This is a genomic window from Andreesenia angusta, assembly GCF_001855385.1.
Lineage (GTDB): Bacteria > Bacillota > Clostridia > Tissierellales > Gottschalkiaceae > Andreesenia > Andreesenia angusta.
In genome coordinates, this window is the sequence record NZ_MKIE01000014.1 from 1 (window position 1) to 42,985 (window position 42,985).

The 42,985-nt window shown below is 39.3% G+C and carries 55 protein-coding genes, 13 tRNA genes and 1 rRNA gene; 11 read left to right on the forward strand and 58 right to left on the reverse strand.

Annotated features, from left to right (window positions below):
- Positions 1–116 (reverse strand): 16S ribosomal RNA (locus EUAN_RS10885); the annotation flags it as partial.
- Between the two features lie 404 nt (positions 117–520).
- Between EUAN_RS10885 and EUAN_RS10890 the strand changes: the two genes are divergently transcribed.
- Positions 521–1,072, forward strand: a complete 552-nt coding sequence (locus EUAN_RS10890; RefSeq protein WP_071064441.1) for a BMC domain-containing protein — start codon at positions 521–523, stop codon at positions 1,070–1,072.
- Between the two features lie 108 nt (positions 1,073–1,180).
- Here EUAN_RS10890 and EUAN_RS10895 read toward each other — a convergent pair whose 3' ends face one another.
- Positions 1,181–2,590, reverse strand: a complete 1,410-nt coding sequence (locus tag EUAN_RS10895; RefSeq protein WP_071064443.1) for a bifunctional metallophosphatase/5'-nucleotidase — start codon at positions 2,588–2,590, stop codon at positions 1,181–1,183.
- 163 nt (positions 2,591–2,753) lie between these two features.
- Between EUAN_RS10895 and EUAN_RS10900 the strand changes: the two genes are divergently transcribed.
- Positions 2,754–3,113 (forward strand): arsenate reductase family protein, encoded by a 360-nt coding sequence (locus tag EUAN_RS10900; RefSeq protein ID WP_071064444.1) that lies wholly within the window; start codon positions 2,754–2,756, stop codon positions 3,111–3,113.
- 978 nt (positions 3,114–4,091) lie between these two features.
- Here the strand turns inward: EUAN_RS10900 and EUAN_RS10905 are convergent.
- The 3 genes from EUAN_RS10905 to EUAN_RS10915 form a co-directional block, all read right to left on the reverse strand.
- Positions 4,092–4,532 carry an Hsp20/alpha crystallin family protein gene (locus EUAN_RS10905; protein ID WP_071064446.1) on the reverse strand — a complete coding sequence of 147 codons (441 nt, stop codon included), beginning with the start codon at positions 4,530–4,532 and terminating at the stop codon, positions 4,092–4,094.
- Positions 4,533–4,955: 423 nt separating this feature from the next.
- Entirely contained in the window at positions 4,956–6,008 is a 1,053-nt protein-coding gene (locus tag EUAN_RS10910) for a hypothetical protein (protein WP_071064448.1), read from the reverse strand.
- A complete protein-coding gene (locus EUAN_RS10915; RefSeq protein WP_084655909.1) occupies positions 5,992–6,525 on the reverse strand; it encodes a Panacea domain-containing protein in 534 nt (177 codons plus the stop codon). The genes EUAN_RS10910 and EUAN_RS10915 overlap by 17 nt, the downstream gene beginning before the upstream one ends.
- Before the next feature lie 454 nt (positions 6,526–6,979).
- Between EUAN_RS10915 and EUAN_RS10920 the strand changes: the two genes are divergently transcribed.
- Positions 6,980–8,098 (forward strand): HNH endonuclease, encoded by a 1,119-nt coding sequence (locus EUAN_RS10920; RefSeq protein ID WP_071064450.1) that lies wholly within the window; start codon positions 6,980–6,982, stop codon positions 8,096–8,098.
- Between the two features lie 58 nt (positions 8,099–8,156).
- Here EUAN_RS10920 and EUAN_RS10925 read toward each other — a convergent pair whose 3' ends face one another.
- The 38 genes from EUAN_RS10925 to EUAN_RS11100 form a co-directional block, all read right to left on the reverse strand.
- On the reverse strand, positions 8,157–8,957 hold the full coding sequence (locus EUAN_RS10925; RefSeq protein WP_071064452.1) for an N-acetylmuramoyl-L-alanine amidase: 801 nt from the start codon (positions 8,955–8,957) through the stop codon (positions 8,157–8,159).
- 2 nt (positions 8,958–8,959) lie between these two features.
- Complete coding sequence (locus EUAN_RS10930; protein WP_211266358.1) at positions 8,960–9,394, reverse strand: phage holin family protein; 435 nt, start codon at positions 9,392–9,394, stop codon at positions 8,960–8,962.
- A gap of 263 nt (positions 9,395–9,657) precedes the next feature.
- Positions 9,658–10,026, reverse strand: a complete 369-nt coding sequence (locus tag EUAN_RS10935; RefSeq protein WP_071064454.1) for a hypothetical protein — start codon at positions 10,024–10,026, stop codon at positions 9,658–9,660.
- Between the two features lie 18 nt (positions 10,027–10,044).
- The gene (locus tag EUAN_RS10940) at positions 10,045–11,247 is read right to left on the reverse strand and encodes a hypothetical protein (protein ID WP_071064456.1); all 1,203 of its coding nucleotides are present in this window, start codon (positions 11,245–11,247) and stop codon (positions 10,045–10,047) included.
- A 4-nt stretch (positions 11,248–11,251) separates the two neighbouring features.
- Positions 11,252–12,067, reverse strand: a complete 816-nt coding sequence (locus tag EUAN_RS10945) for a putative phage tail protein (protein WP_084655910.1) — start codon at positions 12,065–12,067, stop codon at positions 11,252–11,254.
- 8 nt (positions 12,068–12,075) lie between these two features.
- Positions 12,076–12,423 carry a phage tail fiber protein gene (locus EUAN_RS10950; RefSeq protein WP_071064458.1) on the reverse strand — a complete coding sequence of 116 codons (348 nt, stop codon included), beginning with the start codon at positions 12,421–12,423 and terminating at the stop codon, positions 12,076–12,078.
- Between the two features lie 12 nt (positions 12,424–12,435).
- Positions 12,436–13,482: a baseplate J/gp47 family protein gene (locus EUAN_RS10955; RefSeq protein ID WP_071064460.1), complete on the reverse strand. Its 1,047-nt coding sequence runs from the start codon at positions 13,480–13,482 to the stop codon at positions 12,436–12,438.
- Positions 13,475–13,897: a DUF2634 domain-containing protein gene (locus tag EUAN_RS10960; protein WP_084655911.1), complete on the reverse strand. Its 423-nt coding sequence runs from the start codon at positions 13,895–13,897 to the stop codon at positions 13,475–13,477. Before EUAN_RS10960 ends, EUAN_RS10955 begins: the two co-directional genes overlap by 8 nt.
- Complete coding sequence (locus tag EUAN_RS10965) at positions 13,897–14,283, reverse strand: DUF2577 family protein (RefSeq protein WP_071064464.1); 387 nt, start codon at positions 14,281–14,283, stop codon at positions 13,897–13,899. The genes EUAN_RS10960 and EUAN_RS10965 overlap by 1 nt, the downstream gene beginning before the upstream one ends.
- A gap of 11 nt (positions 14,284–14,294) precedes the next feature.
- A complete protein-coding gene (locus EUAN_RS12710) occupies positions 14,295–14,459 on the reverse strand; it encodes a hypothetical protein (RefSeq protein WP_169817382.1) in 165 nt (54 codons plus the stop codon).
- Positions 14,459–16,321 carry an XkdQ/YqbQ family protein gene (locus EUAN_RS10970; protein WP_071064466.1) on the reverse strand — a complete coding sequence of 621 codons (1,863 nt, stop codon included), beginning with the start codon at positions 16,319–16,321 and terminating at the stop codon, positions 14,459–14,461. The genes EUAN_RS12710 and EUAN_RS10970 overlap by 1 nt, the downstream gene beginning before the upstream one ends.
- Positions 16,315–16,935 carry a LysM peptidoglycan-binding domain-containing protein gene (locus EUAN_RS10975; RefSeq protein WP_071064469.1) on the reverse strand — a complete coding sequence of 207 codons (621 nt, stop codon included), beginning with the start codon at positions 16,933–16,935 and terminating at the stop codon, positions 16,315–16,317. The genes EUAN_RS10970 and EUAN_RS10975 overlap by 7 nt, the downstream gene beginning before the upstream one ends.
- A gap of 11 nt (positions 16,936–16,946) precedes the next feature.
- On the reverse strand, positions 16,947–19,205 hold the full coding sequence (locus EUAN_RS10980) for a phage tail tape measure protein (RefSeq protein ID WP_169817383.1): 2,259 nt from the start codon (positions 19,203–19,205) through the stop codon (positions 16,947–16,949).
- A gap of 178 nt (positions 19,206–19,383) precedes the next feature.
- On the reverse strand, positions 19,384–19,809 hold the full coding sequence (locus tag EUAN_RS10985; RefSeq protein ID WP_071064473.1) for a phage tail assembly chaperone: 426 nt from the start codon (positions 19,807–19,809) through the stop codon (positions 19,384–19,386).
- A 21-nt stretch (positions 19,810–19,830) separates the two neighbouring features.
- Positions 19,831–20,265 (reverse strand): phage tail tube protein, encoded by a 435-nt coding sequence (locus EUAN_RS10990; RefSeq protein ID WP_071064475.1) that lies wholly within the window; start codon positions 20,263–20,265, stop codon positions 19,831–19,833.
- Positions 20,266–20,278: 13 nt separating this feature from the next.
- Positions 20,279–21,355: a phage tail sheath C-terminal domain-containing protein gene (locus EUAN_RS10995; RefSeq protein WP_071064477.1), complete on the reverse strand. Its 1,077-nt coding sequence runs from the start codon at positions 21,353–21,355 to the stop codon at positions 20,279–20,281.
- On the reverse strand, positions 21,355–21,783 hold the full coding sequence (locus EUAN_RS11000) for a phage tail terminator family protein (RefSeq protein WP_071064479.1): 429 nt from the start codon (positions 21,781–21,783) through the stop codon (positions 21,355–21,357). The genes EUAN_RS10995 and EUAN_RS11000 overlap by 1 nt, the downstream gene beginning before the upstream one ends.
- 1 nt (position 21,784) lies before the next feature.
- A complete protein-coding gene (locus EUAN_RS11005; protein WP_169817384.1) occupies positions 21,785–22,171 on the reverse strand; it encodes an HK97 gp10 family phage protein in 387 nt (128 codons plus the stop codon).
- A 20-nt stretch (positions 22,172–22,191) separates the two neighbouring features.
- Positions 22,192–22,521 carry a phage head closure protein gene (locus tag EUAN_RS11010; protein WP_071064483.1) on the reverse strand — a complete coding sequence of 110 codons (330 nt, stop codon included), beginning with the start codon at positions 22,519–22,521 and terminating at the stop codon, positions 22,192–22,194.
- Entirely contained in the window at positions 22,518–22,799 is a 282-nt protein-coding gene (locus EUAN_RS11015) for a head-tail connector protein (RefSeq protein WP_071064484.1), read from the reverse strand. Before EUAN_RS11015 ends, EUAN_RS11010 begins: the two co-directional genes overlap by 4 nt.
- A gap of 14 nt (positions 22,800–22,813) precedes the next feature.
- On the reverse strand, positions 22,814–23,929 hold the full coding sequence (locus tag EUAN_RS11020; protein ID WP_071064486.1) for a phage major capsid protein: 1,116 nt from the start codon (positions 23,927–23,929) through the stop codon (positions 22,814–22,816).
- A 36-nt stretch (positions 23,930–23,965) separates the two neighbouring features.
- Entirely contained in the window at positions 23,966–24,580 is a 615-nt protein-coding gene (locus EUAN_RS11025; RefSeq protein ID WP_071064488.1) for an HK97 family phage prohead protease, read from the reverse strand.
- The gene (locus EUAN_RS11030) at positions 24,504–25,796 is read right to left on the reverse strand and encodes a phage portal protein (protein ID WP_071064490.1); all 1,293 of its coding nucleotides are present in this window, start codon (positions 25,794–25,796) and stop codon (positions 24,504–24,506) included. Before EUAN_RS11030 ends, EUAN_RS11025 begins: the two co-directional genes overlap by 77 nt.
- A gap of 12 nt (positions 25,797–25,808) precedes the next feature.
- On the reverse strand, positions 25,809–27,494 hold the full coding sequence (locus EUAN_RS11035; protein WP_071064491.1) for a terminase large subunit: 1,686 nt from the start codon (positions 27,492–27,494) through the stop codon (positions 25,809–25,811).
- On the reverse strand, positions 27,487–27,969 hold the full coding sequence (locus tag EUAN_RS11040) for a phage terminase small subunit P27 family (protein ID WP_071064493.1): 483 nt from the start codon (positions 27,967–27,969) through the stop codon (positions 27,487–27,489). The genes EUAN_RS11035 and EUAN_RS11040 overlap by 8 nt, the downstream gene beginning before the upstream one ends.
- A 115-nt stretch (positions 27,970–28,084) precedes the next feature.
- Positions 28,085–28,474: an HNH endonuclease gene (locus EUAN_RS11045; RefSeq protein ID WP_071064495.1), complete on the reverse strand. Its 390-nt coding sequence runs from the start codon at positions 28,472–28,474 to the stop codon at positions 28,085–28,087.
- Positions 28,475–28,661: 187 nt separating this feature from the next.
- A complete protein-coding gene (locus EUAN_RS11050; RefSeq protein ID WP_071064497.1) occupies positions 28,662–29,210 on the reverse strand; it encodes a site-specific integrase in 549 nt (182 codons plus the stop codon).
- Positions 29,211–29,449: 239 nt separating this feature from the next.
- Positions 29,450–29,965 (reverse strand): hypothetical protein, encoded by a 516-nt coding sequence (locus tag EUAN_RS11055; RefSeq protein ID WP_071064499.1) that lies wholly within the window; start codon positions 29,963–29,965, stop codon positions 29,450–29,452.
- A gap of 33 nt (positions 29,966–29,998) precedes the next feature.
- Positions 29,999–30,124, reverse strand: coding sequence for a hypothetical protein (locus tag EUAN_RS12985; RefSeq protein ID WP_281182098.1), 126 nt, complete (start codon positions 30,122–30,124; stop codon positions 29,999–30,001).
- An 11-nt stretch (positions 30,125–30,135) separates the two neighbouring features.
- On the reverse strand, positions 30,136–30,501 hold the full coding sequence (locus EUAN_RS11060) for a dUTPase (RefSeq protein WP_211266359.1): 366 nt from the start codon (positions 30,499–30,501) through the stop codon (positions 30,136–30,138).
- Entirely contained in the window at positions 30,498–30,758 is a 261-nt protein-coding gene (locus EUAN_RS11065; protein ID WP_071064501.1) for a DUF370 domain-containing protein, read from the reverse strand. Before EUAN_RS11065 ends, EUAN_RS11060 begins: the two co-directional genes overlap by 4 nt.
- Positions 30,759–30,760: 2 nt before the next feature.
- The gene (locus EUAN_RS11070) at positions 30,761–31,123 is read right to left on the reverse strand and encodes a nucleotide modification associated domain-containing protein (RefSeq protein WP_211266360.1); all 363 of its coding nucleotides are present in this window, start codon (positions 31,121–31,123) and stop codon (positions 30,761–30,763) included.
- Positions 31,124–31,275: 152 nt separating this feature from the next.
- The gene (locus EUAN_RS11075; protein WP_071064503.1) at positions 31,276–31,698 is read right to left on the reverse strand and encodes a single-stranded DNA-binding protein; all 423 of its coding nucleotides are present in this window, start codon (positions 31,696–31,698) and stop codon (positions 31,276–31,278) included.
- Positions 31,699–31,712: 14 nt separating this feature from the next.
- Positions 31,713–33,005 (reverse strand): replicative DNA helicase, encoded by a 1,293-nt coding sequence (locus EUAN_RS11080; RefSeq protein ID WP_071064505.1) that lies wholly within the window; start codon positions 33,003–33,005, stop codon positions 31,713–31,715.
- Positions 33,006–33,806 carry a hypothetical protein gene (locus EUAN_RS11085; protein ID WP_071064507.1) on the reverse strand — a complete coding sequence of 267 codons (801 nt, stop codon included), beginning with the start codon at positions 33,804–33,806 and terminating at the stop codon, positions 33,006–33,008. It lies immediately after the preceding gene.
- Between the two features lie 128 nt (positions 33,807–33,934).
- Positions 33,935–34,459 carry a helix-turn-helix domain-containing protein gene (locus EUAN_RS11090; protein ID WP_071064509.1) on the reverse strand — a complete coding sequence of 175 codons (525 nt, stop codon included), beginning with the start codon at positions 34,457–34,459 and terminating at the stop codon, positions 33,935–33,937.
- Positions 34,460–34,677: 218 nt separating this feature from the next.
- Positions 34,678–34,947: a hypothetical protein gene (locus EUAN_RS11095; RefSeq protein ID WP_071064511.1), complete on the reverse strand. Its 270-nt coding sequence runs from the start codon at positions 34,945–34,947 to the stop codon at positions 34,678–34,680.
- A gap of 14 nt (positions 34,948–34,961) precedes the next feature.
- Positions 34,962–35,177: a helix-turn-helix domain-containing protein gene (locus tag EUAN_RS11100; RefSeq protein WP_071064513.1), complete on the reverse strand. Its 216-nt coding sequence runs from the start codon at positions 35,175–35,177 to the stop codon at positions 34,962–34,964.
- Between the two features lie 72 nt (positions 35,178–35,249).
- Between EUAN_RS11100 and EUAN_RS11105 the strand changes: the two genes are divergently transcribed.
- Positions 35,250–35,513 (forward strand): hypothetical protein, encoded by a 264-nt coding sequence (locus EUAN_RS11105; RefSeq protein ID WP_071064515.1) that lies wholly within the window; start codon positions 35,250–35,252, stop codon positions 35,511–35,513.
- On the opposite strand, the gene EUAN_RS11110 is transcribed toward EUAN_RS11105, so the two are convergent.
- Entirely contained in the window at positions 35,514–35,762 is a 249-nt protein-coding gene (locus tag EUAN_RS11110; protein WP_071064516.1) for a hypothetical protein, read from the reverse strand. It abuts the gene before it with no gap.
- A gap of 18 nt (positions 35,763–35,780) precedes the next feature.
- On the reverse strand, positions 35,781–36,005 hold the full coding sequence (locus EUAN_RS11115) for a helix-turn-helix transcriptional regulator (protein ID WP_071064518.1): 225 nt from the start codon (positions 36,003–36,005) through the stop codon (positions 35,781–35,783).
- 157 nt (positions 36,006–36,162) lie between these two features.
- Here EUAN_RS11115 and EUAN_RS11120 point away from each other — a divergent pair, with 157 nt between their 5' ends.
- From EUAN_RS11120 to EUAN_RS11145, 7 genes are all read left to right on the forward strand, one after another.
- Positions 36,163–36,483 carry a helix-turn-helix domain-containing protein gene (locus tag EUAN_RS11120; RefSeq protein WP_071064520.1) on the forward strand — a complete coding sequence of 107 codons (321 nt, stop codon included), beginning with the start codon at positions 36,163–36,165 and terminating at the stop codon, positions 36,481–36,483.
- 4 nt (positions 36,484–36,487) lie between these two features.
- Positions 36,488–36,640 carry a (2Fe-2S)-binding protein gene (locus tag EUAN_RS12365; protein ID WP_084655913.1) on the forward strand — a complete coding sequence of 51 codons (153 nt, stop codon included), beginning with the start codon at positions 36,488–36,490 and terminating at the stop codon, positions 36,638–36,640.
- Between the two features lie 165 nt (positions 36,641–36,805).
- A complete protein-coding gene (locus tag EUAN_RS11125; RefSeq protein WP_071064522.1) occupies positions 36,806–37,888 on the forward strand; it encodes a DUF4236 domain-containing protein in 1,083 nt (360 codons plus the stop codon).
- Positions 37,889–37,923: 35 nt separating this feature from the next.
- A complete protein-coding gene (locus EUAN_RS11130) occupies positions 37,924–38,373 on the forward strand; it encodes an ImmA/IrrE family metallo-endopeptidase (RefSeq protein WP_071064524.1) in 450 nt (149 codons plus the stop codon).
- Positions 38,374–38,432: 59 nt separating this feature from the next.
- Positions 38,433–39,557 (forward strand): thermonuclease family protein, encoded by a 1,125-nt coding sequence (locus tag EUAN_RS11135; RefSeq protein ID WP_071064526.1) that lies wholly within the window; start codon positions 38,433–38,435, stop codon positions 39,555–39,557.
- 42 nt (positions 39,558–39,599) lie between these two features.
- On the forward strand, positions 39,600–40,298 hold the full coding sequence (locus tag EUAN_RS12825; RefSeq protein WP_071064529.1) for a YHYH domain-containing protein: 699 nt from the start codon (positions 39,600–39,602) through the stop codon (positions 40,296–40,298).
- A 156-nt stretch (positions 40,299–40,454) separates the two neighbouring features.
- On the forward strand, positions 40,455–41,642 hold the full coding sequence (locus EUAN_RS11145) for a site-specific integrase (protein WP_071064531.1): 1,188 nt from the start codon (positions 40,455–40,457) through the stop codon (positions 41,640–41,642).
- A gap of 105 nt (positions 41,643–41,747) precedes the next feature.
- Here the strand turns inward: EUAN_RS11145 and EUAN_RS11150 are convergent.
- The 13 genes from EUAN_RS11150 to EUAN_RS11210 form a co-directional block, all read right to left on the reverse strand.
- A tRNA-Arg gene (locus tag EUAN_RS11150) sits at positions 41,748–41,824 on the reverse strand.
- A gap of 5 nt (positions 41,825–41,829) precedes the next feature.
- Positions 41,830–41,904: transfer RNA gene (locus EUAN_RS11155), tRNA-Cys, on the reverse strand.
- 18 nt (positions 41,905–41,922) lie between these two features.
- Positions 41,923–41,997: transfer RNA gene (locus EUAN_RS11160), tRNA-Gln, on the reverse strand.
- 13 nt (positions 41,998–42,010) lie between these two features.
- Positions 42,011–42,087: transfer RNA gene (locus EUAN_RS11165), tRNA-His, on the reverse strand.
- A gap of 24 nt (positions 42,088–42,111) precedes the next feature.
- Positions 42,112–42,185: transfer RNA gene (locus EUAN_RS11170), tRNA-Gly, on the reverse strand.
- 18 nt (positions 42,186–42,203) lie between these two features.
- Positions 42,204–42,278, reverse strand: a tRNA-Gly gene (locus tag EUAN_RS11175).
- A 7-nt stretch (positions 42,279–42,285) separates the two neighbouring features.
- Positions 42,286–42,371, reverse strand: a tRNA-Tyr gene (locus tag EUAN_RS11180).
- Positions 42,372–42,376: 5 nt separating this feature from the next.
- A tRNA-Thr gene (locus tag EUAN_RS11185) sits at positions 42,377–42,451 on the reverse strand.
- Between the two features lie 29 nt (positions 42,452–42,480).
- Positions 42,481–42,557, reverse strand: a tRNA-Asp gene (locus EUAN_RS11190).
- 87 nt (positions 42,558–42,644) lie between these two features.
- Positions 42,645–42,720: transfer RNA gene (locus EUAN_RS11195), tRNA-Val, on the reverse strand.
- A 5-nt stretch (positions 42,721–42,725) separates the two neighbouring features.
- Positions 42,726–42,800 (reverse strand) — tRNA-Glu (locus EUAN_RS11200).
- Positions 42,801–42,821: 21 nt separating this feature from the next.
- A tRNA-Met gene (locus tag EUAN_RS11205) sits at positions 42,822–42,898 on the reverse strand.
- A gap of 12 nt (positions 42,899–42,910) precedes the next feature.
- A tRNA-Met gene (locus EUAN_RS11210) sits at positions 42,911–42,985 on the reverse strand.

Consider the following 42,985-nt stretch of genomic DNA (forward strand, 5'->3'; position numbering starts at 1 on the left):
GCCGCTAGATCATTCGAATTCCGACCGAAGTTTTCCTTCGAGTTCTCTCGCTCGACTTGCATGTGTTAAGCACGCCGCCAGCGTTCATCCTGAGCCAGGATCAAACTCTCATTTAAAAAGTTTATCTCTAGGCCAGTTTGCACTGACTAATTTTTTCAGTTTTTTTGGATGTCTGATCATCCGTTAATTTGATCTCCCTTGCGGTCGATCTTAAGGAATTAACTTGCTTTTTACTGTTCAACTTTCAAAGTTCATCGCAGTCGGCGTTTGTTCCTCGCTGACTACTTTATCTACTATATCACAACCAGTTCACGGTGTCAATAGCTTTTTTAATCTTTTTTTAACGTTTCTTTAATGCTTTCTTAACTCAACTGTGTTTCTCTTTCGCATCTCTCAGAGACAACTTGCTTATCTTAACACTATATCGCATACATGTCAATAGTTTTAATTTAAACTTTAGATTGAAAGTGAGTTCCGCACATCATATAATAAAAGAGACACATTAATAGGGGGTTTTTTCATGGGCATAGCTATCGGGCTAGCTGAATTCAAGAGCATAGCCAAAGGAATGGAAATGACAGACAAGATGACTAAAAAGTCTGATATAAAAATAGTTGAAAACAGAATTGTATGTATAGGAAAGTTTTTTGTGATTATCTCTGGAGACGTGGCAGATGTTCAGTCCGCAATAGATGAAGTTGTCTCCTCTAATGACAACGGACTAGTTGCAGCTAAAGTGATTCCTAGTCTTATGGATGGAGTCGCTGAGAAAGTGAATGCCAAGATATCTAGAGACTCCATAAATGCACTTGGCATAATTGAAAGCAAGGACATCGCAAGTGGGTTCTATTGTGCTAACTATATAAAGAAGTTTGCCGATGTAGAGCTTCTGAAAATATCCATTACTTTTGGGATGGGTGGAAAGGCACTTCTAATATTCACTGGCGACCTTTCATCAGTTGAAAGTGGCTTAGATGTTGCTAAAGAGAGAATCGGAGATCCAAGTAAACTTGTGGAAGCTGTTGTAATAGCTTCACCTTCTAAGGAGTTTATGGACAACTTCTTAGCTTAAAATCTCAATAAATGAGGTCTGCAACTTAAAATTGCAGACCTTATTTTTATGCCCTAGGTTCTATAGAACTATATTACCGTTCGCATACCGTGTTTATCTATGTTCTCCTCAGTTTCTAGCTCCAGTATACGCCTGTTTTTTTATATAAGTAGAGAGAACCTCGTCTATGCTTGCGTAACTGCCTGTCATCTTTGCAGTTTTAAACATGTCGTAGGAGTCTCCACCCGAGGCTAGGAAGTCATTTGTGGCAAGCTTATATAGCTTCCTTTCCTCTAGTCTCTCCCCTGCTATGAATACATCGTAGACTCTTTTCCCTTGTGCCTTCAGCCGATCAAGCTTAAAACTTATCCCACCTACATGTGGAAATGCGCTGCTTGGCTCTGGGTAGAAGGAAAGTCCGTGCTCTAGAGCCTTGACTATGTCTTTTCCGCTTACCTCTTTTGTTATGACGTAGTTGTCAAATGGGAAAGCCGACACTATCTCTTTCCTGGTTATAAATCCGGCATTTATTGATCCCCTTATGCCGCCTCCATTTGTTATAGCTATATCTGCACCTGTTATATATTTCATTGCCTCTGCAAGCAATACTCCTAGGTTTGTCTCTCTAGTTCTCACACTAAACCTGTCGCCATTTAAGTCTCTTTTAGATATTCCCACTATCTCTGAAGTGCTCCTATTGTTCTCTTCATCTACCCTAATCAATATCCGGCTTATGCTTAAGTCCTCTTTAATACCATTTATGTCTTCTCTATATATGAACTCTGAGGAGATCTCCGCTTCTCCGCAAGCTTTTTTAATAAAGTTCACCATTCCAATACACCTCATAGAATCTCCAGCTTGAACTATCGGAATTTCACCTATCAGTCTAGACGCTTTAAGCTCTGTGTGGCTATGTCCGTCCACCACCAAGTCTATGCCCTCTACCGAATCTGCAAGAGTGTCGCTCCTGTGTTCCGGCATTGTCGACTTGTCTATCCCAAGGTGTACAAGCGCTATTATCACATCCACTCTTTCTTGATCCTTTAAAATGCTCACCATCTTTTGAGACTCCAGGACTGGATCTTCAAACCTTAATCCCTCTATATCCTCAGGCCTTGCCTTCTGAACTGTCTCAGGAGTTGTTATCCCAAATATACCAACTTTTACTCCATCGATTTCCTTTAAGGTGTATGGGGCTAAAAGTCGGTCTCCTTGCTCATCATATATGTTCGCAGATATTATTGGAAACTCTGCTAGTTCAGCAAGCTCTAGAAGCCTCTCTCTTCCATAGTTAAAGTCATGATTTCCTGGAACCATGGCGTCGTATTTCATTTCGTTCATTATATCTATCATGGCCTTGCCTTCTGAAATAGATACTATCGGCTGTCCATGTATAGTGTCCCCTGCATCTAGCAACAGTGTGCTATGCTCTTTTCTTATCTCTTCTAGCTTGGCCGAAAATTTGCTGATATCTACTTTTGTCTTTTCATCTTTTTCTATTTTCCCATGTATGTCATTTGTATGAATTATCTTTATCATAGCCTCATTCTCCATATGTGTTTTTTTGTTTACTTATATAATATAAGTTTTTTGTTAACACCGTATTATTTATTTTTGAAATTTGAGTAAATACTGTCCAACCCTATTATTTTAATGTATAGTAGTCACAAAGGAACTTACAAAATTTTAAGGGGTGTTCAATATGAGTTATATATTTTTACAGTATCCAAAATGCAGCACTTGCAAGAAAGCCCAAAACTGGCTGAACTGGAATAAAGTATCTTACGAATCAAGGCATATAGTGGATGAAACTCCCAGTATAGATGAGTTGACAACGTGGATTGAAAAAAGCGGACTTCCTGTCGAGAAATTCTTCAATTCAAACGGTATTGTATACAAGAACATGGGCTTAAAAGATAAGTTGCCCGAAATGTCTAAAGAGGAAAAAATCGATCTACTTTCAACTAACGGCATGCTTATTAAGCGACCTATATTTGTGTCTGACAATCTAGTTTTAATAGGCTTCAAGGAAGCCGATTGGAAAAAGATACTGGAGCTTTAAGTAAAAAAAGAGGTGAAGCTCAATCTTTCAATTAAGCTTCACCTCTTTTTTGTATCTTTATCAAATAGTATGATCTAGTCTTTATTCAACCCTCTTTTCAGATAAAACACAGGCTCTGCAATGCAGGCTACCGGTATTTGTGATTGAATAGCTGACTATTGTTTATCTATTCTGTCTTGAAGTATCTCTTTTACTTTCCTGTATTCGGTCCTGTAGTCGGTGTGTAGCTTTATTTCTCTGTCGTCTCTTCTCTTCAGTATATTCAAACTTGCATTTATACGGTGTATAGAACAAGCGTTCTATCTCTTTTCATCATATTGTTTTTAAATACGGTTGTCCTAAATTATCCAGTACTTTGTACATGTCTTTAGATTGTTCATACAGAGCCGCTACGCTCCGTAAAGTTCTCTTATGGACTCTTATGCTTTCACATAAGCACAGACTATATCACCACCCCTAAGGGTGCTCCCCATTTCCCCTGTCAATAGCTTACAGGGTACGAGATTACTCTCTAGTCGTTGAACGTTCCCCTCTTCGGGGCTTCGCTGCTGATTACCCATTGTCTCAGTGTTTAGGATTTAACTCTGCACCATCCAGTTGATTTTTTCTGCTTTCGCCATTTTCACGCTTGAGCTTTTTTCATCTCTACGTTGTAGTTCAACTGGCTTTAGGGACTTCCAGCAATTAAAGGCGTTTTGGGTAGACCACATCTACCACTCTACACTCTTTACGAATGTAGGGAGCTGTTTTCATAAAACATCTATACCTTTTCATGCTATCGTGTATGTTTTTCTATGTTTTATGCAACTCTTTGTTGCTCCATCTGTATTTTTTTATTTTTTCCTTATATCTATAACACAGCTTATCTGTTAATCTTGCATTACTCATCTATTAAATGAAAGTAAACTTATCAACTCCAAACAATCGGCAAGAAATAAGAAAAGAGAAGGCAAATAATGCACTTCTCTTTATCATAAACTATTCTATTTCTATTTTCACTTTGTTGCTTGACTCTGTTTCCTTTTGGACTTTTATTGTTAGCACTCCGTTTTCCAGTTTTGCGCTTACCCCCTCAGCTTTTGAGTCCGGCAGATATATGCTTCTTTCCATAGAAGATGTTCTTCTTTCCTTGTGAATGTAGTTTTTTCCCTCATCTTCTAATTGCTCTTCCTTTTTAAACGATATCTTCAGCCTGTTTTCCCTAAGCTCTACATTCACTTCTTCTTTCTTTGCACCTGGAAGCTCAGCTTCTACTACATACTCTTTTTCCAAATCCTGAACATCCATTTTGAAGTCTTTCCCGATTACTCTCTTTGGAATGCTAGAATCTGAAAAAAAGTCCTCCATTAAATCATAAAAGTCCTCGAATCTAGTACTTAACTCTTTACTCTTTTTGTTGAACGGCATTAAGTTTTTCATAGATGACAGCTCCTTTATAGTTGATTTACATTTCAATTATACCTAAATAAACTTATTTTAATCATAATATTACATAATCTCGATTTATTGAATCATAAGTTCGCACAAAATAAAAACAGCTAGCTACAATCTCTTGTAACTAGCTGTTTTTCAACGTTTATGTATGGTGCACCCAGGAGGACTTGAACCCCCAACCTTCTGGTTCGTAGCCAGCGAACGTCTTATTTCTTTAGTTTCTTTAAACCCTAAGTATGAGTATATAGTTGGCTTTAGTTGACCATCACTTTTGTATATTAGTGTCTATTTGTGTTTAGTTTTGACTAAAGTGTCCCCATTCTGTCCCCAATTTAGTCTTTTAGTCGAGTTTCTTCCTATAATATGTTCTTTCCAATTACCCTGTCTAGTTTACCAGGTATATGTAGCTTATAGAATATAGTTTTGAATAGTATTCAAAGCTCCACCTAAATCTCGAATAACTAAAACGTCAATTTTTTCTATTATCCAAAATAAGCTTGTCATAACAATAATAGTAACCATAATAGCATTTGGATAGAATGATATAGGATGTTTTCTTATGAATCTTTTGACTTGACCACAACGTTCATCACAAATACAGTTTTCATCTTTGCATACACTCAAGCTTCTAATGTCTTTTCCTATTATTTTTGCAATCAGCACTAACAGTAAAAATATTGTATTAAACATGACGAACCCTACCATAAATGTCATAAAAATAAGTCGATATTTACTCACCGAATCTATAGACTTAAAAACCTCAGACAAAAAACTCATGCCTCCAAAGAATGCCATTACGATTCCTGCAAAGATACTCAGAACAGTTATGGATTGAGTATTAAACTCATTCAGTCTATTCTCAGAGTCTTTTAGCTTCAACTCATTTTTATTTAAGTTTTCTTTAAATATTCCCATATTTACTTCTATATTTTTAAAATCAGTTTTTATATTTTCAAAGTCATCTAGTCTTTTTTCATTTTCATTTAAATCACGATTGAATCTTTCTATGTCATTTTTTATTTCTTCTATTTTTTTATCAAGTTCGAGCCCTTCTTCTAAATTTCTAGTAACTAAACTAAAAGATTCTCCAATTGCCCTCTTAAGGATATCATTCTCTTCTTTTACTTTATTTAATCTTACTCTTTCAAGCCTTAAGTGATCATATAGTTTCTCTATTTTTTTAAAAAGTTCAAGGCTTTTATTATCAAAATAGGTGTCTTCTGAAACTATTTTTCCGATTTTATTTATGACACTATCTACGCTATTTTCTTCAGAAAGATACTCACTATTATTGAAAATAAATTCAGCAATTTCATGGTAATAGTGCTTTTGCTTATAATTATAAAACTTTTCTAGCTTTAATAGTATATTCTTCTCATCGTACATTTTTGAATCATTTAATATGCTTTCTAAGACATCTTTAATACCACTATTCTTCAATGGTTTACGAGTATCTTCCATATATTCTATCCTCTTTATTCTCACCAGAAAAATAGTCCCTTATTGAACATTCTTTTATGACATCATTTTGGTTAGTAACCTTCCAAGGACTCTCTTCATGTGTTCTCTTTACCAACTCAAGAGCAGAATTTTCTAAATGTCCCTTTATAACTTCGTCAATAAGCTGTCTATCTTCTAGTCTTATTATTTCATACGGATTATATTTTTCTTTTGCAAGTACAATTGATCCTTCTTCTACTTTAAGAAAACTCAAAGTTTCAATTTTGTTATCTATATCAGAGTCTACATAATTTTTAAATTCTTGATAAACTCTTTCTACCACCGGACCATAGCGCCAAGCCACTATATTTTCATTGAATATTCGAGTTTCTCTTTTAATTATAGAGGCTGCTTGCACATAATACATTATCTTTTGTAATTTAAGATTGCTCACTGGACTGCCTAAGTCAATGCTTCTATTTATAATGTATCTTGCAACATCTAGAGCTGGATAAGTATTGGTCACTGAAAATTCCACGATTATACCTCCTAATTTTAGTATCAAAAAAGCTAAGCAATTCACATGAATTCGCCCAGCTAAATCAGTTCTTAATGCATTCGTTTATGATAAATATACCACATTCTTTTGTCTTTAAGCAAACTAAACCAGTTTATCACAATTTACTATATATTTCAATCTAACTCAAGCAAATATCATTAGATTTCTACTGATAAGTCTAATTATTCATTTGAATAATAATAGATTAACTCAAAAGATATCGGATATATATTCTATACAAATTTTCTGTAAAGGGAGTTGTTTAAGTGTTTTCATAAAGTATACTGATTGGAAGTTCAGAGATTTTTTTGAAAGTATCAAGATAAAGCATTTAAATTATGAAAAAATATTTAAAGGCCTGAAGGTAAAGCCATATAATTAGCCTTTAATATTAGAGAGATTACTTTATTTATAACTAGGAGGTGTAACTATATTGAATAGATTGCAAAATTTAATTGATAGTTTAGTTAAGCTAGATAATAAACCTAACTTAGATATGTTTAAATATGTACTAAGTCAAACACAAAATTTTGATGAAGTTAAATGTACTATCCCACTTTTTGAAAAGATAGGGTTCAATTTCAAAAGAGTAGCAGTTTTTGAATGCCTAATGAATATGACTGAAGTTTTAGAAGATTCATATTATATCTTATCTCTTATGCATAAGTTTAACGTGAAGCCCTCTTCAAAAGCTTACTCAAGAATTTATCTTCAGCTCATTAGAAGTGCAGATAGTTCAAGTAAGTTAGAAACGTTAATATGTGAGCTAGAATACAAAAATATAACTATCCCCCCTTCAGCTTATTTAGATTTAATATTAAAACAAGATTCCTATACTAAAGCTAAAAAAATATTTGAAGAAAAGAAAGATAGTTTTCAACCCCCAAAGACTGATTTATATTATACGATTCTTCTCAAAGCTAGTGAAGCTAATAACATTGAAGACATTGAAGAAATCAGGAATGAAATGGATTCCCTTAGTATAGACTTTGATATGGAATACTATACCGCTTTTTACAATGAAATCTTTATTGATAAGCTAGGTAGAAGAGACTTTGTAAAGTATTATAAAAATCTTTTAACAGTTTATGGCCACAACCTGATAAAACCAACAGGTTACAAAGAGGCTGATTTGTCAAATACATTCTACGAATATCCAAATAAAAATCCTACTCCTGCTATTAAAGAGGAAAAAACAGTCTATTTATTTAAACGCAATAACGTTTTAGCAGATGACTTAAAGCGACGTTATGATAATACTTGTCAAATATGTGGAGAAAGGCTCTCTTTAAGACATAATAAGTCTTATTCTGAAGTTCATCATATACAGCCACTATCTCTTGATGGTCCCGATATACCTGAAAATATGATAGTGCTATGTCCAAATCATCATAAATTATTTGACAGGGGCTCAATAACCATAAATATTTATGATAATAAAGTTAAGCATGTTGAACTGGAAAACAAGGTCAATGAAATGACCTTAGACTTAAAACATAATATTGACGAAAAGTATATAGTTTACCATGATTCTTATATCTTCGGCAAATAGTTATCATACAAAAAAGACCAGGGCTTCTCTCCCTGGTCTAATCAATACAGCTACAACTCTACTTCTGACTACTCTCGATAGCTTTTCTGGTTAAATTATTTATCCTTATAACCTCCGCTCTCGTACACATATTATTATGAGCTCTGCTCATTATAGCAGGCACTCCGTTAGCTTCCAGGTATCTGTTTAACTCCTCGAAGTCAGGGTTTACCCAATGCTCTCCCTTGACCTCTCCTGGAGACAGTATCGAAGTTACCTCTTTAAGTACCTTGGTCGTGATCGCTCTGTCTCTTTCATCTAGTATCTTATTAAGTTCTTCTTTAGTCATGTCTATTTCCTCCTTTTTCTTCGCTACTGATATACGCCTAACATCTTCCGCCTCGGTTCGAGGAAGTTTGCAAGCGCCGGGATCCCCTTGTCCATGTCCATATATAACCCCTAACCTTTTAACTCCACTTCTTTTGGCTGCATCATATATGCTAGAGCCTATTGAAATTAGCTTAGAGTCATATCTTTGATTCTCTTGAGGGTTAGATATGAATCCATGCTCTAGGAGAACATAAGGAATTTTAGCTATTCTCATAAGCCTTGAATTCTGGTGGCCTTTCTGTTCTGGCCCATTACGCTTCACGAACCCCCTATCTCTCCACCCTAGAGCCACCATAGCCCTGTGAACCTCCACTATGGATTGAGGTATGGCTTGGTAGTGATCCACAAGCGACTCATATCCATATGACGTTTCCCCTGCTGAATTCCGGTGGTTCTCTACTACGAGGTCCAGTTTATTTGCCCTTGCCCAAGAAACTATATCCCCTTGCTTGAAACAGTTGAGCTTTGGATTGTATACTACTACTTCCATATCTATTCCTCCTCATTTTTGCTCTTTAAAATTTCAATACCTTTTACAAGTACTGGGGGGAAGTCTAGTCCCATTTGCCCAGCGTTTTCGGCAATAGATAGTATCTCGTTTACTATAAAGGCTATTACCACGCCGTCCCTTATATAGTCAGTTCCAACAAGCATATCTATTCTTACAGCCATATACACCATTACGAGCATCATTACTTTTTTACAGATCCCCTTGAAACCTTCAGCTGATGAAGCTCCACCATTTTCTGTCTTCGGACTATTTTCAAAAAAGAAAGCCAGTACGTACCCAGTAACCACATCTGCTACCATAAAGCTTGTAAGCGTAATTATGGCTCCGTCCCAGCCTCCTAGTGCATGCGCTATAGTGCTTCCGACTACTCCAGCAGTAGAAAGCAGACCTGTCTTTATTAGATTTACTCTTTCCAACTTCACTCACCCTCTCGCAATATAAAAGGACCTGCACTATGTGCAAGCCCTAGACTATTAAATGCTTTCTATATTCGTTCTGCCTACTGTGCAATAACCCCAATAAGCGAATTCAACTCTTCGTATTGATCTAATGTTATCCTTTCGTAAAGCAAAAATACATCTAGTTTATTAGTTATGTCAAGTGACTCGAATTCTCCCGATTCTATTATTCGCTTTAAAAGATTATATATCATAATTAATCATCTCCTATGTTTGCTTTTTTATAATATAAGACTTTTAAATTCTTGCTCGACTATATAATTCTGTAACTCCAAAATTTCTTTTTGCATTTTCAGAGAATTTAGTCTTGTGTCGTCAAGCTGTTCTACTTTGCCGAATATATACGTTTCTGCGTTTTTTAAATCAATATTCGTAAAGCGATTCACCTCTTTAAGTCTTGCTATTTGATCTTTTTCGTGAATAACTGGCTCAAAAGAAACTATTTCTGTATGCCCCCACTTTTCAGCAAAATGGATCCACCATTCTTTGCCTTCAGCCCCTATATACTGTTCTACCCTTTCTCCACGTTGAGTGTAAATCACTTTGTGTTCACTTAGTTTGACATTCCCTCGCTCGTCATAAAATAGCAATTTATTCACCTCCCCAATCTATACTATTTCTAATACTGGTCTCCATCCATACGAAGTTCCACTTTGAATGTATCCGGCTAGTTCTGGCATATTATCGGCACCTCTATAAACATAAGAACCAGAAGGGCTTGTACACGCTTCTTGGCAAATAGTGTTAGATCCAACGCCACTGGAAAAGCCTAAATCTGAATCCGAAAGATTTGTTCCCCAGCTTGGCAGTGTGCTTTCTACATAGGCTGGCCAATTCCACGCTTTGTTTGTTGCTTTAATAGAAAGAGGTAATACTAGTTTATTAAATTCACTACCTTTTGTTTTTGACCCGTCAGAATTATTTTGAATATCAACAGGATTGGATGCAGCCCCTTTCAAAAGCCTCACTTTGAAAGTCGTTCCATTTTTGGTTATATTCATTGAACCATTTACACATCCTACAGCATTTATATTCGCCCAGCTAAGACCATACCTTATAGGTTTTTGTGGGATATATACTACCTTTCCATCTATAGCCATTTTATGCCAAGGAGTTGTGTCATTAAACAAAGTACCAACAGATAGACCCACAGCTGTAGCTAATTCAGATCCTGTAAATAACTCTGATGATGATACAATCCCATAATATCCAGCACTTTGATTTCCTGAAATCAGTGTCTTCGGACCAGGCCCGGCCGCAAGTGTAGCGAAAGACTTACCCGCGCTTTGTGGACTCGCTAACGCATCATATGTTTCTTTTAGCCGAGAGTATGCTATATATTGAGTACTACTAGATAAGCCCGTGATAATCGCAGGGCTGTCGTGCCAAGCTCCGTTCCCTATCTTAACTTCAGTACCATCTACTCCAGTAATTTTGGCTCTATCACAATCCACATCTGAAACGGTTGGTGCCGGGGGTGCGGATTGCGCTATCCTGTTTTTTATTTGCCATTTACCCGATGTGCTAGAAAAAACTAGAGTGCTTCCATTTTGAATATTTGCTTCATCTACATTTTTCGTACCAATGTATCCTGTTTTATTATTTATTTCATTTAGATCTGTTTGATTTGCTTTGATGTCCAAGTCAGATTTATTCGCCTTTTCAGCCATTTGCGAGCTAACAGAAGCTATATTATCTGCATGGCTTTTCAGTTCTGTGTCTATTTTATCTGCATTTTCATTCAGGTCATTTACGTTTATATAGTCTGTTCCCTCGGGCTTCTTTAAAGCATAATTCGTTGTAGTTTTCATTCTCTTAAATCACTCCTTCCCAAGTTCTTAAGTCTTCCCAAGTCTGAGTCGCAACTTCACCCCAAGTCTTTCCTGATACAAAGTTCCAAGCATTGTAGGTAAACTTATAAGATATCCCTAGGTGTGCCGGAATTATAATGCCTAAGGCTTCCTTTAGCCCATCTATATTATCCGGTACTCCTTTAGTTCCTACGAACTTGATTTCATAGAGTCCTGGAGTAGCCGTCTCATTGACTTCCACCTCTCCGTTTGAAAAGGCTACAGCCACACTCTTTATAGTCTCTTCTGTGGTTTGCTCGAAGGTGGCTCTCTTTCTAGCCCTTATCTGTTCTCGTCTTTGGTCATACTTCAGAGAGTCTACATTCTTTATTCCAAGGTCACGCTCGTAGATGTATAGAAGCTCTATGGCTGTATCAAGGAACATATTCCTCTCGACCACTTCCAAGGACTGCTCTATCCCTCTGAACTCTTTGTCATAGGCTTTGAGTATCTCTTTGAAGTAAGTAGAGTCTCTCTCGTATAGTGGCAGATAGTTCAGCATAGCCGAGTAATAATCTCTATTGGAGACTACTATATTGACCACCATTTCTGATATCGCTTTAGCTATAGCTGGAGAGTGTTCTACGGTCACACCTTGCATTTCAAGCTCCGTCAGCATTTCATTTAGTGCGCCGGAACTCTCTATATTGACACCAGTGGCTACCGCCTCTGTTTCAGATTCGGCCAGTGCCAGTCTATAGTCTTCCCACAGATTTGTTCGCAAGTCGTCCCAAACTTTGAGGGTGCTTTCTCCCCAAGTTTGTTCTGTTATGATAGCCATAACATCACCTACTTAAGTCGCACTATCAAGTAGTTTTTAGGTATCTTATACTGGCTGGATATATCTATAGTCTTGGCAAATTCCGCTGGACAATAAAAAAGCATATTCCCCGCTGTCGATGCGTCGAATATGCCTATATGTGTTATGCTCCCCCAATTCTCTGCCGCTATTGGGAAGAGTATGTCTGCGTCATTCGATGTCTGGCCAGAGTTGGGTAAAATGAAACTGGCTAATTGTCTTGCGTAGCTCAGTTGCTCCACCTCTAATTCCCCATTGAAAAGGGCTACGTATACTGGGGTTGTCCTTAGATTATCTGTTAGCACTTTGTTTTTCAAGTATGTCGTCATATGATTCATTCTTTCCACCTCCTATGTTGCTGTAATAGTGCCTATTACGGGCACTTCTGTTTCTGTGAGTGGTATATTCGCTGTACCTAGATTGACAGTGAGGTTTTGATAGTCGAGGACTCCTAGTGTATCTATAACTATCCCTCCTATCTTGGCCCAGCTTACAGCAGTTCCAGTAAAGGATAGGGTCTTGAAATACTCTTCCATGCCAAGCCTTATATCCTCCGTCACATCTGCAAGCAGATAGCCAGTGTCGAGGGTAAGAGTTACAGCTACGTCTATAGTTTTAGGTGCTGCACCTTCCACTGTAACTGTAGCGCCAAAAGGTCGTTGCTCCTCAATATAGTCCGTCACGCTTTGCACTAGCTCTGTGTCGGGAGGTTGTCTGTTGCTGTCTACTACGACCACCTTAACTGTCAAAGGGCCATTCCAGATAGGATATACTTTTACGTCACCTACTCCGACTACTTCCATAGCCCACTCTTCGTAGTGGTACTTGTTTCCGGCCTTTCCTGGGCGCTGTAGCTTTGCATAGTACCTCTCTCTAAACTCATCGTCACTTTCAGGCTCATAGCCTCCAGTAGTAGGTTCTGCGTTGTATACGTCCACAAGTCCCTGTATCGGTAGCGGAAACTCTATGATGGCATTAGCTGGTACATTCCCTATAGCTCCTACCTGTTGACTCTCTACAGCTACATTGACAGACCCAGAAGCAGGTATCGTGGTTTCTTCCATTATGATAAAGTCCACATCACCCGTACTGACTATAGCTCCAATACTAATCTTTGCGCCTTCCTGTCCAGATATAGTTGCCACTCCATTTGCTGGAGTTCCTATCTTCCTAGTCAAAGGAGTGGAGGCTGCGATAAACCTTTCAAGTTCTGTACCGCTTAAGTTCTCTATGTCGAGTTTGTCTGCCACAGAGCCAAGCTTCAAATAGAAGTTTGCTAGCTCTATTGCTGCTGGATTTATAGCATCGTGGACCATACTGTTTTCAGTCTTGTCTACATTCCTTGCTGTGTCGAGCATACTGTTTTTCAGTTTCTCTTGTGTCATATCGCTATACATAATTTCTCACCTCCCCATATGGAGTGATTGCCGTAAATGCTACACTTAGAGTGTCTTCTACTAGCTGTATATCAAAGTCTTTCATCTCTAGCACATAGTCGGATAGATTGGACTCTACAGCCTCTTTTACAAGCCTTTCTGCCTCCGACTCTGTAAAGCCTCGAGTGTATTTACCTATAAGGTCCTCCATCTCGTGGCCGTAGTCCCAACTGAAAATCATGTATCTGTATCGTTGGGTGTTGAGTAGCTTCCAGATCCAAATCTTCACAGCTTCATTTCCCTCGACCTTATACATCTTGCCATTCTTAGTTTTGAAGTCCAGCTTTTCAAAATCCCATGCCCACTCTCTAGCCATAGGGAGCTCTTTCACTTCGTCCACCAGTTCCACCGGGTCTGTAAATGGGAATATACTCACTACATCACCTCCGATAGTCTAGCCAAGATAATAAAGAGTTGCTTGTCTGTTGTAGGGAGTACCGCTACGATATCTCCCTTTCTCAAAGTACACTTTGTGAAAAGTTCAGTCTCAACTCCAATGCTTGCAAACCCATGTGAGTGGTCTCCTGAAACAAGGGTCGCTCCTGTTGGACTTCCATCTTGAAATGATATTTTCCGACTATGATTTTCTAAAAGATAGTCAGCTATAAGCAGATTATCATTGTCGATTTCAAGTTCCCGAATTTTGATTAGTAAGTTAGGGGGCTCTTGTATTACTGTAGCTATTTCAATGCTTGGAGGGTTGTTCTTGCCACCTCTACTTGACATAATGTCGAGCATTTTACTGTATGGATTGTCTTTCATAAAACCACTTCCTATATCAATACTTTCAAGGCGAATAAAAGCACTGGAAGAGAAAACAATATAAGTCTTAGTGCTATTCCAGCATCCTCTGTTTTGTCATCAGCGTGAAGCATCATACCACCGACTAAAGCACTCGTTAATATGAAGGTATAAAATGCTAATATCTTCATCATCATTATCCATCAATCCCCCTTATCCTGTAGCCACATGTAAATCTGTTTCCAAGTTTTGAATATACAACTCCTTGACTTGGTGTTGCGGCTTCTATAAGTCTATTGTTTCCAAGGAAAACTCCAACGTGGCCAGACTGCCACAAAATATCTCCCGGCTTAAGCTGAGACTTATTTATTCTTTGGAATCTACTATCCCCAGGTATAGTCCCTGTAGTCATCTGGGCATTTTGTGTTAGCCCTGCCTTTACCATCGCTCTTCCTACAAGGCTAGAACAATCAACCGCCCAATTCGTCATCCTGAATTCTTGACTATACTTCCACCCAGCAAAGCTTTCAGCCGCCTTAATAAAGGCCTGTCTCTTTCCAGTAGCACTAGACGATGAACTGCCCTCTGTGACCGTGTAGTACCTGAGAACATGGTCCACATAGTTGACATCTCCGTATTTAGACCAGCCCATCTTTTCCGCCCATATACGGGAGAACTCTTTCGCATTTGCCTTGGAATATCCTCCACGAGCTTTTGCCCAAGGAACCCAAGCAGGTCCAAAGTTGTAACCTTGAAGTGCAAGTTTGATATTCTGCATATCTGACGGGCTTTTTACACCAGCCTTGTTTATAGCGTCTCTGAACTCCTGTACTCCACACCAGATAGAATAGTCGCTATCTGTTATGCTGTTTGGTGCTCTTGAGAACCTAGTGTTATACCCACACTCTGAAGCTTGCATAACGTCAGCGTACCTTCCACCAGACTCTTGCATTGTCAGAGCCATTATAAGCGGTACATATTCAGACACACCAAACTGTTTGGCATACTTCTCGATGGTAGGTTTCCATTTAAGCACCGCTTGACTTACATTCGCACTAGCTGTTCCATTAAACGAACCACCACTAGCCCTTTCCTCTTCCGGATCACTTCCAGCATTCTGTTCGTCCATAAGGTTTTTATATGCAAGCCCTAGGCTCATAAAATGCTGACCCCCTTCTAGGCGGTGCTCGTCTGTATCAATCCAGAATAGGCCCTGTAGCCCTGTGTAAGCCTCTCTTATTACTACAGCGTTTCCAGCTATGCAGTTCAGGTCTCCTAAAGCTTCAACCTTGGCTGACTTTCCTATGCCTTGCAGCATGGCCTTTGCCCTTGCTGTAGCGTCAGCACCTTTCTCCGCCTTGTAAACATCTTGGAGTATGCCGACTACACCTTCACTTTCCGGAAGATTCACTGTGCCTATATGGGCTCCCTCTTCAGAGTAAATCTGCACCCTATTTATGGAGTCCTCCATGCTTTCGCTGTAGGTAGCATTTAAAAGATTGACTCCAGCATCTAGGGTGTATTTAGCTATGGTAGTTCCCTTTTCTATTATCCTTAGCTTTCCTTCTTCCATAATGGGCATGTATGGCTTGCCTGTCTTTTCGTACTCCATAGTGTAGGCTGTCATGATAATGTTGTAGAGCTCCACACCCTCGAAAATACGGGTTATTGGAGAGCCTTCAATAGCATGGCGCAACTCTATGCCGAATTCCTTGCATATTCGCTTTGTAAGAGCGCCTGGTGTTTCACCTTTGACGTTGTAGGTCGCCTTGCTTTTAAGTAAATAGATAAGCCCATCGTAAACAGTCACGCTCATTTGACTGCCGTCGATGGACTTCTCCTTGAAAAATACATACCCTCTGAATATTTCTTTTGCATCTATGAAAACTTGTATCATATCCCCCATGGCTATATTCACTCTAGGGAGATAGTGGTCACTAGGAGAGACTACTATGTTCATGCTGACTTTCCTAGCCACCTGCTTATAGTCTCCACTCCAGTTTAGATTCTCCACTATGTCTGTTATATCCGTATTCTTGTGATAGACTTTCATCACCATATAATCAGCTCCTGTCCAGGAGTCACGACATTGGGATCCTTTATATTGTTTCTAGCCGCTATGAGTTTATAGTTGTCAAAGTTGCCTGTAAGCTTCTTTGCTATATTTCCAAGGGTGTCACCGGCTTGGACTATATACTTTTCAGGTATCTCCTTGAAAACCGGCCTAGCTCCACTTTGACTATAACCCTTCTCATTGCTTTTTACCTTTACGTTCATAAACACATACTCTGAAAGGTCTAGAGAATAATATACATCGCCAGTGCCGTCTCTTTCGCCGTATTTGAAGTTCTCTATGGCGAATGGTATGTTTATATTCGTTCCGGTTATTATTAGCCTTATAGGCTCTTCTGTAGCTTCCCATTTCTCTATCTGCTTTACACAATCATAGGGTTTAGGGAATCCTCTATACTCGCAGAAAGAATACTCCTGTGCCGGAAAGAAGGTCTGTATACTCATAGCTCTCAGACGTGATTTTCCGATAAGGTTGATCTCTCCAAGCTCTTGTAGCATAACCTTTGTATTGTTCTTTCCAGTGTCCACTTCAAAGTCAGGAGGCAAGACCGGAAGTCTTAATCTCTCCTTGTTGTTTCTGAAACTAAGCCAAAACTCCATATCTCACCCTCCTATGCCATATTCATGTCTGCTTCTTCAAGCTCTTTTACTATCTTTTTCGCTACTTTAGTAGTTATAGTATCTATATCATCTTCTTTTCTGACTACTATCTCATCTGCTAACTTAGGTATAGTTATTACTATTTGTTTTCCGGATGTCGCTTCTTTTCTGCCATCTTCTCTTGCCATCTGTACCGACTTATCGTGAGGATATACCCTTGATCCACTATCAAGGTCTATTATTTCTCCGCCTCTCTCATGAACCTGTACCATACCACCTTTCCAATAGTCAGTACCTTTTGCAAGCTGCGGTATGAGTGGTATATTGACTCCCATTCCACCTATTCCCGGAACATCATCAGGTATTTGGATTTTGTTTGCAGCCTTTATAAATCCATTTATATGTCCAATCAGCCCATTGATAATATTCTTGGCTATACCTGCTATGGTTCCAAAAATACCCTTGAAGATTCCAACTACCCCCTGCCAAGCAAGCTCCCAGTTTCCAGTGAAAACTCCAACTATAAAGTCTATTATTCCTTGTGCTATAGTGATTATCCCATTTAAAACAGTGGTTATTATTCCTACTGCGGTAGAAACAGAGCTAGCAATAATTGGCCACACCACTGAAAAGATACCTGAAAAAACTGTTATAGCCCCCATAACTAAATTAAGGGCTATTGAAACAATGTCACCAAACAATCCCCAAGCTTTCTGGGCTATGCTCGTTATATCATTTCCATGTGTCTCCCAGAGAGCTTTTACAGCTCCTACTGCACTAGAAATTATGCTCTTTATAGCACTCCAGACCATGTCTATTTTATTTCTTACGGTTTCATTGGTTTGGTATAATTTCACGAATACAGCTATTACAGCTGCAACTATGGCAATTATAGCAGCTATTTTTATTACTATCAGAGTGGCAGGATTTGCTATAGCTTTCATTATGCTACCCGTAGTTTTCACTTGCTTTGCAAATGCTGAAAACTTAAGCATTCCACCCCCTACGATTGTAGTTATTTTCCCAAAAACAAAAAGAGCAGGGCCTATCGCCGCTGCTATCATAGCTAGCTTTATTATGGTTTTTTGAGTTCCTTCATCAAGACCTCTGAATTTTTCAGCAAACTGAGTTAGCTTATCCATCCCAGAATTTAAGTAAGGAAGGAATATACTTCCTATGTGCTCACCCAATAGTCTAAATTGATTTCTTAATAGCTGAATTCTTGCCTCTGTTGTTCCATATTTTTCTGCTGCTTCTTTGCTCAAAGCTACATTCTCTTCCCATGCTGTAGTCCCTCTTGAGATAGCATCTTTGAACAAGTCGCTTGCCTCTGTTGCACGAAGCAAGGTGTCTCTTAACCTTACTTCAGATATTCCCATTTGATCAAGTATTGCTATAGCAGACATCCCATTTTTTTCAGCATCTCCTAGTCCTTGTATGAATGTTGATAAGGCTTCAGCTGGATTGCTTTGAAATAGCTGTGAAAATTCTGTATCTGTAAGTCCTGCGACTTTAGAAAATTCACTAAGTCTTTCAGAGCCCGTTTCTACCGCAAGTTGTATGTCTACCATTACTTTAGAAAAAGCTGAGCCTCCGGCCTCTGCTTCAATTCCAACCGATGATAGCGCTGCTGAGAAGGACATTATTTGTGCCTCTGTTAGCCCAATTTGTGACCCCGCACCGGCCAGCCTCATTCCCATAGCAACTATATCTGACTCTGTAGCAGCAGTGTTGTTTCCTAAGTCAACTATTACACTTCCTAGCTTGTCTATATCCTTCATGCTCATTTGAGTTATATTTGCAAATTTTGCAAGTTCACTAGCTGCTTCATCCGTTGTCATATTTGTAGCTACACCAAGATTCGCTATAGTTTCAGAGAAGTCAAGTATATACTCCTTTGCTACACCTAGTTGTCCGGCTGCTTCTCCAATGGCATAAAGCTCATTTTTATCTATAGGTATTCGGAGTGAAAGTTTGTCGAACCCCTTCTGAAGTTGTTCGAATTCTCTTTCTGTTGCATTCACTGTTTTTCTAACTCCTGCAAAAGCAGTCTCAGAATCTATAGCTGATTTTATAGCAGCAGCTCCAAGTCCCACTATCGGAAGAGTTATCGCTTTAGTTAAGCCTGATCCAGCACTCTCCATGCTTTTACCCATAGACTTTACTTCTTTTCCAAGTTTCTTCATTTCTTTATGAGAGTTTATCGCTTGCTTTGTAACCCGCTCTAAAGTTCCTGAAAAGTTATCTCTAAGCTGTATTATCGCATCCAATACATGTGCCATTACATTCCACCACCCTCAGACTCTTTTACTTTATCTTCAATTTCTTGTCGCATAAAAGCATTAACTATGCACTTTTCACCAGATGGAAGCCAGTAGTATTTACTAGGCTCCCATCCCTTATATCTAAATAACAAGTACATAATCTGAGTTTCAGGGTCGGTGGATATTAGTTTTTTACTTCATCCTCTGGCTCATCATCTTCGTCGTCAGCTTCAAATCCACTTAGTATACTAATCCTTTTATAAAGCTCGTCAATCTCTCCTGGAAGCAGTATTTTAGATACAAGCTCGGTAGGAGTTGCAGCTCCATATTGCTCTCTTAGTTTAGGGTCCTTGAATGATGGTTCCTTGACACCTTCTAGCAGAGTATGGACCTTCACTGTAAACATATGAATATCTCTTATATTTCCTTTTTTGCCTAAGTCGACTCCTCTTTTCTGGATATCAGAGTGAGTGTCACCATCTAGTGCTACACATTTAAACTCTATTTTTTCTCCAGCCATATCGCTAAATCTTTTCATTTCAACCATTTCTACTGGTTTTTCCATAACCTTCTTTGAATCAAGCTGTAGTAACTTATCTGTTAAACTCATTTATATTCACTCTCCTATTTTTTATTCGTCTATTGTGTCTAGCAAATCCCAATCTGTAAAAGAAAATGGAATCGATTCTTCTCCAAGTTTCTTGGCTTCCCAGTCTACTAAAGTCATTGTCTCCAATGTCGCATCTTTTATATGAACCCTCTCTGCTCCTAGTGCATCTGGGTCTTCTAGTTTTGATGTAAACGATATAGTTGTCTGTTTCCCCGCCTTCAGATTTTCGCTCATAAGCTTGAGAAACTTGGAGGAAACTTTGTTTAGCTTAATTTCCCCCTTGCCTTCATATCCCATGAGTTTTTTGCCTTTTCCAAGTTTTCTGACTCTATTAACCGTTTCAAAGTCCATCTCTATTTTGGCACTCATTCCAATCACTTCTGCCAAATAGTCTGAACCCGACCAAGCTTCACCCCAAGTTCCATTAATAACGTTACGGTCTTCAAATGTATTCAAGTTTAATCACCCCTTATATTGCTATTGGAAGTGTGATATCTTCTATAGCGTCTAGTATTTTTATGCTAGCTTTCAAAAACACCTTGTCGTCTGTTTCTGCTTCTTTTATTTCTTTTGTACTCATTTCTTCAACAGCATATCCAGTAGCTTTCAGATATGCTCTTTGAGCATCTATATCTATCTCAACTACGCTGGAACCCTTCAACAGAACACCTTCTCGTTCTAGCTCCTCTAGGTAGCCCTTTACCGCTGTTATAAGAAGGCACTTGTTGTCATAACTATTTGCATACTTTCCAAGATAGTTGTCTTCTGCTGTCATCCTTACGTCGTCATATATCAAGTCCATAGCTTCAACTATCTTTATCTTCTTGAAACTTTTTAGCTTAGATTCAGTTGTAGTTACTAGTGAGTTTACTCCTCTAGCAACCTTGACTTTTTCACCATCGTGATAAAGCATGAACTCCCCTGCATCAATCCTAGAATTGTACTCCTCTATGGTCAACTTCTCACAGTCTATTACCTCTGGTAACGGAGCGAATGTAGATGCAATGCTAAGTGGAGTCCCCGATAAAAGGCCTGCTATTCTAGCGCAATATTCAGCTACAGTGTACTCTTTGTCTTTTGTTTTCATCCAGGCTGTAGTGACATTAATAATGCCCTCGTGATCGCCTGGGTGGTTAGGCAATACAGCCTTAACTTTTTTGCGCTTAGTGCTTCTAAGGCTCTTAATCCATGTTCCAATTGATGGCACATCTGCTTCTGAAATCTCAGGAATGGCTAGGTAATTCCACTTTACAGTTTCTAAGTATTCTTTAGCCTCTGTATAGCTTACTGGAGCTAGTTCAGTTCCAACAGGAACTATATATAGGATTATTTTCTTAGGAGGGGTTTGATATCCCAAGAATGCAAGCTCTACCTGCGTCTTGTTGAAATCATTAAGACCGCTAGGAATCTCTGTAACACTTGATATCTCTATAGCACCTGCTTGCAAAGTATCCTCTAGTATTAGAGCCACTGTGCCTTTCTTTCCTCTTTCTAAAGCTCTCGCACCTGCTTCACGGAAACTTATATCAATACTTGGTAGTCCCATTAATTATCACCTCTTATATTAGTTAAAATTTCACCCATGACAGTGGTTGTTTCTTTCTTCTCTATATTTTCAAAGTAGTCCAGATCAAATTTGAATTGAACTATTTCATCTACTATCGAGGATTTTATATTTTTAAGAGTCAGCACCCTACTTCCTACTTTCAAAGTCATCCCAAAGGCTCTTTGCAAGCTGTTCATCATCTTTAGGCTGTCTAGTTCTATATTCTTTTTAGGAAAATAGTTCGTTACAATTATCAGCTTATTCGACTTATAGTTTTGGGTTTCGAATTCACTCACCACTGGTATTATTTGCGTAAAAAAAGAAGGCCTCTTGAAGCCTTCTCTTGTCTCTCCTGCATTTATATCTATGTCTGGAAAATTCGTTTTTAAAACCGTATTTACAGCTTTTTTTATTTCTACAAAGTCCACATCATTTCAACTCCTCGTATAGCTTGTCTAGCCATTTTTCAAGCTCAGCCGCTATTGGCTGCTCCATTTCCTTTACTGTTTTTTCAAAGAAGAACTGTCCTTCCACAAATCCAACTTCATTTCCGCTTGGAGTTACTTTCCTATGACCATTCTCTACTAAGTGAAAGTGAGGGGCAGTATTTGCTATGCCTTTTTGATATGAATCGCCGACTTTCTCTACTGGATAGAGCTTATAGCTTTTAACTATCGTCTTTCCCTTTGACTTTAACATTGGAGTATTTGCCTTAGCAGCTGTTCTGAGCTTTCCACCAACCCTATTAAGCTTATTTGTTATTTTGTCAGGTGCTCTCTTTTCAACAAGTTTTATTTTTTCTATAAATTCGTTCAATCCGTCTATCTCGAATCCACTCATTGACTATCAACCTCTTCTACACAGTTAAGCTCCATATAGGTATGTCTTCCAGCTATGTCTATGACGGCCTCTATTTTTAAGACCCTTCCCTCCCACTCTAAAATCATTGAGGGGTGAATGTCTTTTCTATATCTTACAGTCACTCTGTACTGAAGTTCCGGCCTTATTTTCTTAGCCTCCGTGTATTCACGCCCTCTTATGGGTATTACTTTAGCCCAAACAATTCCTACAGTAGATGGTATTTGTACCTTCTCGCCAGCCTCATTAAATCCATAGCCGTAAAGGTCTATTATCTTTACTCGCTGTCTCAGCTCTCCTGGATTCATAAAATCACATCCTCTTGACTATACCTTAGCTGGTTTATCATAGTATCCAAATTAAGGCTCATTCTTGCAACATGACTTCCGACTTGCTCGAACTGCCTATTTTCGTAAAAATGCGAAATAAGAAGGCATATCGTAGTTTTATAGAGTTCATTTGTGTAGTCTTTTCTGACCCCTGCATTTTCTAGATACTTCTCACTGGACACCTGTAGTCCAGCAAGAAGAGTATCTTCTTCTATTCCATCTATTCTAAGATATGTTTTAATTTCAGGTAGTTCCACTCACTATCAGCTCCTTAAGATACTGTTATTTCTCCATACACATAGGCATCTTTGTCTGCTTGTATTACATCAAACAACTCTATAACTCTTATAAGCGTCTGATTCTTAGCAAATCCAGCATGTTCTGAAGTTGCAAACTCTAGACCTTCCCTTGCTACGAATGTAGCCCCCTCTTTAAGTGCTCCGTAGAATATAGGGGCTTTCTTTGTAGTCGTGCCCGTTGTAGGCAGAAGTGCATTTGAAAAAACCTCTACCGGATATCCCCCAAACATTTTCTGTGTAGGGTTGGTAGGGTTAGGCTGAAGTATAGGTCTTCCAGTGCCATCCAGTGCAGCATCAAGCACATCGAAAGCGTCTTGGTTCGTTACTATCACTATATCTGTTGCAAGTTCTGGATCTAAGTCGATATTTATAGATTTTTTAAGAGCTTTCCAATCAGCTATGGCCTTAGCAGTCTTGTTGGACTGTAGTACTTCGAATATCTTCTTGTTCTCAGTCTTCACAGCTTTTTTATTGAACCAGTTCCCTATATAGCTTATTAATCCGCCAGCCTCATTTTTAAGAAGTACATTGGAAACTGGGAGTAGTCCTCCGTATTCTTTTACGGCATAAGACACAGGCTTGAACTTAGGATCTGTTGCTCCTGGAACATCGCCTCCATCTGTAAAGTTTACAAGCTCGGTTATAGTCGTGGCATCTTCGTACACAAATGATCCTGTCAGCGTGTTTGTAGGATAGTAATTTAAAAGCTCTCTTGCGCTTTTGTAGCTTCTTCTTAGTTCGTTTATTTGTGTATTTATGTCTTGTGGAACTATGAGGTTTTCTTCATTCGTTCCACCAACAACCAGTGCTCTTTCTTCCTCGGAAAGTACCTCTCCTCTAAGTGCTTTGAAGAAAGTTCTTTTTTCATCAACACCTTCCGGCTTAATTGAGCCACTTTCTATGCCTCTTTGAACCTGACTCCTTTCCTCTTCTTCCAAGGAACTCTCAAGTTCAAACTCCTCTCTAAGTTTTTCCACTTCATTGGTTATAGCTCTAGCCTCCTCTACTTTCTTCTCGTTCAAAAGTGATCTAGCTTCTTCCTTTTTTGCATTTATTTCTTCCAAAATCTCTCTCATTCTTTTGTTCATTTTAAGTCCTCCTTTTTATATCTAATGTGCAACGCACTATGCTAGTCTAAGTCTCTGCAAAGCCAGTTCTATATCTTCATTTTTCTTCTGCGCCTTCATAGCTTCTAAGCTTCTACAATCCACCTCTGTCTGTTCATAGGCTGGGAAAGGTGTGGGGGATATCTCTATAAGCTCTATCTCTCTGAGAGTTCTTATTGTTTTCCAGCCATCACCTAGCTTTGTTTCAGCCCATTTATCATCTTTTACCTTGAATCCGAATGAAACTCCATCTATATCTCCACGCTTTACTCCTTCGTAAAGATCATTTGCTACTTGGGTATTCGGTAAATCAAGCTCAAATCTTAGCCCTATGCCATCTTCCTCCAGCTTCAGAGTCCCCGATCTGGTAGAGCCTAGCACAAAGTCTGTATTATGGTTGAACAAAGCTTTCACAGTATTGTTTTCAAGTGAAGTTCTGAATGCCCCTGGACTTATCACTTCTACAAAGGAATCCCCCCACCAGTCTCTAAGCGGAACACTCTCTTCGTTAAATTTAGCAGCATAACCAGTTAGCGACCTTTTTCCAGTATCATCATCACTGCTCCTTGCTTCCATCATCTGGGTCATCACCCTTAGCTCCTTCTCCACTGCTTTTCGGTTCTCTTGGCTCATCATTTTCACCTCCTTTCTTTATTCTCTGATGACCTTCAAGGGTGTCCAGCGTAGTGTAGTTAAGGCTGAAATAATGCTTGTCTCCAAGTTCCCCTATGCTGTTTCTATCCTCTAGCTCTCTGACATCATTTATCGAGAATATTCCCATTCCAATCATTTCTTTATAAAAACTCACCCGTGAGGCGCTGTCTCCTCTAAGAGAGCTTGTCAATATAAACTTCACATAACTGTTGCTCTCTCTTTCAGTGAAAGCCTTATAGTTAATCTCTTCTTCTATCGCTATGCAGTCAGATTGTATTACGTCCAAAATGAACCTCATATTCTGGTGCTCGATGTTGTTGAATGTAGACCTCTCCATATCGTTTAGCAAAAAAGAAGGGACGTTGAATATATTTGCTATCTCAGTGCTTGAAAGTTTTTTGGAGAGTACATATTCTGCATCTTTTAGCGGTAGCGATATGTTTTGCCACTCAATGCCTGCGTCTAGAACAGCTATATCCCCTGTGTTTTGAGTTCCGCCATAAAGCTCTCTCCACTCTTCCTTAACTTTCTTTTTAGCTTCTTTACTCAACTGCGATGGTACCTTAAGAGCTCCTTTTACAAGCGTTCCATTCTTGTAGAAATTGCTCTCGAACTCTTGCTTTGCTCTTATATTTGTTGCGCTTTCTCTGGCCACGGTAAGCGGCGCCTTTCCTTCTTTGCCATCTATCGATATATAGGGCAGATGTATAACTTCTTCCTCAGCATATACGACGTTTTTATTATCTTCGTTTGTCTGTATCCAATACTCTCCGTTCTTTTTTATCAGCTTAGTAACCGACGGATCCAGTGGAATAAGCTCTTCAATAGCTCCGTTTTTTCCGTACACCATCTTGACATAAGCATTTCCCCATAACAGCTGTGATACGACTATATACTTTTTAAATGCAGATGGTGTCTGATATTTATTCGGCCGTCTCGTCAAAAGATAGTCTAGTCGATGCTTTGAGTCTCTCACTCTTCCCTCATTTGTTTTCTTGAAAACATGAACTGGAAGCTTTGCAAGTGCATTAGCTCTTCTCTCTACACAGGCAAATACTACTCCTATGTTCCCAAAAGCTTCTTTGGGAGTTATAGTTTCATTCGCTAACAGTCCCATAGAGCCAAATGTAGTTTCTTCAGTAGTTGCAGTTCTCTTCTCAACTTTAAACCGGTCAAATATACTCCTGATTTTCAATATCTCACCCCCTTATAGTCCCCAGTCATCGCTAAGAATATGCTCATTAAGGTCAAAGCTTGTTCCTCCAAGCATTCCCCTAACATGAGCTGTTATACCGGCTATTACAGGGTCTATCTTTTGAGTTGCTTTGCTTTTATCGAGCTTCACGTTGCCCGCTGGATCTATCTTTACAACAGCATTAGAAAAAGCCCACTTCAGGACTGGATTGTTGAATGTGACTAGCTTTTTCTCCAAAACTAGCTTTTCAACGTCCTTTGTAGGCTCGCTCATTGTTCTATATCCTTGTCGTATCTCTACACACTCAAACCCTTCGTTCATCATTCCATTAGCGAACTGTGTAGCATTCCAAGGGTCAAAGTCTATTTCTTTAATCTTGTATATCTTGGCCTTTTCTGTTATATACGATTGAATCCAGTCGTAGTCTATCACGCTTCCCGGCGTCAAGGTTATGTATCCTTCCCTTGCCCAAGCTCCATAAGTTACTTTGTCTCTTCTTTCTTTCTCTTTCAGGTCCTCTTCTGGCAGAAATGACTGGCTTATCCATGCATATCTGCCATCTGGAAGTGCAAATTCTAGGTTGACGCACGTTAGGTCTGTAGTGGCTGAAAGGTCCACCCCACAGTAACACTCTTTGCCTTCTAAATCGCTTATACTTATGTCCTGGTTTGCCTCTTCGCACTCGTTATATTTGACCATGTTAAGCCACGAAGCTTCTGCATTGACCCATATATTTAAGTGTTTCGCCATGAAGTTAGTTAGTGCAGCTGGTATCTCTTTAGCTTGTTTCGCTTTTTTCTCCAAGTCTTCTTTGAAAACAGATACATCCAGATTTGGATTCGCTTTCTTCCAAGTAGTTATATCGAATGGGTCGTCACCCTCATCTGGTTGCGCTATATATGCAAAGTAGCTTTCATCTTCCACTGCTCCCTTAAGTACCTTCAGCGCATATTCATAGCGCTCATAGCATATTCCATTCGTATTGAATCCAGCTGTAGTCACTATCCATATCAGTGGCTGCTTTCTTGCTCCTGTAGCTGTTACGAGTACATCGTAGACGTCCCTGGTCTTGTGTGCATGAAGCTCGTCTATTATTCCGCCATGTATATTGAGCCCATCAAGGCTATTTGCGTCTGCACTTAATGGCTCAAACTTGCTGTTTGTGCTGGGCATATTCATATTCAACTGAAACATATCTACATGTTTTTTGATATGTGGCGATGATTTCACCATTCGCTTTGCCTCTTCAAATATTATCTTGGCCTGATCTCGTTTTGTAGCTGCCGAATATATTTCAGCTCCTTGCTCTCCATCAATCGTCAAGAGCTCTATTCCAACTCCTGCCGCCTCGGTTGATTTTCCATTCTTACGAGCCACCTGATTATAAGCTTCAAAGAATCTCCTAAGTCCTGTCTTCTTCTCCACCCAGCCAAATACCGAGCCAATCCTAAAGCATTGCCATAGTTCCAACTCTATTACTTCTCCAGCCTTATCTCCTTTAGAGTGTCTAAGAAGCCCAAAGAAATCTATGCTTCTTTCAGACTTTTCAACGTCGAACTTATATGGGTAAGCCCTTGTCTTCGACCTTTTCAAGTCATCCATATGTCTCTGACAAGCTAATTTTACAAGCTCCCCTGCCACCATGTTCCCTGCTAAAACCTCTTTAGCGTACTTCGTAACTCTATCTACCTTAGCCATTTCTACCACCCTTTAAAAACTCTACGAATGGATCTGCCATATCTTCAGGCCGTTCAATATGAAGCTGTGTTCTCCCACTAGGTGTCAGTCCAAATTCCTTTGCAAACTTAGTCATTTGCTCCATAGCTTTGTTGGCTATTCCTACTTCTGGACGCTGTATCACATTACCCTTGTCAGTTATCGTTGTGAATCCATGTGCTCTTATAAGCTTTTCAGCTTCTACCCATCTGTGATAAGACTGACAGTAGGCTCCAAAAGTAGCTACGTCTGCTTCTGTCAGGAGTCCATTCTTAAGCAGCAGTGGGGCAAGCCTCTTCCACTCCTTTTTAGCATAGGTGCTTAGATGGGGGAGTGGTTTCAAGAGCTCTTCTGAAGATTCAAATTCAGGCTCGTTTGTATTTATAGGTCTTTTCCCCGGATTGCCTTGTAGTAGTTTTAAATTTGTAGGCTTTGAAGCAGGTCCTCTTTTCCCCATTTTATCCCTCCTATCAGGCTTACCCCCCCTTGTCAAAACTTGCGACTATTTCTTCATGACTGGGGCGACGGTGTTAGAACTTTTCTTTTAAAAGTTACTTTATTGGGGGGTATATCTATTTATTTTTATGAATCTCATTGTGACATGCCCTACATAGACTCACTAGGTTCTCCATCTCTAGTCTCTTCTCCCAGTCCTCCTTGACCTCGACTATGTGGTGCACTGTGTCTGCTATCGTTATGAGCCCTCTGCCCTTGCACACTTGACATAACCCGTTGTCTATCTGAAGCCTCATAGATCTAGCCTTCTTCCAGCGTGTACTGTTGTAGAAGTCAGTGAACTGTTTGCTGTCTTCATCATTCCGAGTGTACCTATCGTAGAACCTATTCCTATCTGCTCTGTCTCGTTCCTCTTCTGCACTATGGTCCTTGCAATATTTATTTGGATATTCTGCTAGATTTGGACAGCCCATTTTTCTACAAGGCTTTTTACTTCTGGAACTCATATTTTCACCCCCATTTATTCCTTATTTTGTATATCAAATTACACATATCTATAATTCTGTGTCATTCATCAATACCGCCCAAATATATGTTTTCAATATACTTTGGTGATATTTTACTTTTTGTAACTTAACGTATACGCATTATGAGTAATTGCTTTCAAAAATATATAAAAACAAAGCCCATCCTCTAGAAAAATCTAAAGTCTTTATATGCTTTGTTTATATCGTCTTGCACTATCCCAATATAGCGTAGCGTAATGCTTGGAGATGAGTGATTGAATATTGTCTGTAGCAGCGCTACATCTTTTGTCTTCTTGTAGTAATGATATCCGAAAGTCTTTCTCATAGTGTGTGTGCCTAATGTCTCTATTCCAAAAGATCTTCCAAGACCATCTAGTATCTTGTAGGCCATCTCTCTTGATATAGGCTTGTTATATCCAACTCTGCTTTTAACTATATAGTCGTCAGGATCTTTTCCTGTAAAGTATTCCTCTAGCGCCTTCTTCAGTACGCTGTTTATCGGTATACTCTTATGCTTTCCTGTCTTTGTCTCTCTAAGCCTTATCTCGTGCTTCCCTTTGACATCCCTGATTTTAAGCTTAAGTATGTCTGAAATTCTAAGTCCGGTGTATATCCCCATCAAGAATAGGACGTAGTTTCTTTCGTTGCTTGCTTTCAAGTACCTGCACATATTTTCAAGTGTGTCCAAGTCCCTTATTGGTTCAACGTAGTTCATCACTCCACCTCGTTTTATTGCATAAAAAAAGACACCTCTCAGTGCCTTCTCAAAACCTTTCCATACTCTGATTGGTATAGAATCCTTTGTACTTCTTTCCTATGCTACCATACTATCATGTTTTAAAATCAAAAACAGGTACTTTTCAGGTACTTTTCGGGTATCTTTCAGGTACTTTTCAAAAACGACCTCATAAATCCGATTATAAGGCTTTAAATCCAGTCTCCTGTATAACTCTTCTATTCGCCCTTACCATATATCCTGGAGTAGAACGTCTCAAGTATCTTGGTCAGCTCGGCAAGCCCGTCTTTATTCATTTTTTTAAGCCTTTCATAGCCTATATAGTTGTCATTCTTGAACTTTTCATTGAATCCGTATTCTATATCCCTCCAAAACATATTCTCAAGGTATTTGCATTCTACTATGTACCTCTGCTGAGAGTTCAGAGCGTTCATAGCTCCACCTATTTGCTCCACCTCTACCTGCAGCGGATATATCCTCGACAAGTCATCCTTTATCCATTCCTTTAAAGTTGATATCGCCTCCTCCTTGTCGATGACCACCTTCTCTACCATCGAGCCTACAAAAGCTCCTCTAGGCATTCCCGATTCTCTGTTATTCCCTGGCATTATTCCATTAAAGCTTTCCGGGTCTTCTATAGCTTTTTTGTATGCATCCACCCTTGCAAGTGTCGTTTCTATAACCGACTTCTTTCTCTTGAAATCCCTTAGCTCCGCCTCTATTATCTTCTCCATACATACCCTCCTAAACAGCTTAAAGCCCAAGTATCACTTGGACTCGTAAGCTCCTTTATTTTCAGCTTTTCTCGCTTCTTCTAACTCCACCTTTATAAGCTCAGACAGATCTTCTCCCCTGAAGTATCCTTCCACTATTCTTTCAACCGTCTTTCCCACTGCACCCACTCCTAGTAGCCTGTTTTCTGCCTTATATAGTTCTTCTCATGCTTGGCTATATAAGCGTCTATAACTTCTTTTGGACTGAATCCAAGAGACAGTCCTACGCTTAACCAGAAGTGGAGTATATCTGCGTACTCGTCTAGCAGCCTTCCCTTTGGCTCAGGCCCCTTTGTGCTCCAATACTTGAAGCTCCTAGTCGCATTCGCAAGCTCTGAAACTTCAGTATGTAGTGCCAGTAATCTCTCGTTTAAAAGGTCTTCAGGCTTTATCTCTGTGATAAAGTGGTTATTCATAATCTCATTATCCAGCTTTTCTTGCAGTTTAAATAATTCAGCTAATTGCATGTCTTTAGTCTCCTCTCCTTTGTCTTTCAAATATTCCTCTTAGTATACTCTTCCAGCTTGTTTATCCTCTCTATTCCAAGCACCTTTGAGGTCACTGAGCTTGCAATCACAAATCCGTCGTTGGTGACTACAAGCGCACTAATACCCCTATTTTCTGTAACATCTATAAATTTTCCCTGGTCTATGGCATTATTTCTGAGATTCTTGCTGGGGTTACTTCCGTACTTAATTATAGCTGTAACCCTATCTAGTGCAACCAAGTTGTAAAATCCTAAGTTAAGAAACATGATTATCTCCCTCCCAAGCTGCCGATTCTGTCTTCATCTATCTCCATTTCCACAAGCTCCATTATTGCGTAGTTTGCAAGGTCTATCAGCGTGTCTTTTATGCTTTCATCACTGACTAAAGCTTTCTTCCCGGCTTTCAGCGTCTTAAGCCTTTCTAGTTTGTCCGAAAGTCTTATGGATATAGCTTCTGGATATTCGTCCCTTACCTTAGTGAAGCTGTTTCCGTAGTCGCTGTTTTTCTGACTGTATGTGTCGTTAAGCTTGTCGCATATTGCCTTGTGTATAGCTGGCCTGTCGTAGTTCTCGTACATGGCCACATAGTCTCTGATATCCTCAACTGTTATCTCCATTGTCGTTATTCTCACTTTAATTCTCCTTCCTTTTCTCTACTCTTATTCTGAAAAGCCCGGCCAACACTGTGACCGCCATAATCAAAACCAAAATATATAGTCTCTCCATCCTATCCTCCTTTCAGCTATTCTTATTTTCAAGGCCAAGCTTTTACCTGGCCTGTATGCTAAAACGGAACGTCTTCATCATCTATTGAATTGTCAACATGAAATCCTGCCGGAGCTGAATCATCACTCTGCTTGTTACTGCTTCCCCAGTCTATAAACTGGACTCTTTCTGCTACTACATCTGTCGTGTATCTCTTGTTTCCGTCTGCTGCCGTATAGCTTCCTGTCTGAATTCTGCCTTGGATGGCTACGTTTCTGCCCTTTTTCAGGTAGTTGGCGCTGTTCTCACCCATCTTTCCCCACACTACTATATTTATAAAATCTGCCGTAGGCTGGCCTGCACTCTCCATCTCCTGTTTCTTATCTTTCGAAAGCGGCTTATCTACAGCTATAGAAAAATTACATACTGCTGTCCCTCCGTTTGGAAGGTATCTAAGTTCAGGATCCCTACACAATCTGCCTATCAATACCACGCTGTTCATATCTTCATTCCTCCTTATTTATCAAGCCCTATAAATTTCATCAGCTTTGGAACGTAAACCATACCGAATGATCCAGTAGGGCCGTTTCTCTGCTTTTCAAGTATCACATCAGCCAACACATTTCCCTTTGCCTTCATTTCCTCCAAGAAGTCTATGCTATATATGCCTTCGCTTATCATGTCGCCCAGCTCGCTGTTTGTAAGCCTGTGAATGAATATTATATTGTCCGAGTCCTGCTCTATGGCCCCCGACTCTCTAAGGTCTGCAAGCGACGGTCTTTTCCCCTCTGCGTTTCTGTTTAACTGCGAAAGTATGATTATCGGTATCTTGAATTCGAGTGTCATAAGCTTAAGGGCTCTTGTCATGCTCGATACTTCCTGTTCTCTGCTCCCTAGCTTCTCATCCGGCTGTAGCAACTGTAGATAGTCGATTATAACCAGGTCCGGCTTGTGCTTTCTTATCTTGGACCTTATGTGCTGAGGCTTTTTGCTTGTCTTGTCGATTATGAAGTTCTCTGTTGCAAATCTTTGGCCGACATCCATTGTCTTTCTCCAGCCCTCTCCGTCAAGGTTACCTCTCCTCAGATCATTTCCATCCAGTCCGGAGTTGGCCGCTATAATCCTTTGGCAAAGCTGGACGCTGGACATCTCAAGGCTTGTCATCATAACCTTTCGCTTGTTGCTAGCTATATTAAGCCCTATCTGCATGGCTATGGCCGTCTTTCCTACTCCCGGCCTTGCAGCTATAGTCGTAAGCTCTTCCGGATGAAGCCCTGCTGTAGCCACATCCAGTTTTCCTACCCTCGTGTGATAAGACCTGTCATCCTTGTTTTCAGCCCTTTTCTCAAGCACTTCTATAGTGTCTAACATCGCCTCTTTCAGACTCACCACTCCGTCATTCATTACGACCTTGACCTCTTCTATCTCTTGCATGGCGTTGTTCTTTATGGTGTCTATATCAAGCTCCTTGTTCATAGCAAGCTCTTTTATATACTCAGCCTTTTCCAAGAGCCTTCTTCTGCTGGACTTGTCCTTTAGAAGGTTTACCTCGTTTTCTATCCTGGCTGTGGTTGTCACCATGTCTGTGAGTCCGCTTATATTCAATATGCTTAGCCCGCTCTTCTGTGCCAGTTCAAAGTACGAAAAATCCTGTCCTTCGTCTGCCAGGGCTCTTATAGCCTTGAATATCTTCTTGTGACTGTTATCTAGGAAGTCGTCGTCTGAAAGCTCCAGTGAAAACTCTCTTGCTGCTGGGTCTACTACAAAGCTTCCCAGTATGGCTTGTTCCAGTCTCAATACCTCTTGCATCTAAAATCTCCTCCCTGTGTCTCTCCAATTTTCTTTTTCTTGCTTCTGAGCTGCTATGCCCTGAGTGCCGTTTAGATAGTTTTCTCTAGCCACCGCTCCGTCCATGAACTTTTCAAGCCCTCTTCTCACAAACTCTTCTAGTGTCCATTTATGGTTGAAGTAGTATCTGCTGTCTTTGACTATCTGAGAGTAGTTTGCTATAGCCTCTTGAAGCTCGTCTTTTGAGTAATCCTTTAAAGCTCCCTTAGTTGCTGTTTCCATTTTTCCAGTAAGCTTTCTGTGTACCACTATCTTTTGTTCATTCCAGAACTCAAAGATGCTATATATATCTTTCTTAACATTCTTTTCATTCTTGACTGTGGTTTTTTGTTGGTCGTCTGTATGGCTTTTTTCTTGGTCGTCTACTGCGACTTCTTCTGTAATTTCCAAGCTGTCTGACTGGTCATTTTGTTGGTCTTTGTTTTGGCTAGACTGGTGGTTGTTTTTTTGATATTCAGACCAGTTTTTAACAGTAAGTATCGAATACTTATTATTCGATATCTTAGAAATCATACCAGCCTCAACGAACAGGTCTATCCTACTCCTTATCTTACTTTCACTAATATTAAGATCTCTTGACCACTTTTTTCTCCCAAATATCATCTGCCCTGGCAGTAGCTCCACTACTTTTCCATTTAGGACAGTCTGTCTCCCCTCATGTGTAGCGTTCAAAAGTATATGCATCCAGACATGGAGAGTCTCCGAGTCCTTGTATATAAAATGGTCCTTAATCTGTCTATGAACCTTAATCCAACCCTCCATGAAATCACTCCTTTACCTGAATGTAGCCCTGTGATATAATGGGCTTAAGGATATTTTTAACCGTTTGAGTTATTACAGTTCCCGCTGTAGTAGCTCTTTTTTTATGCTTTTTTTCCATGTCGTTTCTCCTATCTGATATATTTTCTTTCCCTGAGCTTTCTGGAAGCCCGTCTCTCCATTTCCTCAATATCTAGACCGTAGACTTCGGTCATTCTTACAAAATGCATATTAAGCGCTGGATAAAGGTCCACTATCTGCTCTTCACAGCTCAGCACCTCTTCCCATTCGTCTTTGCATATGTCTTTCTTGCCCTGTCTGTTTCTAAGCTTCTTTACAAGCCTTTCGCTGGACTCTATGGCCTCCTTAGCCTCTTCTATAAGGCACACAAGGCCTGTAATTATATTCTCGTCAATATTGTTCAAAAGCGGTGTATTCACCAAGCCAGTCCCCTGAATAAAGCTGCACTGAAGCTTCAGCTTGGGGTCTCTTAAAACCTTTATAGCTCTTCTAGCTATATCGTCCGGCATTGTTACTTTCCCGTTTTCATACTTGCTCCATGTAGCTTGGGTAATTCCCACAGTGTATGCCAACTGCTCCTGAGACATTCCTGCTCTTTCCCTTGAAAGCTTTATGAGCTTTGCTGTATCTTTCATATCCATCCTCCTAACCATTCATATTTTGAATAACCTTCAGCTATACATATAAGCCTGATTTAGATATATTTAAAGCAAACCCAATCCTAGTGCAATCCTTCCTGAAAAATGTCCGGACATATACATATTGAATTTCTTTAAATGATTTGCTTTTTAAGCCATATATGCCACTATAGTTCAATCCATAGCAATAAATGAATAATATTGGCATCAGACAGTTAAAAGTTTTTAAGGGCTACGTCTACTTCCCCTAGAAGCTGCTCTATTTCTTTGTGCTGCTTACTCTTTGACTCCAACAAGTAGGTATATGTTTCCACAGTATCTTCCCAGAATTCAATGTTCTCCTCAGAGTCTCTGTCCCTTGCGAATTGGAGTTTGCTTTTTGAATCTTCATATCTGCTCTTCAATTCTTGAACAGCACTATCTATGTCCGCCTTTCTGATAGATAGCTCTAGAAATATTCTCTCAACCTGATTTCTGTTTAACATCTTCATTACCTCCTTCAATAGACACGTCTTATTCCAAAACTGCTTTCAAACTCTTGAGAAAGCTTCTCTTGCTCTGTCATCCAGTTGTCCAAAGACTCCTTTCTGAAAAGCTTTCTTCTTCCGACTGGTGTATGTGGTATCTGTCTTTTTCTGGCTAGTTCAAGAATCGTGTAGTAGCTTATGCCGATATATTCTGCTGCTTCCTTAGCTGTAAAAGTAACTGGCTTCATTTATTTCACCTCCTCTTTTTCAGTTTTCTCCTTCCAGTTAAGGGTATTATTAGACCGGAAGGAGGTGATATTATGAATCAAGCTCTCTTAAGGTTTTCAAACGGAGATAGCTTAGAGTTGCATGAAGGTCAGATGATTACTCCAATCTCAAAGTTTACTGATGAAAATGGAACAAGAGTATCGCAATGTCCTCAATATGAAATATGGTCCCATATTAACGATGGACTTATACCGTCTATTGCTGAATTACTTTGCTCTTGTGATTTCTTTCATCTAACTGACAAAAACAATAAGATTTTCAACTCTTCTGCTGTTGTTACTGTAGAAACCTTTTAGTTAAAGCTTAGAGCGATTTGTTAGTGGCAAATCGTTCTTTTCTTCTTCCAAAATCTCATCTATTTTTTCAAATAGTCTTTCGTATCTAAGCTTTCCAAATGTATAGCTCATACTCTTTTTCAGTAAGTCTAAAGATTTCTCTACATCTCCATAAGTCTTGGACTCTGCCTTTATCTTTTCAAGAATATCTTTCGCTGTATCGTCTAAGGCTCTATCATACTCGTCCAATAGATATTTCAGTCTATCCATTCCCTCACCTCCAGTTTTCTAACTACATTTTGTTGTATTAGCCCCTAAAAAAATATCCGGAAATAGATCTTCAACTTTAACTCTAAAGAAATTTTGAAGTGAAATGGCTAAATACACATTTGGCTTTCTTCTCCCATTTTCCAACCAAGATATAGTCTGTTGAGTAGTTCCAATGCATTCAGCTAATTCAGTCTGACTTAAGCCTCTTTCTTCTCTTAGGCTTATTAGTTTTTCTCTTTTCATATCTTCCCTCCTCTCAACTACACTTTGTTGTTAGGATTAGTATATAATACGTTTTGTTGTATGTCAACCTTGTTTCCATTTTTAATATTCATTTTGTTGTTTATCATTATTATATATATCATTTTGTTGTATAATCTGTTTTAAGGAGTGGTTACTTATGATTGGTGAAAGACTAAAAGAATTAAGGATCGAAAAAGATTTGCTACAAAAAGATCTTGCTGAAAAAATTGGCATAACTCAACAATCAATTAGCTTTTATGAATCTGGTAGGAGAGAGCCTGATAATGAACTCCTAATTAAGTTTGCTAATTTTTTTAATGTTAGCATAGACTACCTTCTAGGTAGAACAGATATTCGTAGTATAGAAGAAGTGCATACCATAGCGGCCCATCACGATGGAGACGAGTATACCGAAGAAGAGTTACAAGAAATTGAGAATTTCAAGAAGTATGTGCTTTCCAAAAGAAAGAAGGACTAGCGCCATGTCCACTATAATATGCTACTGCTCCAATGTAACCGAGCAAGAGATAGTTGACGCTATAGATAATGGAGCTAATAGCCTTTCAGATATAAAGGCCATTACAGGGGCTTGTACTGCGGGAAGGTGCAAGGAGCTCCATCCTAAGGGGACTTGATGTTCTAGGGACATTCTAAAGTTTTTAGAAGAATATAATAAATAGTTTTGATAAGCTACTGATATGAGATATTCATATCAGCTTATTTATATGAATATATGGGAATATACGCTATAAAAGTAATCATTTTAATTTTAAATTTCATTAATTTCAAGGGGGATCATTATGGGAATAAGATTTAGAAAAAGTATAAAAATCGCACCCGGAGTGCGTGCCAACTTTGGAACTAAAAGTGCTGGACTAAGCTTCGGAACTAGGGGAATGAGATACAGTGTGAATTCAAGTGGTCGAAGAACTGCAACGGTCGGAATCCCAGGAACTGGCCTTTCTTACTCTACTTCTTCTTATGGAAAGTCTCGTTCAAAGACATATGCAGATAGACAAGCATTCAAAGAACTTGAACGCCAACAGAAAGCATTAGAAGCTGAGCAGGAGGTGGCAAAGTACAACAACTACATAGAAAGTATTCAGTCTATTCACAAAGAATGTGATGATCAAATTAATTGGGACCATATAAATAACTGCGCCCCTCCTTTTGATTTGAACAGCAAGGGTCCTGCTGAGCTAAAAGCACTGGAGCAAATAAACAACTATAAACCTGGAATCTTTGCTAAGATATTCAAGTCACTAGAGAAGTCTCAAAGAAGTAAGCTTGAAGATAACTTATATACTGCTATGGAAGCTGATCGGGACTCTTTTGAATCTTGGAAAAACCTTAATGAGCTTTCTAGTATGGTTTTAAGGGGGGATCTTGAAGGATACCTCATGGTAATTGACCAGATGGATCCACTAGATGATTTATTAGAGTTTGGAAGTGGATTTGAATTCGGAGCTGTAGATAAGGATACTCTTATAGTAAACTTCGATGTCAAAATGGATTCAGTGGTTCCTACCGAATCAAAGTCTTTAACTCAAACCGGTAGACTTTCTTCTAAAAAAATTGGTAAAACTGCATATTATGAATTAGCTCAAGATTATGTTTGTAGCTGCGCTATCCGAATAGCTAGGGACATGTTTGCTCTGCTCCCCTTAACTACTGTAATAGTCAATGCTCAGGATACTGTACTTGACACTTCAAATGGGTATCACGAAGTTAAAACTATACTGTCTGTAAAGTTCGATAAAGATACTGTTAACTCTTTAAATATGGATTCTATAGATCCTTCTGATTCACTTCAAAACTTTGAGCATAATATGAAGTTCTTAAAAACAAAAGGATTTCAATCTGTAGATGAAGTTTTAATATAAGATTGCTAGTTTTAAATACTTAAAGGGGGATTCCTATGTACGAAAAGTTGCTAATTGAATACGAAGAGGAAGTTGAAGTCATAGAAAGCCCCCTTCCTGGTAAACTAAAGGGACTCTATTCTGATAGCACTATTGTGATAAATAGCAAGCTTACAAGTACTGAAAAAGCCTGTGTAATAGCAGAAGAATTAGGCCATCACTACACCACTGCCGGGAACATACTGGATCAATCGGAAGTCTCCAATAGAAAGCTTGAGAAAACAGCCCGTAACTGGGGATATGAAAAGCTTGTAGGTCTAATAGACTTAGTTAATGCCTATAAATCAGGGGTGAGAAATAGGCATGAGCTGGCGGAGTTTCTGGGGGTTACTGAGGAATTTATAGAAAACGCTCTGAATTACTACAGGGAAAAGCATGGGTTATTTACTACAGTAGATAACTACATAGTATATTTTGAGCCATTGGGGATTTTTGAGAAGTTTTAATCTTGGTATCTATATTTTAAATTTTTTATAATAAAAATTAAGAAAAGGAGAGGCTTGATTTGGGAAATTTTTTAAATAAGTTAAGGTTTATTCCTGGCTACAGAACTAGAACTATGTGGAAAATGATTGTAGCCACTATGTGGTATCTAATAGCCTTATTGGCTGGACTGCCCAATATATTTAACGTAATTGGAAATTTAGTCGTGTCTATGTTTATTGTTTTTCTATATGAATCTATAAAATTCAAAGATAAGAAAAGTTTAAAGTCTTTGGGTATAAGTTTTTTAGTAGTTGCAGTTGTATCATTAGGGTACTCTTCCAATGAAACAGATATTACGAATAAGGCAGCTCAATCTTCAGAAAATAGTAGCTCTAAAGACTCTGAAAAGATTATTATCGATACCAATAAAACAGGGGATGCATATAGAGCTGAAGAAAAAGCAAAATTAGATGCAAAAGTTGCTTTAGAGGCCAAGAAAGCTGAAGAGCAGAATAAAATAAACACTACATTTACTCCTGCTACTATAACAGAAGTAACTGATGGGGATACTGTTAAAGTTTTAGTAAATGGAGAAGTTAGAAAAGTTAGGCTTATAGGTGTAGATACTCCTGAGACTGTTCATCCAAGCAAACCAGTTGAATATTACGGTATGGAGGCTAGTAACTTTACTAAAAATAGTTTGAATGGAAAAACTGTCTATCTTCAAAAAGATATTTCTGATACTGATAAATATGGTCGTTATTTATACTATATTTGGCTAAATCAGCCCACTGAGCTAGAGCCTACAAAAGAGTATACAAAAGAAAATATGTTTAATGCTCAGCTCCTAATTAATGGCTACGCCCAAGTATCTACTTATCCTCCTGATGTGAAGTATAATGAGTGGTTCTTAGAATTCCAACAAGCTCCAAAATCTAATGGAGAGGGCCTTTGGAGTGCCCCTGAAGAGCAGCTTGCACAGGAAAATACTCAATCGAGCACTTCTTCTCCAAGTAGTCAAGAAGTACCGTCTACGCCTACAAACTCCTCTAGTCAAGGATTAATAAAAGGAAACCATAGTAGCTCTGGAGAACTCATATATCATGTGCCTGGTGGGCAGTTCTATGATAGAACTGATGCTGAAGAGTATTTCAATACTGAAGAAGAAGCTCAGGCTGCTGGATATAGAAGGTCTAAAAGATAACTTGCAAGTAATACCAATTCATATATAAAGGGGTTTTGATAAATGAAAAAAAAGCGTTTTATGAAAAAAGCATCAGTATTGGCAGTATCATTTGCACTTTTGACATCATCAGTTGCATTTGGACACAGCGGACGAACTGACAGTTCCGGAGGACACAGAGACAACAAAAATGTAAGTGGACTAGGCTACTATCACTACCACTGCGGAGGCAATCCTGCTCATTTACATCCAAATGGAAGATGCCCTTATAGCGGTAGCTCTACTCCCTCTACTTCTGGTGGAAGTAATGCTACATCTCCTGTAAAAATCTCTGCCAAAGTTCCAAATACTTCGGTTAAAATTGATGGAGTCAATATAAACACTGCAAATGCAAAATATCCTCCACTTCTGTTCAAAGATATAACCTATATTCCTATAACTTTTGATATAGTATATTATCTTGATATAAATTATAACTGGACTGATGCTAGTAATTTGAAGTTTTCTAGAACAATTGGACTTAAGAATACTAAGCAATTTAAACAGATGTTCACGGATGGCTCTTCTTGGAGTGGAATGTCTGCATATGCAACAAAAGTCAATAAGGGCATAATAGTCAACAACTTATGGGTAAATAATACTTATCCAATAATCAATTATAAGAATATAAATTATATACCTCTAACTTACGACTTTGTAACTAATCTAGGTCTTTCATATACCTGGGATCCTGTTAATGGATTTAATTTAATTTCAAAGTAATTCACTATCTGCTTTAATTTTACTGAACTTTATGATAGTATATTCGAAATAAGAATATCAACCATATTGAACCATAAATCAAAAGTTACTAGAGTATATCTAGTGACTTTTATTTTAAATTTAAATCGAACATACGTTCTTGTAGGAGGTATTAAAATGTCAGGTTCTATTGAAAAACGTGGTCCCAATACCTATCGATTAATTGTCTCCGCTGGGTTTGGTCTTAACGGCAAGCGAAAGCGGCACACTAGGACCGTTAAATGCCGAAATAAAACTGAAGCTCAAAAAGAACTTGCTAAATTCATAGTAGAGATTGAAAGTGGTGACGTGTCCAAAACTACAAAATTTTCTTTCGAAGCATTTGCTGATAAGTGGCTATCGGACTATGGAAGCCGTAATTTAGCACCTAAAACTATGTACAACTATCAGAGATATCTAGATACCAAAATAGTGCCTTATATCGGCCATATAGAGCTTTCAAAGCTATCTCCAGCCAATCTTCTTGATCTTTATAACTATCTCCAGGTAGATTATAAGAAAGATGATGGCACTCCCCTATCTATAAATTCTGTGGTCAAGTACCATAGGCTCATAAGCTCTATGCTCAATACAGCTATAGATTGGCAACTTATAAAGTCAAATCCTGCTGAAAAAGTAAAGCCTGGAAAAATGGTTAAGCCTAAGCGAGATTTCTATAATGAAGAAGAGCTAAGTACACTCTTAGACGCTCTTTCTGAAGCGCCCCTCAAGTACAGAGTCGCTATACTTGTCACTATAGCAACTGGCCTTAGGCTTGGAGAGCTTATGGGCTTGAAGTGGGATAACGTTGATTTTGAAAGCTGTACAGTCACAGTCGAAAGAGCGAGTCAATATCTCCCTACAAAAGGTACTTTCGAAAAAGATCCAAAAAACGAGACTTCTAGGCGGACCATATCTGTCCCACAGAGCATCATTCAACTCGTAAAGGAGTACAGGGTCAGTGAGGTTGAAAAGAAGCTGTCCTGTGGCAGTCAATGGATTGATTCCGACTTCATGTTCACTCAGTGGAACGGTAGTCCTATGCATCCAGATACACCTTCTAAATGGTTCAATAAATTCTTGAAAGAAAATGGTCTTAAGAAGATTACATTCCATCAATTAAGACATACGTCAGCTACCATCTTAATAAATGCCGGAATAAATATAAGGGCCCTATCTGCTAGACTGGGACATAGTAATACTTCTACTACTCTGAATATATATTCCCATGCTCTTCAGTCTATGGATCAGATAGCTGCGGATAAAATAGAGTCTATAATGTTCAACGATGTTGACGACCTTGAGGAAAAGAATAGAGTAAAATAATTTTAATCAAAAACTGTCCCCAGTATTGTCCCCAAACTGTGAAAAAGCATAAAAAAACAGCTAGCTACAATCTCTTGTAACTAGCTGTTTTTCAACGTTTATGTATGGTGCACCCAGGAGGACTTGAACCCCCAACCTTCTGGTTCGTAGCCAGACACTCTATCCAGTTGAGCTATAGGTGCTTTTATGGAGGTGACACCCAGATTTGAACTGGGGAGTAAAGGTTTTGCAGACCTCTGCCTTACCACTTGGCTATGCCACCTTGTATTTTTGTCTTATTTGGCTGGGGTAGCAGGATTTGAACCTACGCATGTCAGAGTCAAAGTCTGATGCCTTACCGCTTGGCGATACCCCAATGACTGTTGAAATGGGGTGGATGATGGGATTCGAACCCACGACCTCCAGAGCCACAATCTGGCGCGCTAACCAACTGTGCCACACCCACCATATTATATATTATAAAACTAATTGGAGCGGGTGAAGGGAATCGAACCCTCGCAACTGGCTTGGAAGGCCAGGGCTCTACCACTGAGCTACACCCGCGAGTATTTTTGAAACTTTTGGAGCGGAAGACGAGATTCGAACTCGCGACCCTCGCCTTGGCAAGGCGATGCTCTACCACTGAGCCACTCCCGCATTTTTTTGGTGGATGGGACTGGATTCGAACCAGTGAAAGCGTAGCTAACGGATTTACAGTCCGTCCCCTTTGGCCAACTCGGGAACCCATCCTCTTTTGGAGCTGGTGAGAGGACTTGAACCCCCAACCTACTGATTACAAGTCAGTTGCGCTACCGTTGCGCCACACCAGCATGTTCTTTTCATTTGTTTTATTGTTTTTTGGCGACCTGGAAGGGACTCGAACCCTCGACCTCCAGCGTGACAGGCTGGCATTCTAACCAACTGAACTACCAGGCCGCGTTTTTTGTTTAAGGAAACTCGACTCACTTCGTTCCCTGAGTAAGTGACTATCTCGAAATCGAAGATTTCGGATATCTACTTAAGTGGTGGTCGCAGTAGGGCTCGAACCTACGACCCCCTGCTTGTAAGGCAGATGCTCTCCCAGCTGAGCTATGCGACCACTTTTGGTGACTCTACCGGGAATCGAACCCGGGTTACCGCCGTGAAAGGGCGGTGTCTTGACCGCTTGACCATAGAGCCTTATTCTGTTTTTTGAAAAATTGGTAGCGGTGAACGGATTTGAACCGCTGACACTACGGGTATGAACCGTATGCTCTAGCCAACTGAGCTACACCGCCATGTTTGTTTTTTGGTTGCGGGAGCCGGATTTGAACCGACGACCTTCGGGTTATGAGCCCGACGAGCTACCGCTGCTCCATCCCGCG

Excerpts from the sequence above, each read along its gene's own strand:
- EUAN_RS11065 (WP_071064501.1), bottom strand. The coding sequence starts at position 30,758 with ATGTTTCTTAACTTAGGATTTTACAACTTGGTTGCACTAGATAGGGTT.
- EUAN_RS11010 (WP_071064483.1), bottom strand. The coding sequence starts at position 22,521 with ATGAATCCAGGAGAGCTGAGACAGCGAGTAAAGATAATAGACCTTTAC.
- EUAN_RS11020 (WP_071064486.1), bottom strand. The coding sequence starts at position 23,929 with ATGAACAAAAGAATGAGAGAGATTTTGGAAGAAATAAATGCAAAAAAG.
- EUAN_RS11040 (WP_071064493.1), bottom strand. The coding sequence starts at position 27,969 with ATGGGGAAAAGAGGACCTGCTTCAAAGCCTACAAATTTAAAACTACTA.
- EUAN_RS10900 (WP_071064444.1), top strand. The coding sequence starts at position 2,754 with ATGAGTTATATATTTTTACAGTATCCAAAATGCAGCACTTGCAAGAAA.
- EUAN_RS10975 (WP_071064469.1), bottom strand. The coding sequence starts at position 16,935 with ATGGAGTTTTGGCTTAGTTTCAGAAACAACAAGGAGAGATTAAGACTT.
- EUAN_RS11055 (WP_071064499.1), bottom strand. The coding sequence starts at position 29,965 with ATGGAGAAGATAATAGAGGCGGAGCTAAGGGATTTCAAGAGAAAGAAG.
- EUAN_RS11100 (WP_071064513.1), bottom strand. The coding sequence starts at position 35,177 with ATGAAGCCAGTTACTTTTACAGCTAAGGAAGCAGCAGAATATATCGGC.
- EUAN_RS10895 (WP_071064443.1), bottom strand. The coding sequence starts at position 2,590 with ATGATAAAGATAATTCATACAAATGACATACATGGGAAAATAGAAAAA.
- EUAN_RS10940 (WP_071064456.1), bottom strand. The coding sequence starts at position 11,247 with ATGAAAACTACAACGAATTATGCTTTAAAGAAGCCCGAGGGAACAGAC.
- EUAN_RS12710 (WP_169817382.1), bottom strand. The coding sequence starts at position 14,459 with ATGATGATGAAGATATTAGCATTTTATACCTTCATATTAACGAGTGCT.
- EUAN_RS10970 (WP_071064466.1), bottom strand. The coding sequence starts at position 16,321 with ATGGTGATGAAAGTCTATCACAAGAATACGGATATAACAGACATAGTG.
- EUAN_RS11125 (WP_071064522.1), top strand. The coding sequence starts at position 36,806 with ATGGGAATAAGATTTAGAAAAAGTATAAAAATCGCACCCGGAGTGCGT.
- EUAN_RS11130 (WP_071064524.1), top strand. The coding sequence starts at position 37,924 with ATGTACGAAAAGTTGCTAATTGAATACGAAGAGGAAGTTGAAGTCATA.
- EUAN_RS10905 (WP_071064446.1), bottom strand. The coding sequence starts at position 4,532 with ATGAAAAACTTAATGCCGTTCAACAAAAAGAGTAAAGAGTTAAGTACT.
- EUAN_RS10925 (WP_071064452.1), bottom strand. The coding sequence starts at position 8,957 with ATGGAAGTAGTAGTATACAATCCAAAGCTCAACTGTTTCAAGCAAGGG.
- EUAN_RS11025 (WP_071064488.1), bottom strand. The coding sequence starts at position 24,580 with ATGAGCCAAGAGAACCGAAAAGCAGTGGAGAAGGAGCTAAGGGTGATG.
- EUAN_RS10910 (WP_071064448.1), bottom strand. The coding sequence starts at position 6,008 with ATGGAAGATACTCGTAAACCATTGAAGAATAGTGGTATTAAAGATGTC.
- EUAN_RS12825 (WP_071064529.1), top strand. The coding sequence starts at position 39,600 with ATGAAAAAAAAGCGTTTTATGAAAAAAGCATCAGTATTGGCAGTATCA.
- EUAN_RS11075 (WP_071064503.1), bottom strand. The coding sequence starts at position 31,698 with ATGAACAGCGTGGTATTGATAGGCAGATTGTGTAGGGATCCTGAACTT.
- EUAN_RS10965 (WP_071064464.1), bottom strand. The coding sequence starts at position 14,283 with ATGAAAGACAATCCATACAGTAAAATGCTCGACATTATGTCAAGTAGA.
- EUAN_RS11110 (WP_071064516.1), bottom strand. The coding sequence starts at position 35,762 with ATGGATAGACTGAAATATCTATTGGACGAGTATGATAGAGCCTTAGAC.
- EUAN_RS11095 (WP_071064511.1), bottom strand. The coding sequence starts at position 34,947 with ATGTTAAACAGAAATCAGGTTGAGAGAATATTTCTAGAGCTATCTATC.
- EUAN_RS11085 (WP_071064507.1), bottom strand. The coding sequence starts at position 33,806 with ATGGAGGGTTGGATTAAGGTTCATAGACAGATTAAGGACCATTTTATA.
- EUAN_RS10890 (WP_071064441.1), top strand. The coding sequence starts at position 521 with ATGGGCATAGCTATCGGGCTAGCTGAATTCAAGAGCATAGCCAAAGGA.
- EUAN_RS11120 (WP_071064520.1), top strand. The coding sequence starts at position 36,163 with ATGATTGGTGAAAGACTAAAAGAATTAAGGATCGAAAAAGATTTGCTA.
- EUAN_RS11145 (WP_071064531.1), top strand. The coding sequence starts at position 40,455 with ATGTCAGGTTCTATTGAAAAACGTGGTCCCAATACCTATCGATTAATT.
- EUAN_RS10995 (WP_071064477.1), bottom strand. The coding sequence starts at position 21,355 with ATGGGACTACCAAGTATTGATATAAGTTTCCGTGAAGCAGGTGCGAGA.
- EUAN_RS11115 (WP_071064518.1), bottom strand. The coding sequence starts at position 36,005 with ATGAAAAGAGAAAAACTAATAAGCCTAAGAGAAGAAAGAGGCTTAAGT.
- EUAN_RS10955 (WP_071064460.1), bottom strand. The coding sequence starts at position 13,482 with ATGTATAGCGATATGACACAAGAGAAACTGAAAAACAGTATGCTCGAC.
- EUAN_RS11080 (WP_071064505.1), bottom strand. The coding sequence starts at position 33,005 with ATGCAAGAGGTATTGAGACTGGAACAAGCCATACTGGGAAGCTTTGTA.
- EUAN_RS12365 (WP_084655913.1), top strand. The coding sequence starts at position 36,488 with ATGTCCACTATAATATGCTACTGCTCCAATGTAACCGAGCAAGAGATA.
- EUAN_RS10950 (WP_071064458.1), bottom strand. The coding sequence starts at position 12,423 with ATGAATCATATGACGACATACTTGAAAAACAAAGTGCTAACAGATAAT.
- EUAN_RS11050 (WP_071064497.1), bottom strand. The coding sequence starts at position 29,210 with ATGAACTACGTTGAACCAATAAGGGACTTGGACACACTTGAAAATATG.
- EUAN_RS11035 (WP_071064491.1), bottom strand. The coding sequence starts at position 27,494 with ATGGCTAAGGTAGATAGAGTTACGAAGTACGCTAAAGAGGTTTTAGCA.
- EUAN_RS10985 (WP_071064473.1), bottom strand. The coding sequence starts at position 19,809 with ATGAGTTTAACAGATAAGTTACTACAGCTTGATTCAAAGAAGGTTATG.
- EUAN_RS10945 (WP_084655910.1), bottom strand. The coding sequence starts at position 12,067 with ATGGCTATCATAACAGAACAAACTTGGGGAGAAAGCACCCTCAAAGTT.
- EUAN_RS11105 (WP_071064515.1), top strand. The coding sequence starts at position 35,250 with ATGAATCAAGCTCTCTTAAGGTTTTCAAACGGAGATAGCTTAGAGTTG.
- EUAN_RS11090 (WP_071064509.1), bottom strand. The coding sequence starts at position 34,459 with ATGAAAGATACAGCAAAGCTCATAAAGCTTTCAAGGGAAAGAGCAGGA.
- EUAN_RS11045 (WP_071064495.1), bottom strand. The coding sequence starts at position 28,474 with ATGAGTTCCAGAAGTAAAAAGCCTTGTAGAAAAATGGGCTGTCCAAAT.